The sequence below is a fragment of the Pseudomonas sp. BN505 genome (assembly GCF_029873175.1).
In the GTDB taxonomy this organism is placed as follows: domain Bacteria; phylum Pseudomonadota; class Gammaproteobacteria; order Pseudomonadales; family Pseudomonadaceae; genus Aquipseudomonas; species Aquipseudomonas putida.
In genome coordinates this window covers 1-57671 of record NZ_SSOI01000027.1, presented here as the reverse complement: position 1 = coordinate 57671, position 57671 = coordinate 1, and the positions used below count along the sequence as shown (strand labels likewise).

Genomic DNA, 57671 nt, shown 5'->3' with positions numbered 1-57671 from the left:
CAGCCGCAGAGCGACAAGGTGAATGCCGAGCGGCAGGCGTTACAGCCCAAGACCGGTGCCAACTACGAGATCGGCATCAAGGGCGAGCTGCTTGACGGCGCATTGAACACCTCGTTCAACCTGTTCCGCACCATTGAGAATCATCGCGCGGAAACCGACTACAACGAAGCCTGCCCGTCTGGCGACGGCTATTGCTACACCGACAGCGGCAAGGTGCGTGCACAGGGTTTCGAGGCCGAGATCAGCGGCTCGCCAATCGAGCGGCTGCAACTGCTGGCGGGTTACACCTACACCCAGACCAAGTACCTGAGCACCATCGAAGACACCGACCCCACCGAGCTGACCTTCACCTCCAGCTTCATCCCACGGCACATGCTAAAGGTGTGGGGTGACTACCAGCTGGGCGGTGCACTGGAGCGCTTCACCGTCGGCGCCGGCCTGAACAGCCAGAGCGAGAACTTCCGCACTACCGGCACTACCCGCGTCGAGCAGGCGGGCTACACCGTGTGGAACGGCCGCGTGCAGTACCGCATCGACCCGAACTGGACGGTCGCCCTCAACGGCAACAACCTGTTCGACAAGAAGTACTACGCCACCATCGGTGCGCCGGCGTGGGGCAACTTCTATGGTGAGCCACGCAACTTCATGGTGACGTTGCAAGGCACGTTCTAAGGGATCACGGGCGGTTGCGGGGGATCGTGCAGAGAACAGAGCGATGGGGCGCAAGGTGGCCCCGGCAAATGATGCAGGTTGGCTGAAACCCTGGGGCCGCTGCGCGGCCCATCGCGACACAAGGTCGCTCCTACACGGGCCGCGTCAACCCATTGATTGTTTTAGCAGATAAGGAAATCGCTCATGCGCCCGAACAAGGCTTGCCCGGTAGTCATCCGCACAATGATCGCGGCTAGAGCCCGATCGCCACTTCACGCTCGCCGCTCATGTATTGCTGCAGGCGGCTGCGCAGCCAGCGTTCGGCCGGGTCGCTGTCGGTAGTGCTCAACCAGACCATGGCCAGCTCCAGCGCAGCCGTCTCGAACGGCAGCGTCTCGGCCTGCAGGTTGCCCCAACGCTCCATGCCGTGGGCGGCATAGTCGGGGCAGCAGGCCAGAAGGTCGGTACCCGCCAGAATCGCCGGCAACGAGCTGAACTGCGGTACCGACAACACCACCTTGCGTTCGCGGCCGATATCCTTCAGCCAGTCATCGACCACACCTTGCGTATTGGCAGTGGGCGATACCTGAACGTGCGGGCGGGCGCAGAACTCATCCAGCGTCAGTAGGGTGGCTGATTTGTCGGCCCGCACCACCCTGCCCTGCATCGTGCGCAGCACCTTGCGCTTGGCGTTGGCCGGCAGCCCCTTGGTCTGGCTGATGCCGACCGTCACATCGCCTGCTGCCAGCAAGTCTGGAATGCGCCAGTAATCCACATGCTGCACGACCACCACCACATTCGGCGCCTCCACCCGCAGCGCCCGCAGCAACGGCGGCAACAGCCCCGACTCGACATCATCGGACAAGCCGATGCGGAAGGTCATCTTGCTGGTCAGCGGCTCAAAATCATGGGTCATGCTGAGGGCGGTGGACATCGCATCCAGCGCCGGGGTGAGGTACTTGATGACCTCCTCGGCCCTGGCCGACGGTTCCATGCGGTTGCCCACGCGGATCAGCAACGGGTCATTGAACATAGCCCGCAACCTGGCCAGCGCGGCGCTGACCGTGGGCTGCGCGACGAACAGCTTTTCCGCAGCACGGGTGAGGTTGCGCTCCTGCATCAGAGCCTCGAACACCACCATCAGGTTGATATCAGCTTTGCGCAGTTCGTTGCGGTTCATTGGGGCTCCCGGCCATGGCCATGACGTGCGGACTCAATTCCAGCATCGATATGGATTGCGGTCGAGTAAAAACCGGAAAACCCGACTCAGGCTGCATTGCCCCACACTGCGCAATCTAGGTAACCTTCCGCCAACTTCCCTTCCGGCTTCCCCTGCCGTGCACCGCCCAGGCGTTAAATCGCGAAGCGGTCATTCATGATGCCGACACCTGCATGGCCGCCATCTTTTGGCGCGCCCATCTGCCATCTATACATTCAGGATGACCCCATGATCATTCGCCAAGGCATTGCTGCAGACTATCAGCAGTTGCTCGACATCTGGCTGCGCGCCGTACGCGCCACACACCACTTTCTGCAACCGTCCGACATCGACGCGCTGTTGCCACAGCTGCGCGACGTGTACTTCCCGGCCGTCGAGCTGTGGGTTGCAGTAGACACCGATGACCAGCCGCTGGGCTTCATCGGTTTCAATGAAAACCACGTGGAAATGCTCTTCGTCGACCCCGAGCGACATGGCCAAGGTATTGGCCGGGCGCTGCTGGATTTTGGCCGCCAGTCGCGTAACGCGATGAGTGTCGATGTCAACGAGCAGAACCCCCAGGCAACAGGGTTCTACGAGCACTACGGCTTCGTCCAGACCGGCCGCTCGCCGCTGGATGGCGAAGGCCGGCCGTTCCCCTTGCTGCATATGAGCTTGCCCACCAAGGCGTGACCATAAGGCACATACCGCGATAGACCGGTCCATCGAGCCGTGTGTCGCAAACGTACGGCCACCATGAAGGTGCTGCTAGCTTGACTGTCGGGTTCTCATGCCCGGTCGCCGGGCTGCCAAGGGATCGGGTCAGTGCCACCAGGTGCTTGCCGCGACATGTTCAGCGCCTGAGCAATCGAGCGCCGCGCGGGCGGCGCTAGATTGCACAGGCGCTGAATAATTGCGCCGAACCACCAATCTTCGCAATCCAGCACCAATAAGCCGCCGTATAATCGGATCCAATACCGAGGATACCCCGCATGCAAGCATTGGAAATGGACTACGGACACGGCGAGGAAGTGGCCAGCCACTGCCACGCCGAAGACCAGCTGATCTACGCCGCCAGTGGTGTGATGCGGGTCAGCAGCGAAGGCGGTAGCTGGGTGATCCCCGGCGGGCATGCGTTGTGGATGCCCGCCGGGGTCAGCCATGCCATCCGCATGGAGGGCGTGGTCTGCATGCGCACCCTGCTGCTCGATGCGCGCATCGACCGATGCCAGGTCATCGTTGTGTCCGGCCTGCTGCACGAACTGATCCTGGCCGCGTCACGCATGCTCGACCTGCGTGACGGCGAGCACGTGCGGGCACTGATCCAGCTTGAGTTGGCCACTGCCAGGCGTATCGATGCCTTTGTGCCGTTGCCGCACCAGGCGCGGCTGCGCACTTGGTGCGAGCGCTTCCTGCAGGACCCGGCCCAGGACCTGACCCTGGAGCAATGCGGCGCGCAACTGAACATCAGCGCCCGCAGCGTGGCACGGCTGTTCCAGCGCGAGGTGGGCATGTCGTATGGTGAATGGCGCGCCCGTGCCCGGGTGATGCTCAGCCAGCAGTGCCTGGCCGATGGCCAGCCGATCCTGAACGTGGCGCTGGAGCACGGCTACCAGAGCGCCAGCGCCTTTGCCGCCATGTTCAAGCGCATCCTCGGCTACGCGCCGAGCGATTGGCAAAACAGTACCGCGCGCGGGTACTGAGCCCCAGGTTGTCCCACTTGCGCGCAGGGTTGTCCCGCTTGCGGCAGCGGCGTGCGCTGTACCCTCGTTAACCTCGCATCACCACCCTTGAGCGACATGTGTGATGCCCTTACTGCCTTCATTTCCCTTCCCTGCCCGGTTTGCCGTAGTCGCCATGCTCGGCGTGCTGGCGGCGTGCACCCGGCAACCCGCACCTGCCGAGCCAGCTGCAGCGCTGCTGGCCAACCCGCTGGCGAGTGTGCCAGCCGGTGTCAGCCGGCAACCATTGCCCGAACAATGGTGGGCGCTGTTCCAGGACCCGCAACTTAACCACTGGGTACAGCAAGCGCTGGCGCACAATCAGGACCTGGCACAGGCCGAGGCCAATGTGCAGGCCATGCTGGCCGGGATCGGCGAGTTCGATGCCAGGCGCTGGCCGTCAACCTCGATGGGCTTTGCCGCCACCTATGGCATGACCGCCGATGACCAGACCCTGGCCGAGGCGACCGACAGCCACGCGCCGGCTCAATGGCAATTCAACCCAGGTATCGAGTTGGCCTATCAGGTGGATGTCTGGGGCCAGGTGCGTGCTGCCATCGAGCACGCCCGGGCCCAGGCCGAAGCCAGCGCTGCGGCGCTGGACCTGGTCCGCCTGCAAGTGGTCGCCCAGACCAGCCGCGCCTACATCGACCAGTGCGTCTACGCGGCGCGCCTGGACGAGGCTAAGCAGTCCCTGCAAACACTCGACCACAGCGTGCAACTGAGCGAACGCCAGCGCCAGGCCGGCGTGGCCACTGCCCTCGACAGCGAGCGTCTGCTGGGTTTGCGGGAACAGGTGCGTGCACAACTGCCGATGCTAGTAGCCCGGCGGCAGATGGCGCTTTACGAACTGAGCATGCTCAGTGGCCAGGCCTCGGTGGCCGATACCGCAACTTGCACCACCATCCCCACGCTGTCGGCGCCGCTACCGGCCGGCGATGGCTGGCATTTGCTCGAACGCCGGCCGGATGTGCGCCAGGCCGAACGGGAGCTGCAGGCGGCCAGCCTGGAAACCGACATCGTCCGGGCCGACCTGTATCCGAAGGTCATCTTCGGCGCTTCGCTGACGTCCTCGGACCATGGCCTTGCCAACCTTGGTGACAGCCGCGCGGTGATGTTTGGCATTGGCCCGCTGATCCGTTGGGAATTCCCCAATATCAAAGCCAACCGCGCAAGGGTCGACAAAGCCGAGGCCTTGCAGCAGGCGCAGGTTGCCCATTACCGCGGCATGGCGCTGAGCGCGCTCAAGGACGTACGCCAGGCCCTTGCCCGCTATGACGGTGAGCGGCAGCAGTTGCAGGCGCTGGATTCCGCCCTGACGCACAGCCAGCGCGGTTATGCCCTGGCCCAGGGCAACTATCGCGCCGGCACCGTGGACGGGTTGGCGTTGCTGGACAGCGAGCGGGAACTGATTCGCCTGCGGGGCAGCCACGTAGAAGCCCGTGGGCGGCTGGCACAGGCACAGGTCAACCTGTTTCGCGCCTTGGGCGGGCGGTGGTAGCTCGAGGTAATAACAAATGCGGCCGCTTAGCGGCCCTTCGCGGGCACGCCCGCTCCCACAGGAACTGCGCAGCGCCCGAAGAAAACGGCATCCCTGTGGGAGCGGGCGTGCCCGCGAAGGGCGGCACAGCAGCCCCAAAAATCAAGCATGGAAACCGGACATGAATGTTGCCGTAGAACGAACCGCACCCCTCGAAAGTGAACAGCGGGCCAAAGCCCGTCGTCGCCTGGCCTACACCGCCAGCGGTAGCCTGGCAGCAATCGCCCTGCTGGCCTTCACCAGCTACTGGCTCACCACCGGCCGCTACCTGGAGACCACCGACGACGCCTACGTCCGCGCCGACTGGGTGGCCCTGAGCCCACGCGTGGCCGGTTACGTGGCCGAGGTAGCAGTGGCTGACGACCAGCCCGTGAAAGCCGGCGATGTACTGGTACGCCTGCAAAGCCGCGACTACCGCGCCCGCCTTGACCAGGCCCGGGCAGGTGTGGCCGAGGCGCAGGCGACACTGGTGGCCGCCCAGGCCCGCCAGCAGATGGCCAGCGAGCGTATCAACCTGCAACAACAAGCCATCCTGCAGGCAGAAGCTGCCATGCGCAGTGCCACTGCCGAACAGCGGCGCAGTGACTTGGACATGCAACGCTACCGTGGCCTTGTGCGAGACGACGCCGCGACCGTGCAGCGCCTGGAAACCGCCAGCGCCCATGCCACCCAGGCGCAAGCCGCGCTGCAAGGTGCCCAGGCCGCGCTGCACCAACAACGGTCACAACTGGCCATGGCAAAGGCCCGGTCAGCGCAGGCTGACGCCGAACTGCAACAGCGCGCGGCAGCGTTGACCCGCGCGCAGGCCCACCAACAGTTGGCCGAGCAGGACGAACAGGACACCGTGATCCGCGCACCGATCACGGGCGTGGTCGGCCAATGCCGCGTACGCGCCGGCCAGTACGTGGTGCCGGGCCAGCCGCTGCTGGCCGTGGTGCCCCTGCAGCAGGCCTATGTGGTGGCCAATTTCAAGGAAACCCAGTTGGCCAACATGCGCCCGGGGCAGGCGGTAGAAATCCGCGTCGACAGCTTCGCCAGCCAGCCACTGCACGGCCATGTGGCCAGCTTCTCGCCGGCCTCTGGCAATGTCTTCGCATTGCTGCCGTCGGACAATGCCACCGGCAACTTCACCAAGATTGTCCAGCGCTTCCCGGTTCGCATTCTGCTGGACACACCGCTGGATGGCCCGCAGGTACTGCCCGGCATGTCGGTGGTGAGCACGGTCGACACCCGCCCCGCAGAGGTGGCCGATGCGCACTGAACAACCCGTCTCGCTGCGCGCCTGGGTGGCGGTGCTCGGCGGCTTGTTCGGCTGTTTCATGGCCGGCATGAACGTGCATGTCACCAGCGCCGCGCTGCCGGAAATCCGCGGCTCGCTGGGTGCCAGCTTCGAGGAAGGTTCATGGATTTCCACCGCCTACCTGGTGGCGGAAATCGTGATGATTCCGCTGACGGCCTGGCTGGTGGAGGTGTTCTCGCTGCGGCGGGTGATGTGGACCGGCTCACTCATATTCCTGATAGCTTCGGTGGCCTGTTCCTGGGCGCCCAACCTGGAGGCGATGATTGCCATCCGGGTGATCCAGGGTGCTGCGGGCGCGGTGCTGATTCCCCTGTCGTTCCAGCTGATCATCACCGAACTGCCGGCCAGCAAGATGGCCATGGGCATGGCGCTTTTCAGCCTGGCCAACAGCGTGGCGCAGGCGGCCGGGCCCTCGATTGGTGGCTGGCTGACCGATGCCTATTCGTGGCGCTGGATCTTTTATCTGCAACTGTTCCCCGGCATTGCGCTGCTGTTCGCCATCGCCTGGTCGATCGAGGCCAAGCCCATGAAGCTTGAGCTGCTACGCAAAGGTGACTGGCTGGGTATCGCCGCCATGGTGATCGGCCTGGGTGGCTTGCAGATCGTGCTGGAAGAAGGCGGCCGGCTGGACTGGTTCGGCTCGCCATTCATCGTCGCCATGAGTGTAGTCGCCGCCATTGCCCTGGTGGTGTTCGTGGTGACCCAGCTGTTCGGCCAGCGCGCGTTCATCAACCTGCGCTTGCTCGGGCGCTACAACTTCGGCGTCGCCAGCGTGGCCATGTTCATCTTTGGCGCCGCAACGTTCGGCCTGGTATTCCTGGTGCCCAACTACCTGTCGCAGCTGCAGGGTTTCAGCGCGCACGATGTCGGCGTGGCGCTGATCGCCTATGGCGTGGTGCAGCTGCTGCTGGCGCCGTTGATGCCCCGGCTGATGGGCTGGACCAGCGCCAAGTTCATGGTCGCCAGCGGCTTTCTGATCATGGCCCTGGGCTGCTGGCTGGGGGCGAGCCTGAGCGCCGACAGTGCCGACAACGTGATCATCCCGTCCACGGTGGTGCGCGGTATTGGCCAGTCATTCATCATGGTGGCGTTGTCGGTGCTGGCGGTGGCCGGGCTGGACAAGCGTGAGGCCGGCTCGGCCTCGGCGGTATTCTCGATGCTGCGCAACCTGGGGGGTGCCATCGGCACGGCCGGGTTGACGCAACTGGTGGCCACCCGTGAGCGCTTTCACAGCGAGCGTATTCACGAGCAGGTGACAGTGTTCGAGCCTGGCGTGCAAGAGCGCATCAGCCCGACGGTGCAGAGCTGGTTGCCGCACCAGCAGCAGATGCTGGAGGGGTTGGCGGGGACGATTCGGCGGGAGGCTTACCTGATGGCTTACAGTGATGCGTTCTACCTGGCGTGCCTGGCGTTGGTCGGGTGTGCAATAGCGGCATTGCTGCTGCGGTCAAAACACCAATTGTGATGCCGACACATCTCCCTGCAGGAGCATGCGCTTAGAGTGCCGCACCCGGCGCAAGGCCCGGCACCGCACGCATTTCGGCGGTGCCGAACAGGTCCCTGCCGCTGTTACACTGCCTACCGATGAAATGTGCGAGACAGACCAGAGGTATGAACCCGACGCGCTACTCCACCGTGGCAAAGGACTTGATGGAAGGCATCGCCAACGGCCGCTACCCGGTGGGCAGCCTGCTGCCGACCGAGTTCGAGCTGTGCGACCTTTACAATGTGAGCCGGCACACGGTGCGCGCCGCGATCGACCAGCTGCTCAACCAGGGGCTGGTGTCACGGCGCAAGCGCGTGGGCACCCGGGTGGAGGCCAGCAGCCCGCGCGGCGGCTACTCGCAGTCGCTGGCCAGCGTGGCCGACCTGGCCCACCTGGCCGAAACCCAGCAGCGGGAAATCCAGAACGTGCGCCATTTCGTCGCCGAACTGAACGAAGCGGCGCGGCTGGGGCTGGTACCGGGCGAGCATTACTTCTGCGTGTCGAGCATCCGCGTCGACCGCCTGCACAATGCCGCGCCGCTGTGCTGGACCGATGTGTACGCACAGCGCGACTATGCCGAGGTCATCGAACGGGCCCGCGAGCACCCCGACCAGCTGATTGCCGGGTTGATCGAGCAGCACTATGGCCGGGCGATCGCGGTGGTCGACCAGCAGGTGCGGGCAGTGCTGCTGACGACAGAGATGGCCAAAGCGCTGAAGGCCGAGGCAGGTTCACCGGGGTTGAAGATCATCCGCCATTACCGCGAGGAAAACGGTGATTTGATGGCGGTTTCCGAAACCGTGCACCCGGATGACCGCTTCACCCTGGTGACCCAGATGCGCCGGGATCGCTCGCCCACCTGATCCGTCCCAAAGGCGCGCGCAAATCCCTATAGGAGCAGCCTTGTGCTGCGAAGAGGCCATTACTGCCAAAGAAATGTGTTGACCATGCCGGCCTCTTCGCAGCACAAGGCTGCTCCTACGGCGCCCCCAATTGCCTTTCGGCTTCGATCAACTGCTGCCCCCGCACCGTGGTCACCCGGTGATCGCGCGCCAGCCAGGCATAGATGGTCGGTAGCACGAACAAGGTAAACAAGGTGCCCACCAGCATCCCGCACACAATCACCACCCCCAGCCCGAAGCGGCTGTTGGCCCCGGCGCCGCTGGCGAACAGCAGCGGCAGCACACCAAAGGTCATCGCCGCAGTGGTCATCACCACCGGCCGCAAACGTATCTGCGCGGCACGGACAATGGCGGCAGCACGGTCGAGGTTGTCGCGCACCTGGATCTCGTTGGCAAACTCCACCATCAGGATGCCGTGCTTGCTGATCAGGCCGATCAGGGTCACCAGGCCAATCTGCGTGTAAATGTTCAGCGTGGCCCAGCCCAGCGCCAGCGGCAGCAGCGCACCGCAGATCGACAGCGGCACAGTCACCAGGATGATCAGTGGGTCAACCAGGCTTTCGTACTGCGCCGCCAGCACCAGGTAGATCACCACCAGGGCAGCAAGAAACGCCCACATCAAGGCAAAGCCCTCCTGCACATACTGCCGAGATTCCGATTGCCAGTCGTGGCTGAAGCCCGGCGGCAGTTCGGCGGTGAGCTGTTCGAGAAAGGCCACGGCGTTGCCCATCGACACCCCCGGCGCCGGGATGGCCTGCAGGGTACTGGCGTTCTGCTGATCGAACTGCAGCAGGCGGTTGGGCGCCACTTCGATCTTTAGGTGCACCACCATGGCCAGCGGCACCAGGCTGCCATCTTTGGCGCGCACATACTGGCGGTTCAGCGCCGCAGGCGTCAGGCGCTGGTCCTGGATACTCTGCGGGATCACATCATAGGAGCGCCCGAACAACGCAAAGCGGTTGAGGTACTGCTCGCCCACCAGCACACCCAGCGACTCGCCAATGGCCTGCATGCTGATGCCCAGGCTGGCCGCCTTGGCCCGATCGACGCGCACCTTGACCACCGGGTTGTTGTAGTCGAGGTCGCTGTCCACCACGGCAAACAGGCCGCTGTCGCGGGCGCGTTGCTTGAGCACTTCCATGGTCTGGTACAGCTCGGGGTAATGCTGGGCGCTGCGCAGCACCATCTGCACCGGCAGGCCGCCACTGGAGCCCGGCAGCGAAGCGACCTGGAAGGCGAAGATGCTGCTGCCTTCGATATCCGCCACGGCCTGCTGCAACTGCGCCTGCACCTGTGCGGCGGAACGCTCGCGCGCCTGCCAGGCGCTGAGGTTGATACCCCCGAAACTGGCGGCCGGGCCGTCGGTGCCGTTGATGATCCAAGTGTCGGTGGTTTCGGCGATGGACTTCATCACCTGGTCAAGCTTCAGCGCAAAGCGTTCCGCATATTCCAGGCTGGCATGCTGCGGCGACTTGATGGCGGTCAGCACCGCTGCCTGGTCCTCGGGCGGCGCCAGCTCGCGTTGGGGCAGCAGGTAAAGCCAGGGCAGGCTCAGGCACACCAGCAGCGCCACACCCGCGCTGATCCAGCGATGCGCCAGGGAGTAGGCCAGCACTCGTCCATAGGCCGCGGTCAACGCAGCAAACAACCGATCAGCCATGTTGGCCATCGCGCCATGCTGCTGCCCCGGTTGCAACAGCAACGAGCTCATCACCGGCGACAGGGTCAGCGCCACGATGCCGGACACGATCACCGCCCCCGCCAAGGTCAGGGCAAATTCGCGGAACAGCGTGCCGGTCAGCCCGCCCATCAGCCCGATCGGCGCATACACCGCCGCCAGGGTAAGGGTCATGGCAATGACCGGCCCGGCGATTTCCCGCGCCCCGGCCAATGCCGCAGCAACCGGCGACTTGCCCTCTTCGATATGCCGGTGCACGTTCTCCACCACCACGATGGCATCGTCCACCACCAGGCCGATGGCCAGCACCATCGCCAGCAAGGTCAGCAGATTGAGGCTGAAGCCGAACATCAGCATCAGGCCTGCGGCACCGAGCATCGACAGCGGGATGGCCACCACTGCGATCAGCACACTGCGCAGCGAACCCAGGCACAGCCAGATCACCAGCACCACGATCAGCATCGCCTCCACCAGGGTGCGCAGCACCTCATGGATCGAAGCATCGATGAAGCGCGCAGTCTCATAGGCCAGCGCCACCTTCACCCCGGGCGGCAGGGTCTGCTGGATTTGCGGCAGCAGCTGGCGAATGCCCTCGACAATCACCAGCGGGTTGCCGGCCGGCGTGGGAAACAGCCCCAGGTGCACGGCAGGCTTGCCGTCCATGGTAGCGCTGGTCTGGGTGGCAGCCGCGCTCAGCTCGACAGTGCCGACATCGCGCAGGCGCACCAGGTCGGTGCCATCGTTGCGGATGATCAGCTCGCGGAAGTCCTCGACCCGGGTCAGGTCAGTGTCCACCTGGATATCGGCCAGCACGTACTGCCCACGCACCTGGCCCGGCGTCGCCTGGTAGTTGTTGGCCCGCACCGCCTGCGCCACGTCCGCTGCCGTCACCCCGCGCCCGGCCATCTGTTCGCTGTCCAGCCACAGGCGCATGGCCAGCCGCTGCCCACCGAACGACTGCACCTTGGCCACGCCGTCGATGCCTGAGAACTGCGGCTCCACCGCCCGCGACAGGTAATCGCTCAGCTCCGGGATCGACAGGCTGTCACTGGCAAAACCCACATAAGCCACGGCGGTGGAGTCGCCTGCCGACAGCTCCACCACCGGGTCGTAAGCCTTTTCCGGCAGGCGGTAGCGCACCTGATTGACCTTGGCCATGGTCTCGGCCAGCGCCTGGGTCGAGTCGCGGTTGAGCACCATGCGCAAGGTGATCAGGCTGTGCCCCTGCTGCGACGACGAGGACAGGTAGTCGATGCCCTCCACCGACGACACCGCCTGGGTGATCGGCTGGGTCACAAAGCCCTGCATCAGCTCGGCCGAAGCGCCGGGGTACTCGGTGCTGATAGTAATGGTCGAGCTTGCCAGCAACGGGTACTGACGGATCGGCAACTTGCCCATGGCAAACAGCCCCATCAGGATGATCAGGCTGCTGACCACCAGCGCCAGCACCGGGCGGCGCACGAAGAGGTCGGTAAACTTCATGGCTGCCCCCCTCCAAGGTTTGCCTGCAAGCTGTCCTGCGCCACCGGCTCGACCGACATGCCGTCGCTGAGCTTCAACTGGCCAGACACCACCACCCGGTCACCGGGCGCCAGGCCGGAGGTAACCTCCACCCGCCCCTCCCAGCGCTCACCAGTGGTTACCCGCACCCTGCTGACCCGGGTACCATGCGCCGGGTCCTGAGTGGCAACGAATACCGTCTGGCCATAGGCGGCGTAGGTGATCGCGGTTTCTGGCACAGCCAATACAGTCGACGGCTGCACAGCATCCAGGCGCACGCCAGCGTACATGCCCGGCTGCAACTGCCCGTCCGGGTTCGGCAAGGCTGCCTGCACCTGCACCAGGCGCGCCTTGCTGACCACCGGATCGACCGCCACCACCCGGGCCTTGAAGCCTTGCCCGCGTACTGCGTCCAGCGTCAGTGCCAGCACTTGCCCGACGTGCACTTCGGGGGCGGCCTGCTCGCCCAACGCGAAATTCACATGCAACTGGCTGATGTCGGCCAGGTTGACGATGGCATCACCGGCGCCCAGATACTGGCCCTGATGCACCCGCCGAATACCCAGCTTGCCGGCAAACGGTGCGCGAATGGCCTTCTGCGCGATCAGCGCCTCGACATGCTGCAGCTCACCACGGGCCACGTCCACGGCAGTGGCGGCGTTGTCCAGCAGCTCTTGCGACACGGCATTCATTGCCCGCAGCTTGCGGCTGCGCTGCAGCACCACTTCGGCGTTACGCAGCCTGGCCCGCAACTGCACCCGCTGGGCCTGCTCCGGCGCGTCGTTGAGCTGCACCAGCAACTGCCCGGCAGTGACCGCCTGCCCCGACTCGAAGGCGATGCGGGTAATGCGCCCCGCCGTCTCGGCCGCCACCTGTACCTGGTTAACCGCTTCCAGCTCCCCTGAAGCAAAGTTCTGCCGCGCCAGCTGTACCTGCTCGGCCGTAGCCAGCGCCACCTTGGTCGCCGGCCACGCCGCCGCAGCGGGTGGCGCCGAACCGCTACCCACTAACGCATAGCAAGCAGCCAGCACACCGGCTACAGCGCCAGCCCAGGCCAGTAACGTCCGTTTGTTCATGCACAGCTCCGATCACCGGGAAAGCGGTTGCGGGGAAGATCGGGCAGGACTATAAGAGCTCAACTTAACTTGAGGTCAACAGACATGGCAGCGGACAACACGCGGATGCTCACAGTGGGTGAAGTGGCCAAGCGCAGCGGCGTGGCGGTGTCTGCGCTGCACTTCTACGAGACCAAGGGGCTGATCGCCAGCGTCCGCACGGCCGGCAACCAGCGGCGCTATCCCTCGCTGGTGCTGCGTACACTGGCGATCATCAAGGTGGCGCAGCGCACGGGTATTCCGCTGGAGGAAATCAAGCAGGCGTTCAGCCGCTATGCGCCAAACAGCAAGCTTACGGCGGCGCAATGGGGCGAGATGTCCACCGCCTGGCGCGAAGACCTGAACGCCCGCATCCGCACGCTGGAGGCGCTGCGCGACAGCCTGGACAACTGCATTGGTTGCGGTTGCCTGTCGCTGGAAGACTGCCCGCTGCGCAACCCCGAGGATGTGCTGGGCAAGGAAGGTACCGGGGCGCGGATCCTCGAGAAGAAAGCGCGTTAGCCTCGCGCTCCCAAGCCATGTGCGATGCGTGATCTACAGGTGACACGCAGACGCTTGGAACCATTGCGGCCCTTCACCGCCCTAACCCTGTGCTGTTAACCCAAAGCCGATCACAGGAAGGAACAAAGCCATCATGAAACGTGAACAGATCGAAGGTGTAGCAGAGAACCTGGCAGGCAAGGCGCAGAGCGCTGTTGGCCGACTGATCGAGGATCCTGCGCTGGAAGCCGAAGGCGATGGGCGTCAGGCAGCAGGCCAGCTGACCAAGACCTATGGTGACACGCTAGATACGGTGTCTTCGTTCGTGAAGGAAAAACCGTTCGCCGCGCTGGCCATCACCGCCGCCGTCACGCTGGTGGTCTCTCGCCTGCTGCGCCGCTGAACAGGGCTGCGCAAGCAGGGCCTGGGCCGGGTACGCCATCCGGCCCGCGCCATCACCAGATGGCGATATCGTAGGTAAGGTAAAGGCGGTTGCTGTCGCGCCCGCGGGCAAAATCCGAACGATAGACATAGTTACGCAGCTTCACACCCAGCCCTTTCAACGGCCCGCCCTGCACCACGTAGGCAAGCTCGGCGTCACGCTCCCACTCCTTGATGCCCCCGGCACCGGAGCGGCTATTTTCGCCACTCAGGTATCGCGCCATGAAGGTCAGGCCCGGCACGCCTGCTGCCGCAAAGTTGTAGGCGTAGCTTGCCATCCAGGTCTTTTCGTCTTGCTCGATAAACTTGCCGATGCCGACGTTGCTGAACGAATACACCGTCGCGCCGCTGATGTAGGGCAGCCCTGCCTCGCCATCGAGCACCTGGTAGCCAGCACCGAGGGTGTGGCCCGAATGGGCATAGGCCACCTGCCCGCTGATCATGTCGTTATCGATGGCGCCGCCGTAGGCGGCACCGCTGTCACGGCTCTTGAAATAGCGCAGGTCAGTGCTCAGCACGCCACCGGCCAGCGGCAGCTCATGTAGCAGGCCGGCGAAGTCCTGGCGGTAGAAGTGCTCGAGCTGGCCATGGAAATAGCTCAGGCGCAGTTGTTTGCTGACGGCATAGTCGGCGCCGGCGAAGTTGAAGTCACCGGACATGCCGCCCGCATAGCCATCCAGGTACAGGCCAGTGCTGTCCGATGAATCACGCTGTTTGAAGCGGTCCAGGTGCCCCGCCGTCAGTGTCAGCCCTTCGATATCCGTGCTGGTCAGCTGCGTGCCCTGGTACGTCTGCGGCAACAGCCGGGCATCGTTATAGACCAGCACCGGCGTCTTGGGCAGCAAGGTGCCGTGCTTGACCACAGTCTGCCCGATGCGGGCCTTCGCCGTGACACCTGCGCTGGCGAATTCGTCCGCCGCTCGGCCGTCGTCATGCACCGGCAGCAGCCCGGAACCGCTGCGCCCACGGCCCGAGTCCAGACGTATGCCGACCAGGCCCAGTGCGTCGAGCCCGACCCCGAGCGTGCCGGCGGTAAAGCCCGACTGGTAGTCGAGCAGAAAACCCTGGGCCCACTCCACCCGCTCGCTTTTTGCACTGGCGGCAGCACGCGCACTCATGCCCTGCTCGTCACGGAAATTCTCGTTGAAGTAGACGTTGCGCAGTTGCAGCTTGAGCTTGCTGTCATCGACGAAACCAGCGGCGCCGGCAACAGGTAAGCAGCCGCAGAGCAGGCCACAGGTGGCCCCACGGAACATGGCTCGGGACATGATCGGTACTCTATTGTTGTTATTTGAAAGCGTGCAGGCAGGGCTCAGACGAAGAAGGACAAAGCCCCTGTGAGCAAGGCCAGCGCGGTGATCACCAGCGACGTGAGCACGGCCCACTTGAAGGTGGCCTTCTGGAAGTCACCGATGTCACGGTCGACCCTGCCCACCAGCAGCAACGTCGAAGCCACCAGCGGGCTCATCAGGTGCACCGGCTGGCCGAGGACAGAGGCGCGGGCAATTTCCAGCGGGTCGATGCCGTAAGCTGCGGCGGCGTTGGCCAGGATCGGCACCACGCCGAAGTAGTAGGCGTCGTTGGACAACACAAAGGTCAGCGGCATGCTGGTCAGCGCCACCACCAGCGGGAACCAGTGGCTCCATTCTTCGGGAATCCAGTCCACCAGGGTTTGCGCCAGGGCGTCGACCATCTTGGTGCCCGAGAAGATCCCGGCAAAGATACCCGCGGCGAACACCAGCAGCACCACGGTCATGGCGTTACCCGAATGCGCCAGAATGCGCTCCTTCTGCAGTTCCAGCTGCGGGTAGTTGATCATCAGCGCGGCGACGAAGCCGATCATGAACATGATGGCGGCATGCATCAGCCCCATCACCAGCGCGGTCATGACGGCGATTACCAGCAACAGGTTTACATAGGCCAGCCGCGGGCGTTTGTACGGGTTGTCGCCGAGGATCTCCTTGATGTAGCAGTTGCCACCGCCGGCCTGCAGGGCGATGTTGCCGATACGGCGGCGTTCGGTACGCCCCAGCAGGAAGGCCGTGAACACCACCCAGGCCGCACCGCCCATCATGGTCGGCAGCATCGGGATGAAGTACTCGCTGGCGTCCAGCCCAAGCGCGGCGATGGCCCGCGTGGCTGGCCCGCCCCAGGGGCTCAAGCCGCTCATGATGCTCAGCGACAGCATCGACACCGTGGCCAGGATCATCGGGTTCATGCCGATACGTTTGTAGAGTGGCAGCATGGCGGCACAGGTGATCATGTAGGTGGTCGTGCCGTCACCGTCCAGCGCCACCAGAAGCGACAGCAGTGCAGTGCCGATGGCGATCTTGACCGGGTCGCCGTTCACCCGCTTGAGGATCTTGCGGATCAGCGGGTCGAACAGGCCGGCATCGATCATCAGGCCGAAGAACAGGATGGCGAACAGCAGCAAGGCTGCCGATGGGGCGACCATCTTCAGGCCGTCGAGCATCATCTTGCCCAGTTCGGGGGCAAAGCCGCCGATGACGGCGAAGACGATCGGGACAACGGTCAACGCAACGATAGGCGACAGGCGCTTGCTCATGATCAGGTAGGTGAACGTCACCACCATGATCAGGCCCAGGAGTGCGAGCATGGTCTTTCTCTCTTGTTTTTATTGTGCGTGGCCGCCCGCCGGGCAGGCAGCCTCCAACCCCACTCGGCATCGCTGCGACGCTGAGTGGAAATTTAAGTCAATGTTCAGTAGTACGAACGGGGTTCAGCCGTGGCGGCTTGGCTCGGCGGGCCAGGCGGCCGGTTCGGGTGCAGCACAGTCTGGCTGTACCGGTTGCTCACCATTGAGTGTGCGCAACAGGGTCTCCCGCTCACAGGCATTCTCTGACAGCGAGATCACCACCGTGGCCACCGCATTGCTGGCAAGGCTGGTCAGGGCCCGGGCTTCGGACATGAAGCGGTCGATACCGATCAGCAGCGCCAGGCCAGCCAGCGGAATGTCGTGGATCACGGTCAGGGTCGAGGCCAGGGCAACGAAACCACTGCCTGTCACCCCGGCGGCGCCCTTGGACGACAGCAACATGATCGCCAGCATGGTCAGCGTCTGCCCCAGGGTGATGTCGATGTTGCAGGCCTGGGCGATGAAGATGGCCGCCAGCGACAGGTAGATGGCTGTGCCATCCAGGTTGAACGAGTAACCGGTTGGCAACACCAGGCCTACCACGCCCTTCTTGCAGCCCAGCTTCTCGAGCTTTTCCAGCATGCGCGGTAGCACGGGCTCGGTGGACGAAGTACCCAGCACCACCAGGAATTCTTCACGGAAATAGCGCAGCAGTTTCCACAGGCTGAAACCATGGGCACGGCAGATGCCACCCAGTACGACCAGTACGAAGAACGCACAGGCGATGTACAGCGTACCTACCAGCTTGGCCAGGGCACCGAGCGAGATGATGCCGTACTGCCCGACGGTAAAAGCCAGCGCACCAAAGGCACCCACCGGCGCAAAGCGCATCAGGTAACCAAAAATGCGGAACACCATGGTCGAGGCAGACTCCAGCACATCCAGCACTGGCTTGCCCTTGTCCCCCATGGACGACAGGGCAAAGCCGCTGAGTACGGCGATGAACAGCACCGGCAATACTTCGCCCTTGTTGAAGGCACCGATGAACGTATCGGGAATGATGTGCATGAAGAAATCGACCACGCCCAGCTTGGCGGCGGAGGCGGTGTACTGGCTGAGGCCTTCGGTGCTGAGGGTTGCGGGGTCGATGTTCATGCCCACACCGGGTTTGAACAGGTAGACCGCCGCCAGGCCAATCGCCAGGCTCACCACCGTCAGGCCCAGGAACAGCAGCAACGCCTTGCTCATCAGGCGCCCCAGCGAGCGCTTGTCGGTCATCCCGGCAATGCCGGTGACGATAGTGCAGAACACCACCGGGGCGATCATCATCTTGATCAGCTTGATGAAGGCATCACCCAAGGGCTTGAGCGCAACGGCCTGTTGCGCCCAGAAGTGGCCGACCACTACGCCCAGCAGGACGGCGCAGAGGATCTGAAAGTACAGCGATTTGGCGAGTTTCATGGGGCATCACCATTGTTGAAATTGTGCGGATGCGCTTGGTGCATGTGTAAAGCAGGTGGCAGGGCCGCCTCTAGCTACCCTGCCAGCCTGCGCAAGGTAGGGGCATAGACGAAACCCGAGAAGAGCCGCCGGGCGGTTCGTACCACAGACACCTGGGTTGTCTTGCCGTCGACACCGCTGCGCGACAGCGCCACATCGATGCCGCCGCTCGGGTGCTCCAGACGCACTTCGGTCAACTGCCGGGCATCCTCGCCAAGCAGGTCGGCGATCACCGTGCCCGGGCTGACGCAGGCAGTCGCCAGCCCTACCGCCCCGGTGATGGCCAACGCACGGTGACAGTTGTGCGGCATGAAGTAACGCACCTGCAACGTGCCGTCGTACCGTGGCGCAGACACCAGCACCGGCTTGGGGATTACCATGCCACTGACGTCGCCAAGACCCATGGCTTTGCCAGCTTTCACCCGCAGCGCTTCAAGGCGCTTGAGCAGCGAGTGATTGGCATCGAGTTCTGCAGGGGTTTCCGATCCGGTCACCCCGAGTTGACTGGCCTGCACGACCATCATGGGCATGGCCATGTCGATGCAGGTTACCGGTACGTCATCGATCACATCCGTGGCCTTGCCGGTAGGGAACAGCTTGCCGGTTTTGCTGCCGACTGCATCGAGGAAAGTCAGGTGCACCGGGGCGGCAGTGCCCGGTACGCCATCGATTGCCGTGCGGCCTTCGTAGCGCACGATACCGCCGGGGGTTTCCACCAGCGAATTGACCAAGGTGCCGGTGTTCAGGTTGCGGATGCGGACCAAGGTCTTGCCATCCTGGCCTTTCACCAGGCCTTGTTCGATGGCGAACGGGCCCACGGCGCACAGCATGTTGCCGCAATTGGGCGCGGTGTCGACGCGGCGTTGGGCAACCATCACCTGCACGAACAGGTAATCGACGTCAGCCTCGGGATGCAACGAAGGGCTGACGATCGCCACCTTGCTGGTTTGCGGGCTGCCGCCACCGATGCCATCAATTTCAAGCTCGTGGCCGGAGCCCATCAGGTTGATCAGCAACTCGTCACGTTCGACCACATTGGCAGGCAGGTCCCAGGCGTGGAAGAACGGCCCTTTAGAGGTACCACCGCGCATGAGTACGCAAGGAATTCGCTGCATGATTTTGCACCCTTGTTGATCAATGGACATCATTGATGCTGTGAGCAAAAGAGTGACAGGCATGGATAAATCAATCCAATGCAAATATCGTAGCCATTATTGCGATTCAAACATTAATCATGCACGGCGACAGTAGCGGGCTTTCTTATGGAATATGAGCTGCAAGACATCAGATCTTTCGTGAAAATCGCCGAACTCGGTAGTTTCCACGAGGCCGCCGAGGCGCTTCACCTGTCCCAGCCGGCCTTGAGTCGGCGGATCAAGAAGCTTGAGGAAGGCCTGGGCACCTCGCTACTGGAGCGCACCACCCGCCGGGTCAGCCTGACCAGCGTGGGGCGCGACTTCCTGCCCAAGGCCAGGCGCCTGCTGGATGATTTCGAAGACTCCATCCTCAGCATCCGCGAGCTGGCCGAGCGCCAGACCGGGCAAGTTACCCTCGCCTGCATTCCCACCGCAGCGTTCTACTTCCTGCCGTCGGTGATCCGCGATTACAACGAGCAGTACCCAAAAATCCGTATTCGCCTGCTGGACCTGAGCGCCAACGACGGGCTCGAAGCCGTGCTGCGCGGCGAGGCTGACTTCGGCATCAACATGATGAGCGGCCAGCACCCGGACATCGAGTTTGTCACGCTGGTGCAAGAGCACTTTGTACTGGCGTGCAGGCGCGACCACCCACTGGCAAACCGGGCCTCCGTTACCTGGACAGAGCTGGCGGATTACCGCCTGATTGGCGTCGGCCGCCTGAGCGGCAACCGCATGCTGCTGGACCATGCGTTGTCCGGGCTCAATCTGCGGCCCAAATGGTTCTACGAAGTGCAACACCTGTCGACATCGCTGGGCATGGTCGAGGCCGGGCTGGGCGTGTCGGCCATGCCCAGCCTGGCCATGCCCAACGCTGATCACCCGACGCTGGTCAGCGTGCCGTTGATCGAGCCGCAAGTCACACGCACCCTGGGGCTGGTGTACCGGCGCGGCGCGTCGTTGTCGCCTGCGGCGGAGAAGTTCGTTTCGATCCTGCTGCAGCAGTGGCCCAACCGTTGAGTCGCCGCTGCGCAGGCAGGCGAGATCAGGCGTCCTTGCCGAGTACCAGGTGGTCAAAATGCTCGATGTGCTCATCCAGGTTGTCTTCGAGCATCATCCGGTACTGCTCGCAGAAGTACTTCAAAATTTCCTCCCGGGCTGCCGCCAGTTCCGCGCCGCTCTTGAAGCTGCGGGCGCTCATCCAGGCGCTGAAACGCGTGGCGCCGAAGGTCAGCGAGGCACTCACCTTGCCCAGGTCTTCGAATTTTTCAATCTGCTGGTTGGCCAGGTCGATGTGCGCATCGGCGCGGTCATAAAAGGCCTGATCGGTAGCTTGGGTCATTGCGGTTCACCTTGTAACGGAAGCCCAAGCCTTGCATGGCGGCGCGCATACGTGCAAGGCTGAAAAAGGATCCCCCATGACGAAAAGGAAGCAAAGCACCTTATGCTTGGAATCACACGTATCCATCGCTATTTGCGCCCACTGCCTGCAAAACCGACTGCAGCCAGTGGGCGTGACCTCAAGGCCAAACCAGCCGCCCGCCTCGCCTCAAAGGTTGCAAACCTGCTCTGCACTCCCCGCTCCGCCCCGCCTTACTTCTGCGTTACCCCTGAGCGCCCCCCTGTCGACCGTGTGCCTCCGACCTGACTGCCCACGCTGCAGCTCTCACACCGTATTCGCCTGCGACAGGCGGGATGTCTGACGCAACAACAAGGGGCAACACCCAATGCTTTTCTTTGAAGGTAAACAGATTCTCAGCGCCATCTTCGATATGGATGGCACCCTCTTCGACACCGAACGCTTGCGCTTCAAGACACTGAAGCAAGCCTCGCTGGAAATCTTCGGCAAAGCGCTGAGCGAGGACACATTGATCGGCTCGCTGGGCCTGAGCGCGACCAAGGCAGAAGCCCTGGCCAAGGCGCATAACGGCGAAGACTTCCCGTACGCCGAGATCCGCAAACGTGCGGATGAACTTGAGTTGGAGTACGTGCGCAATCACGGCGTACCGATCAAGGCCGGCCTGCTGGAGGTACTGGAACGCCTGCGCAAGTCGGGCTTGACCATGGCAGTGGCCACCTCCAGTCGCCGTGCCATTGCCGAGGAATACCTGATCAATGCCAATGTGCTGAAGTATTTCGACATCACTGTCTGTGGCGATGAAGTCAGCCAGGGCAAACCCCACCCCGAGATTTTCCTGAAAGCCGCCCGCGCGCTCAATTGCGAACCCGATCAGTGCTTCATGGTCGAGGATTCAGAGAACGGCATGCTGTCGGCCATCCGAGCCGAAGGCCAGGCGATCCTGATCGAAGACATCAAGCCGCCCGCTGCCGAGATCAAGGCAGGCGCGCTCAAAGCCTACCGCAGCATGCATGAGTTTCTCGCCGACCTTAGCGAGTGCGTACCTGACTTGGGCATGCCGGCATTGAGCGAGCCGTTCCCGGCTTCGTTGAACCAGTTCAGCGTAGGCATTCACGGCTTCGGCGCCATCGGCGGTGGTTACCTGACACAGGTGTTTTCCCATTGGGATGGCTACACCCGGCCTCGTGAAATCATCGCCGCGACCCGCTCGCGCATGCTGCGCGAAAGCGTCAATGCCTTCGGCCGTTACAGCGTGCGCTACGGTGCTACATCATTCGACCAGACCATCGACAATGTGCGCATGATCGACATGGACGATGACGACGCAGTCATCGGCATGTACACCACTGCCGAAATTATCGGCCTGAGCCTGCCCGAGCAGGCCATCCGCAACCAGGCGAAGGTGATTGCCAAAGGGCTGCTGCAACGTTTCGAACGACGTGGCCGTGAGCTGACGCTGCTGATCGTGCTGAACAAAGTGGGCGGCGCCGCGTTCGTGCGCCGCCATGTGCAGGCAGAGCTGGCATTGCTGTGCCCGCCGGCAATTAGCGAGCAAGTGCTGGAAAAGACCCATTTCGCCGAAACAGTCGTCAGCCGCATCGTCTCCAAGCTCAGCAACGACGCACTGGTGCGGCAACTGCGCATCAAGTCGCAGATGTTCCAGAACAGCCTGGAAGACGAGCCGGCAGTCGCCACCAAGGCATCCACGCCAGTGCCTGAATACGAACGACTGATCGGGCGCTTCAGGCCCTTTGCCCAGCCCAGCAGCGCGATGAGCCAGCTGCACCTGATCCTGTTCAACAGCGAACCCGACATGCCGCTGTATGTAGAGCACGGCAGCGAGCTACTCGAACGCCTGCGCCAGGTGAAGACGGTGCCGGACATCACCCAGATCCAGGTCATCAAGAACCGCCTGTGGAACGGCCCGCATGCCATCGTTGCCTGGTACGCGAGCCTGTTGGGCCATGACTCGGTGGGCCAGGGTATGGGCGATGCGCGTGTCAGCGAACTGGCCGAACGCCTGATTCGCCAGGAAGTCGGGCCCGCACTGGTGGCGGAGTACCCGCAGATGGCAGAAGTGGTCAGCCGTTTTGCCGATACCTTCCTGGAGCGCTGTGCAACCTCGTTCAAAGACCCTTGTGCCCGGGTGGGGCGCGACCCGTTGCGCAAGCTTCAGCGCAACGAACGCATCCTCAGCAGCATCGACCTTGCACGCAAGCATGGTATTGAAACCCCGTCGCTGGCGTTTGGCGCGGCACTGGCCATTCACCATGCCCTGCACTGCAAAGACGACAAGGCGCTGGAAGCACAGGCCATCAGGCGGGTTTACAGGGAAAACGACGCCAGTGTCGAGGCCGTGCTTACTCATGAAGTTGATTGCAACGGCAAGCGTTTTCCGGGGCTGGACCCGATCAGGGACACGCAGCTGATCACTGCCATTTCAGATGCTTTCCGGCAGTACCCGCCAAGGGATGTGGCAAGCAGGCCGGGCGGCCTTTGCATAGGCGCATGAGGTACTGCATTAGCCTGAAGCCAGCGCGGTGAATGGCACCGGCTCCGCCGGTGTTCGCGGCTAAAGCCGCTCCCACAGTGATCGCGCCGGCTTTCAGGTGTTGTGCAAGACAGTCGTGCCCACAGGTACTGCATACGCCTGAAGCCTGAGCGGTTACCTGTGGGAGCGGGTTTACCCGCGAAGAATCCAACACGGTGAATGGCACCGGCTCCGCCGGTGTTCGCGGCTAAAGCCGCTCCCACAGTGATCGCGCCAGCCTTCAGGTGTTGTGCAAGACAGCTGCCTCCAGGGGTACTGCATATGCCTGAAGCCTGCGCGATTACCTGTGGGAGCGGGCATGCCCGCGAAGAATCCAGTGCGGTGGATGGCACCGGCTCCGCCGGTGTTCGCGGCTCAAGCCGCTCCCACAGTGATCGCGCCAGCTTTCAGGTGTTGTGCAAGACATAGCGTCCACAGGTATTGCATATGCCTGAGGCCTGCGCGACTACCTGTGGGAGCGGGTTTACCCCCGAAGAATCCAACACGGTGAATGGCACCGGCTCCGCCGGTGTTCGCGGGGCAACCCCGCTCCCACAGTGATCGCGCCGATTTCAACTGCTGGGCAAGACAGTTGTCCCCACAGGTACTGCCTGAAGCCTGCGCGACTCCCCTCGAAGGATTTGCTATCGGAACGTACCACGCATGCCTGCGGGCCTTCACCCTGGGAATGACACAACGCTTGTAAATGACACAATGTGTCATTAAGATCGCCATGTGTCCTGGCAGCGCCACTACGACGATCAGCCAGTACCCGCCCTTTTCCACGCAGGTACCACCCATGACGACCACCATGCATACCCCCAAGGACCAGTTGGTCAAACTCGCCCAGCAGCAGATGCTGACGGCCCTGGCCGACAACACCTACACGGCCCGGCAAAAACTTGCCCTTACCTGCCGCATCCTGTTCGACGGCGGCCACGACTCTGGCCTTGCCGGGCAGATCACCGCACGTGCGCAGGAGCCTGGCACCTACTACACCCAGCAACTGGGCCTGGGCTTCGATGAAATCGCCGCCTCCAACCTGCTGGTGGTGGACGAAGACCTCACCGTGCTGCAAGGCCGCGGCATGGCCAACCCGGCCAACCGTTTCCACAGCTGGCTGTACCGGGCCCGCCCCGACGTCAACTGCATCATCCACACCCACCCGCTGCACAGCGCTGCCCTGTCGATGCTGGAGGTGCCGCTGGCCATCTCGCACATGGACCTGTGCCCGCTATTTGACGATTGCGCATTCCTCAAGGAATGGCCAGGGGTGCCGGTGGGCAACGAGGAAGGTGAAATCATCGCGAAGGCGATCGGTGACAAGCGTGCGATCCTGCTTTCGCACCACGGCCTGTTGATTGCCGGTGGCTCGATCGAAGAAGCCTGCGTACTTGCCCTGCTGTTCGAGCGCGCAGCAAAGATGCAATTGCTGGCCATGGGCGCCGGTGACATCCGCCCCATCCCCGAAGCACTGGGCAAAGAAGCCCACGACTGGATCTCCACCCCCAAACGTCACGGCGCCGCGTTCAGCTACTACGCACGCCGGGCCTTGCGTGCCCACGGCGACTGCCTGGGCTGATCGAAGCTGTACTCTTTCCTCAACAACGGCAGAGGTGCCTGGTCATGTCTACACCTGTAATTCGCGGCGTTATCGGTTACACCATCACTCCCTTCACGGCTGACGGCACGCTCGACCTGGATGCCCTGGGTACATCCATCGACAGCCTGATCGCAGACGGCGTGCACGCCATCGCACCGCTGGGCAGCACCGGCGAAGGGGCCTACCTGTCCGACAGCGAATGGGAAACCGTGGTGCGCTTCAGCCAGGCACGCATTGCCGGCCGCGTGCCCAGCGTGGTCAGCGTTTCCGACCTGACCACCGCCCGTACCGTGCAGCGCGCGCGCCTGGCGCAGGCCTGCGGCGCCACGGCAGTGATGGTGCTGCCCATTTCCTACTGGAAGCTTACCGAAGCCGAAGTGATCGCCCACTACAAGGCTGTCGGCGCGGCCATCGACATCCCGATCATGCTCTACAACAACCCAGGCACCAGCGGCACTGACCTGTCGGTTGAACTGATCCTGCGCATCCTCGGCGAGGTGCCCAATGTGACCATGGTCAAAGAAAGCACGGGTGACATTCAGCGCATGCACCGCCTGTACAAGGCCACCGATGGCCAGGTGGCGTTCTACAACGGCTGCAACCCGCTGACCCTGGAAGCGCTGGTGGCCGGCGCCACAGGCTGGTGCACCGCCGCACCCAACCTGATCCCGGCACTGAACCTGGCGCTGTGGGATGCCGTGCAGCAAGGCGACCTAGGCAAAGCCCGCGCGCTGTTCTACCGCCAGTACGAGCTGCTGGAGTACATCACCCGTCGCGGCCTGCCCACCACCATCAAGGCCGGCCTGAAAATGCTCGGCCAGGATGTCGGCGCCCCACGCCTGCCCCTGCAGCCGCTGGATGCCCAGGGCAGCACTTACCTGAAAGGCCTGCTGGCCGAACTGGCCAATTAACCGTGAAACCCGCCCGGCGGCATAACGCTGCCGGGCAGCGTTTTTTTTGCAGGAACAGCCTGGTGCTGTGCCTGTACCTGACTTTTGACCAGAGGCAACCATGGACGCGCCTGCACACACACCTTCAACGCCATTGCGGCTGACAGACATCCTCCACCCCGTGGTGGCGGGGCTCGTTTCAGTCATCGTCAACTATGGCGGCACCTTCATCCTGGTGTTCCAGGCCGCCAAGGTTGCCGGGCTGAGCCCGGAACTGACTTCATCCTGGGTCTGGGCCGTGTCGATCGGTGTCGGCCTCAGCGGCCTGGTGCTGTCCTGGTACAGCCGCGAGCCGGTGATCACCGCCTGGTCCACGCCGGCAGCCGCATTTTTGGTCACGGCCCTGGCCACCGTGCCTTACAGCGAAGCCATCGGTGCCTACTTGTTGTCGGCCGCCGGCTTCGTGGTGCTAGGGCTGACCGGGTGCTTCGAGCGTCTGGTGCGGGTCATCCCCGGAGGCGTTGCGGCAGGACTGCTGGCGGGTATCCTGCTGCAGTTCGGCATCGGCGCCTTTGCCGGCCTGTCGGTCGACCCGGCCCTGGCAGGGCTGCTGATCGTGGCCTACGTGGCCTTCAAACGCTTCACCACCCGCTACGCCGTGGTGGGCATTCTGATACTGGGGCTGGGCTACCTGCTGCTGCAGGGGCAAGCAGGCCTGGCGACGCTGCGCCTGGAGTTCGCCGCACCGGTGTTCACGGCGCCTACCTTCTCCCTCAACGCTGCCCTCAGCGTGGCCCTGCCATTGTTCCTGATCACCCTCACCGGCCAGTACATGCCCGGCATGCTGGTGCTGCGCAACGACGGTTTCAAGACCAGCGCCAACCCGATTGTCGCGGTCACCGGCCTGGGCTCGTTGCTGATGGCGCCATTCGGTTCACACGCCTTCAACATCGCCGCCATCACCGCGGCCATCTGCACCGGCAAGGAAGCCCATGAGGACCCGGGCAAGCGCTGGGTGGCGGGGATTGCTGCCGGTGCCTGCTACATCCTCGTGGGGGTGTTCGGGGTCACCTTGGCGAGTGTATTCATGGCCCTGCCGGGTACCTTCATCACCACCCTGGCCGGCCTCGCCCTGCTGGGCACCATCGGAGGCAGCCTGGCCAGTGCAATGGCCGATGCCCGCTCGCGCGAAGCCGCACTGATCACCTTCCTGGCGGCGGCGGCCAACATCAGCCTGTTCGGCATTGGTGGAGCCTTCTGGGGGCTGGTCATTGGCCTGCTGGCCTATGCCGTGCTGAACGGGCGCCTGCCTCGCGTCAACCGCTCACCCCGGTAAAAGCTTGCCACCCCCCCCTACCCTGCGCCATGTGCCCACGCCGTTCGACAGGTATCGACATGCCCCACGCTGGCCCCAAGCTACTTACACAAATTGCTGCCGTGCACTTCGTCAGCCATGTGCACATCATGCTGATCCCGGCATTGCTACCCGTACTCCCTGGCCTGCTGGGCGTGGGGTTCGTCGAGCTTGGCGTAGCCCTGGCGGTGTTCAACATCGTCTCTGCCCTGGTGCAGGCACCGCTGGGCTATGCCGTCGACCACTACGGTGCGCGCAAGGTGCTCAAGGCAGGGTTGTTGCTGGGCAGCCTCAGTTTCCTGCTGCTGGCGGTCAGCCCCGGCTATGCGGTGTTGCTGGTAACGATGGCCATGGCGGGCCTCGCCAATGGCGTGTACCACCCCGCCGATTACGCGTTGCTTGCCAACGGCATCGAGCAAGGCCGCCTGGGGCGCTCGTTTTCGATCCATACGTTCGCCGGTTTCCTCGGTTCGGCGGTAACGCCAGCGGTGTTTCTCGGCATTGCCGCCGCGTTCGGTACACAGGCAGCCTTGGCAGCGGGTGCAGTGATGGGTGTTGCCGCTCTGCTGCTGATCTCGGTGCCAGGCAGCGGTGTCTATCAGGTACCCAGGCATGGCCGCACAAGTGGCGCTGGGGCTGCCGCTGCGCCGGGCCGCGTGCGCTTGCTCACGCCGATGATCGGCGTGTTGACGGTGCTGTTCATCCTGCTGAACCTGAGTACCAGTGCCATCGAGAAGTTCTCCGTAGCCGCCCTGGTCCAGGGCCAAGGCCTGACCCTGGCCTGGGCGAATACGGCGCTCACGGCCTTTCTGCTGTGCAGTGCAGTGGGCGTCTTGTGCGGCGGGGCCTTGGCTGACCGCACCCGCCGCCATGGCCTGGTGGCCGCCATGGCCTTTGCCCTGGCGGCGGCGCTGACGACGCTGGTGGCGCTGGGGCTGGTGCAGGGCTGGGCATTGGTGGTGGTGCTCGGGGCCATCGGCTTGCTGACCGGGGTCATCGCGCCATCGCGGGACATGCTGGTCAAGGCAGCAGCACCACGTGGTGCCGAGGGCAAAACCTTCGGGCTGGTCTCGACCGGCTTTAATATCGGCGGCGCCATCGGGCCGGTTGCGTTCGGCTGGATGCTCGACCAGCGCCTGCCTGAGGGCATCTTCATCGCTTCGGTGGTGTTCATGCTGCTGACCGTGCTGCTGACCCTGGCGCAGGAGGCGTATTTAGCCAGTAAGCGTCGCCAGCTGGCTTAGACCCTAGGGCTGCTTTGCAGCCTTTTCGCCGGCAAGCCAGCTCCCACAGGAGTCCACACTTCTTGAGTGCGGCGCGTTCCGTGTGGGAGCCGGCTTGCCGGCGATGAGGCCGGTTCAGGTTGATAAAGCTACCGAGTTCGGATGCACCACTCGACCGCCTGCCGCTGGCCGATTGATGAACAGCACATCCAGCACACTGTTACGCAACCCCTTCAGCGCATTCCAGTTCGCCGAGGCGTGCACATACCTGTCACGCAACAACCGCTGCTCATCCTCGGTCAGCCGCGGCTGCTCACATTCACCCAGGGCAAACGCATGCAACTTGCGGCTGATCTCCAGCAATTCAAACGGCAACCCATGCTCAGCCTGCCCGCCCAACGGCCCTAACGGCACCCCCGCACGCACCGCCAGCGCGCGCATGACACTCAGGTAAACCCGTGAAAGCTGGCCCGCCACCTCCCGCTCCCGGTACACCGCTGCATACACCTGCTTTTGCGCCTCATCAGGCCGCCCACCGGCAATCGCTTCTTCCCAGGTAATCACCCGCGCGCCAAGGCCGCCAAACGCCGACGCCACCAAGGCGCTGACTGTGCTGTACACGCGGGTCTGTTCAGCGCGGATGCGTAGCGGCACACGCTGTGACTGCGGTTTGCACAGCAGTACCTGCTCTTGCGTACTGTTCGGGTAACCACCACCAATATTCGAATGCACACCCGGCAACACGATGTCGTGACCACTGCTCACCAATGGGAAGTTGTGCCGCTGCTCATCCCCGGCCACCAATTGCACCACGTGCCGGGCAATACCCTCACCCAGGCTCAGGCGCAAGCCGCCATGGCGGTCGTCGGCAGGGTCGAAATCGCCCTGCAACGGCGCAACGATCGCCGCCACGGTGTCGAACAGGCCTATGAAATTGATCGTGATGCCGCAAGTGACGGCCAGCACCCGGCCCCCGTCAGCGTGCAGCAGATTTGCCAAGTGACGCACCGCCGCGGCACCGCGGCTGAAGCCGAACAGGTCGAACTCGACCCCCTCGAGTCTTGCGAGCGGATGGGCGTGCGCCCAATCCCGCAGCTGGCCGGCGATACCCTCCAATGCCTCGGTGACTCGCGCTTCGACGCCGGTGCGCCCGCGTCCGGTGGCCGAGGCATACGCATGATCCTCAGCGCCCTCCAGGGTGCCCACCCCCTGGACATAACGGCTTAGAAACGCCATTGCGCCGTCGCCGCTCGCCCCCTCTGCCGGATAAAGCGCGTGCAACAGGGCCACATTGCTCAAGGCGTTGGTATAACTGGCGCCCTTGCCGCCGTTCGACTCTGTGGGCATCACATTGTGCTGGTTATTACCGGTGCCATCGAAAAACACGCCAAATCTCAAGATCATCGTTGTGCGCCTGCTTGCGTCAAAAACACAAGCAGGCGCCAGGGCGCCGACGCTGAACATCAGCCTATGGCCAGCCATTTGCAGGACAATTCTGTACTTGCATAGCCCAGGGCTGGATAAATTTCCAAGCCGCCATTGGTCGCCACCCCCCCGGATGGATTAAAGTATCACCCCTTGCCAGGGCAGCTGCCTCCAGCCTCGCCTGCGGCCCCATACCAGGAACCGTCGCCGATGGAACACCGTGAAGCGCTGACCGCGCTGCGCACCTTTCTTTCTTCCCAGATCCTAGGCCAGGAGAAACTGGTCGAACGGCTGTTGATCGTGCTGCTGGCCGACGGCCACATGCTGGTCGAAGGTGCTCCGGGCCTAGCCAAGACCAAGGCCATCAAAGAACTCGCCGAAGGCATAGAAGCGCAGTTCCATCGCATCCAGTTCACCCCCGACCTGCTCCCGGCCGACATCACCGGCACGGAAATCTACCGCCCGGAAACCGGCAGCTTCGTGTTCCAGCAGGGGCCGATATTCCATAACCTGGTACTGGCCGACGAAATCAACCGCGCCCCGGCCAAGGTGCAGTCGGCACTGCTCGAAGCCATGGCCGAACGCCAGGTCAGCGTGGGCCGCAGCACCTACGACCTGTCGCCGCTGTTCCTGGTCATGGCCACGCAGAACCCGATCGAGCAGGAAGGCACCTACCCCCTGCCCGAAGCCCAGCTCGACCGCTTCCTGATGCACGTAAAAATCGGCTTCCCCGACGCAGCCGTGGAGCGGCGTATCCTGGCGCAGGCCCGTGGCGAAGCGCTGGGCGGCGAAACCAAGCCCGAGCGCCGGGTCAGCCAGCAGGCCATCTTTGCCGCACGCAAGGAAATCCTCGGCCTGTACATGGCCGACGCGGTGGAGGAATACCTGGTGCAACTGGTGATGGCCACCCGCACCCCGGCCAAGTTCGACACCGAGCTGGCCGACTGGATCGCCTACGGCGCCAGCCCACGCGGTTCCATCTCGCTGGACCGCTGTGCGCGTGCCCACGCCTGGCTGGCCGGGCGCGACTTCGTCAGCCCGGAAGACATCCAGGCCGTGCTGTTCGACGTGCTGCGCCACCGCATCATCCTCTCGTTCGAGGCCGAGGCGGCGGGGATTGACCAGGACCGCGTGGTCCAGCGCATCCTCGACGTCGTCGCCGTTGCCTGAGCCCATGCCCACCGCGCAGCTGGCCGAACCCGGCATCCGCATAGGCCTTCCCGAACTGATCGACATGCGCCACCGCGTGCGCGAAATCCAGCTGTTTTCCAAGCCTGGCCAACGCAGCCCGCTGGTGGGCCTGCACCACTCCAAGCTGCGTGGACGCGGAGTGGACTTCGACCAGGTGCGCGTGTATCAGGCCGGCGACGATGTGCGCAACATCGACTGGCGGGTCACTGCACGCACCCAGGAACCGCACACCAAGCTGTTCCACGAAGAGCGCGAGCGGCCGATCTTCATCCTTGTCGAGCAAAGCCAGCGGCTGTTCTTCGGTTCGGGCCTGTTGTTCAAGTCGGTACTGGCGGCCCAGGCCGCGGCCCTGTTCGGCTGGGCCGCACTGGGGCACAACGACCGCATCGGCGGGCTGGTATTCGGCGACAACGACCCCCACGAAATCAAGCCTCGGCGCAGCAAGCAGAGCCTGCTGCAACTGCTCAACCGCCTGGCCAAGGTCAACCAGTCGCTGCACACCGAAGCCGTGCCACAGGCCGACAGCCTTGGCCTGGCCTTGCGCCGGGCCCGCGAAGTACTGCGCCCGGGCAGCCTGGCCATTGTCATCTGTGACGAGCGTTCGTTGAGCGCACAGTGCGAACAGCACCTGGCGATGCTCTCGCGTCACTGCGACCTACTGCTATTGCCCGTATCCGACCCGCTCGACCACGCCCTGCCCGCCGCCGGCCTGTTACGTTTCGCCCAGCGCGGTGCGCAGCTGGAGCTCGACACCCTGGACGCCAACCTGCGCCAGGCTTATCGCAAGCAGGCCGAGGCACGCATCGAGCGCTGGGAGCTGATGGCCCAGAAACTGCGCGTGGTGCTGATGCCACTTAGCACCCAAAGCGACATGATCGAGCAGTTGCGCGAATACCTGAACGCCCAGCGGCCAAGGAGCGCGTCATGAACCCGCTCGACCAGTTGCACCCGCTGATCGACCCGACGCCTGTCGGCCTATGGCCGCCGGCACCCGGCTGGTGGCTGCTGCTGGCCGTGCTGCCATTGCTCGGTTGGGGGCTGTGGCGGCTGCGCCGCTGGCGCCCGGGCAAACGCCGCATCGTGCGGGCCGAACAACCCCTGGACCCGGTGCGTGTGGAAGCCCTGGCCGAGCTGGCACGCCTGCCGCGCCCGTACGACGGCGCCCCGGCCGGCGCCTGGCTGCAACAGATCAATGCCCTGCTCAAGCGCCTGTGCCGCAGCCATTATCCGGGTGCCAACAGCCACACCCTCAACGGCCGCCAATGGCTGGCATTTCTCGACAACCGCTGCCCGGCCGCCGGCCTGACCCGCTGGATGGTGCTGGTCGAGGGCGCCTACAAGCCCGAGTGCAAGCTCGACGACAAGGCCATTGTCGGGCTCAGCCAGGCCGTCGAAACCTGGATCCGCAAGCATGTTTGAACTGGCCTGGCCGTGGGTCTTCGCCCTGTTGCCGCTGCCTTGGCTGGCGCGCCTGCTGTTGCCAGCCGCCGACAGCGGCGAGCCGGTGCTCAAGGTCGGCTTCCTCAACGAACTGGAAAGCCTGGCCGGGCGCCGCGCACGCCTCAACCTGCCCACCTGGCGCCAGCAGGCGCCTTTCGTGGTCATCTGGCTGTTGCTGCTATGCGCCGCCGCCCGCCCGCAGTGGCTGGGCGAACCGGTACCGGTGGCTGCCAGTGGCCGCGACCTGCTGGTGGCGGTGGACGTGTCCGGGTCGATGGACTTCCCCGACATGCAGTGGCAAAACGAAGACATCAGCCGCCTCGATCTGGTCAAGGCACTGATGGGCGACTTTCTGCAAGACCGTGAAGGCGACCGCGTGGGCCTGATCCTGTTCGGCAGCCAGGCGTACCTGCAGGCACCACTCACCTTCGACCGGCGCACCGTGCGCACCTTCCTTGACGAAGCGCAGATCGGCATCGCAGGCAAGAATACTGCCATCGGCGACGCCATTGGCCTGGCGGTCAAGCGCCTGCGCCAACGGCCGGCCCAAAGCCGGGTGCTGGTGCTGATCACCGACGGCGCCAACAACGGTGGGCAAATCCACCCGCTGACCGCTGCTCGTCTGGCCGCCCAGGAAGGGGTACGCATCTACACCATCGGCATCGGCGCCAACCCCGACGCCAGTGGCACACCTGGCCTGCTTGGCCTCAACCCGAGCCTGGACCTGGATGAAGCCTCACTCAAGGAAATCGCCGACATCACCCACGGTGCCTATTTCCGTGCCCATGACGGCGCCGAGCTGGACGCCATCGGCGACGCCCTTGATCAGTTGGAGCCGGTAGCCCAGCAACCGACCCAGGCACGCACGGCCCAGGCCCTCTACTCCTGGCCCCTGGCCCTGGCCCTGCTGCTCAGCGTGCTGCTGGTGGTGGCCGTGCAATGGCCCGACAACCTGCTGCAACGGCTGCTGCGCAAGCCGCGGTTCCTGCAGCCGCACCCGGAATGGCGCCAGCGCCTGAAGCGCCTGCGCCTGAGGAGGCGGCGATGATCGATCTGTGGCCCCAATGGCTGCGCCCGCTGTGGTTGCTGGCCGTGCCCCTGCTCGGCTGGCTGCTGTACAAGCTGTGGCACAGGCGCAAGCGCGCCGGGCGCTGGCAGATGATCTTGCCGCCCGCCTTCCATGGCGTATTGCTGGGCGGTGGCAGCGGCAGCACCAGCAAGCTGCCGTGGATAGCACTGGGCCTGGCCTGGGCGCTGGTGGTCCTGGCCCTGCTCGGGCCCAGCTGGCAACGCGTGGAAGAAAGCCGCCAACGCCCGGCCGACCCGCTGGTGATCTTGCTGGAGCTGACCCCACAGATGCTCGCTGAAGACAGCCCGCCCAACCGCCTGGAACAGGCCCGGCGCAAGGTCCTCGACCTGCTCGAACACCGCCGCGACAGCCAGACCGCGCTGGTGGTGTACGCCGGCTCGGCGCACACCCTGGTGCCGCTGTCCGATGACCTGGCCACCACCCGCAACCTGCTGGAGTCCATCGACCCGTCGATCATGCCAAAACCCGGCCAGCGCGCCGACCTGGCCGTGCAAAAGGGCCTGGCCCTGCTGGCCCAGAGTGGCCTGGGCCAAGGCCGCTTGCTGCTGATCGGCTCGTCGCTGAGCGCCCCGGAACGCCAAGGCATCAGCCAGGCACTCGGCCGCCAGGGCCCGAGCCTGCTGATGCTGGGTATCGGCAGCCGCGAAGGCGCCCCGGTGCGCCAGGCCAGCGGCGAATACCTCAAGGACGACCAGGGCGGAATCTTGCTGCCTCGGCTGGACAGCGCCAGCCTCAAGGGCTTCATCAGCGGCACTGGCGGGCGCTACCGGCATGCCCGCATCGACGACCTCGACCTGCGCGGCCTGGGCCTGTTCGACAACCCCCGCACCGCGCGCAATGACGGCCAGACCCTGCAACTGGACAGCTGGGCCGACCAGGGTTACTGGCTGCTGATCCCGTTGCTGTTGCTGGCTGCCTGTGCCGGCCGACGCGGCTGGCTGTTCTGCCTGCCACTGCTGCTGGTCCTGCCACAGCCCAGCCAGGCGTTCGAGTTCAACGACCTGTGGCTGCGCCCCGACCAGCAAGGCCAGCGCCTGCTGGAGCAAAACCGCCCGGCCAGCGCCGCACGCCACTTCCAGGACCCGCAGTGGCGCGGCATGGCCCTGTACCAAGCCGGCGACTATGCCGGTGCCGCCGAGGCGTTTTCCCAAGGGGATACCGCCGCCGCCCACTACAATCGAGGCAATGCCCTTGCCCGCAGCGGTGAACTGGAAGCCGCCCTGGACGCCTACGAGCAAGCCCTGGAGCGCCAGCCAGACCTGCAACCCGCGCTGGACAACCAGGCGCTGGTGCAACAAATGCTGCAACAGCGCGAGGCCAAGGCCGAAGAGCAGCCGGCCAACAGCGATGCCCAAGGTACCCCCGGCAGCGAAACCGAGGGCAACAGCAGCTCGGCCAGCAGCCCCGCCCAGGGCACGCCCGGCAGCGACGAACAAGCCAACGCCGAACAGCCCGGTGAAAGCAGCAATAACAGCCAGGCCGCGCCCGGCAACCAGGCGGGTGCTGACGACGACGTCATCCAGCCGCCACAGCGCCCGGTGTCGACCAACCTCGACACCGAACAGCGCCAGGCCCTGGAACAATGGCTGCGGGAGATCCCCGATAACCCGGCGGAGCTGCTGCGGCGCAAATTCTGGTATGAACAGCAATTGCATCAGGAAACCCCACGATGAGTCGCTTCGGCGTCTTTCTGCTCACCCTGCTATGGGCCGTGCTGGCCCAGGCCGAGCCGCTGCTGCAAGCCAGCGTTGACCGCACCCGCCTGGAAGCTGGCGAGAGCCTGGAGCTGACCCTGGAAAGCCAGGACGTCACCCAGTTCGGCAAGCCCGACCTGCAAGCCCTGGAAGGCGACTTTGAAGTGCGTGGCACGCGCCAGCTGAACAGCCTGCACACCCTCGACGGCGAAACCCGCGCAAGCACCCGCTGGATCATCACCCTGCTGCCACGGCGCAGCGGCAGCCTGCGTATTCCCGAACTGCAGCTGGGCCAGTCGCACAGCCAGGCCATCGAACTGCAAGTGCTGCAGGCCGATGCCAATCGCCAGGACAGCGCCTCGCAAGTGTTCATCGAAGCGACCCTGGACAGCAGCGACGTCTACGTCCAGGCCCAGGCCGTGCTGACCCTGCGCATCTACCATTCGGTGGCGCTGTACGACGACAGCAACCTCAGCCCCCTGCAACTGGAGAACGCCAAGGTCGAACCACTGGGCGAATCGCGCACGTATGAAAAGGAAATCAACGGCGTGCGTCATGGCGTGATCGAAACCCGCTATGCGGTATACGCCCAGCAAAGTGGCAGCCTCGACATTCCACCGCTGACCTTTACCGCCACTGCTGCCGCCAGCAACGACGAAGCCTCACAGGCCAATGGCACGGCCCGCGCCGGCCGCCAGGTGCAGGTCAGTTCGCTGCCCTTGCGCCTGAACGTGCGGCCGATTCCCGCGGCCTGGCCCGCTGGCGTACCGTGGCTGCCAGCACGCAGCCTGACCCTGGAAGAGCACTGGAACCCCGACCCGGGCAGCCAGCAAGTGCAGATTGGCGACTCGCTGACGCGCAACATCACCTTGCGTGCCGAGGGCTTGTCCAGCACCCAACTGCCGCCGCTGCCCGCCACAGAAATCATCGGCCTGCGCCGCTACCCCGACCAGCCGCTGCTGCGCAACGAAATCAGCGAGCGCGGCATGACCGCCAACCGCGAAGAGCGCGAAGCCCTGGTGCCGACCCACGCAGGTGCGCTGACCTTGCCGGCACTGGAAGTGGCCTGGTGGAACACCCGCGAAGACCATCTGGAACACAGCAGCCTGCCAGCGCGCACATTGAACGTGCAAGACAACCCGGCGCTGAGCGCAGACACCCCGGTGGGCGACAACAGCAGCGCCAGCACCCTGCTGTGGCCTTGGCAACTGGCCACACTGCTGTTCGCCCTGACCACCGTGCTGGGCTTCGCCCTGTGGTGGCGTGCCCGCTCGCGGCCAGCGGTGCTGCGCGCGGCGCAAAACGGGCCAAGCCCGCGCACATTGCTGGACGACCTCAAGCGTGCGTGCCAGGCCAACGACCCACAGGCCACACGCCAGGCGCTGGATGCGTGGGCCCGGCAACAGCCGGAAACCCTGGCCGAGATGGCCGCGCGTTTCGTGCCGTTGTCGGATGCGCTGGATGGGCTGAACGGGGCGCTGTACAGCGAAACAGGGCAGTATTGGCAGGGTGAGGATTTGTGGCGGGCGATTGGCACCATTCCGCCGGCTGAGCAGGTGTTGCTGCCGACGAGTGACAGCGGCAGCTTGCCGCCGCTGTATCCCAAGTAGTCTGCTGCCTGGGCCGGCCTCTTCGCGGGTAAACCCGCTCCCACACTGACCACGCAAGCTTTTAGAGCTTGCGCACGACAGCCGCTCCAACAATAAACCGCGAAGACCTGTACGGTGAGTTTAAAACCATTCATCGCCGCGCAGCCACGCAGCTGTCTGCAAGGGTGGTTCTGCGATCGACTCGGCAGGGCCAAACCTGGGGGGCAACGGATCATTCGAGTTCAACAGTGCGTCGATCATTGGCGTTGCAGTCGACACCTTGCTTTGTGATTCAATCGTTTGCGGCGAAGGACCTTTCTTGACCTGCCTGGATGCCAACTCATTGATCAGCAGCATTTGCTGGTCGTGGAACTGCCTGTGCGTTGTCCTGGCATTTGAAAGTTTGCTTTCGATCATTTGCGAGCCGAGCGTGTTGTACTTCTGAACCAGCCGCTCCGTAGGCAGCGCCTGCATTTTTTCTGCGGGAACAGGCTTGATCCGGACAGGCCGGCGTGTAACAACGTTGCGTTCAAATCCATGCCCGGTGGGATCCCGCCGGTTCACAGGCTCATTCGAGCAATAGGCATAACTGTTCAGTCCCCCCTCACCAAATGGGCTGAGGCTATCCGGTGAGTGGAAGCGCATCAGAACCGGGCTAAACGCTCGATACCCATTGCCCAGCAGGTAACTCGCCAACACGACGGCCAGCCGCTCACCATTGAAGCCGAGCACTGTGGCGTTCGATCGCCGTTCGGAGTACCCGTATGCCGTATAGACCTGCGTCAAGGTTGCCATCGCCTAGCCTCATGCAAGTGGGCCCGTTGTAGTCTGCCCAAGCACAATTTTTCAGCCATAAACAACGGCACGGCAACTGGCAAAAATGCCAGGCGGGCGCGGCTCTTGTGGGAGCGGCCTTGCGTCGCGAAAGGGGTGCGAAGCGCCCCCAGGATATTCGCATTATCGCAAGATTTCCGGGGCCGCTTTGCGGCCCCATCGCGAAGCAAGGCCGCTCCCACAGATACAGCGCATGCATTGAGCCTTGTGCAATACCTGTGCGCGCTGGCTGCCCGCGATTGGGCCGCACAGCGGCCCCAACCTTGGGTTACCATACCGCCCTTTCCCCGCTTGTCCGACTCGACACCAACAGGTCATCCATGCGTCTGTTTCATACCTCCGACTGGCACCTGGGCCAAAGCCTGCACGGCCAGGAACGCGACTTCGAACACGCCTGCTTCCTCGACTGGCTGCTCGGCCAGCTGCGCCTGCGCCAGCCCGATGCGCTGCTGATTGCCGGCGACATCTTCGACACGGTCAACCCGCCGGTCAAAGCCCAGGAGCGCCTCTACGACTTCATCGTCCAGGCCCATGAGCAACAGCCCAAGCTGGATATCGTGATGATCGCCGGCAACCACGACTCCGGCTCGCGCATCGAGCTGCCCGCCGCATTGATGCGGCGCCTGCGCACCCATGCCCTGGGCCGTGTGCACTGGCTGGACGAAGGCCAGCTGGATGCAGAGCGCCTGTTGATCCCACTGACCAACGGCCGCGGCAAGGTCGCCGCATGGTGCCTGGCCCTGCCCTTCCTGCGCCCGGCCGAGGTCACCGGCCCGAGCCTGGGCGACGACTACCTGCAAGGCATCACCCAGGTCCACCAGCAACTGATCACCGCCGCGCAAGCCAAGCGCAAGAAAGACCAGGCGCTGATCGCCATCAGCCATGCGCACATGGCCGGTGGCTCGGTGTCGGAAGACTCGGAGCGCAGCCTGATCATCGGCAACGCCGAGGCACTGCCGGCCAAGCTGTTCGACAAGGCCATCAGCTATGTCGCCCTGGGCCACCTGCACAAACCGCAGAAGGTCAACCGCGAAGAACGCATCCGCTACAGCGGCTCGCCGATCCCGCTGTCGTTCGCCGAAATCAACTACCCGCACCAGGTGCTGGAAGTGGAGCTGGACGGCACCGAACTGGTCAGCGTCGAACCGCGCCCAGTACCGCGCGCGGTGGCCCTGCAACGGGTTGGCCCGGCACCCTTGGGCGAACTGCTGCAACAGCTGGCCGACCTGCCCGTGATCGACCTGCTCGAAGACCCCAACCGCCAGCCCTGGCTGGAGGTGCGGGTGATACTGGACGAGCCGCAACCCGACCTGCGCCAGCAGATTGAAACTGCACTGGAAGGCAAGGCCGTGCGGCTGATCCGCATCAGCGCCGAATACGCCGGCCGCAATAACGCCGAAGACGATGACCTGGCCTTTGTCGAGCTTTCCCAGATGACCCCGCAAGACCTGTTCAGCCGCGCCTGGGAGCAGGCTTACGGCAACCCCGCAGATGAGCAGGCGCTGGCCGACTTTGCCCTGCTGTTGCAGGACGTGCAGCAGGAAGAGGAGCAGCCATGAAGATTCTCGCCATTCGCCTGAAGAACCTGGCATCGCTGGCCGGCCCGGTCGAAATCGACTTCACCGCAGAGCCCTTGGCCAGCGCTGGCCTGTTCGCCATCACCGGGCCAACGGGGGCCGGCAAAAGCACACTGCTCGACGCCCTGTGCCTGGCGTTGTTTGGCACAGTGCCACGCCTGAACGACATCGGCCGCGAGGCCAAGGTGCCCGACGCCGACGGCGAAATCCCCACCTACGACCCGCGTAACCTGCTGCGCCGTGGCACCGGCAGTGGCTTTGCCGAGGTCGACTTCGTCGGCATCGACGGCCGCCGCTACCGCGCCCGCTGGGAAGCCAACCGCGCCCGCGACAAGGCCAACGGCAAGCTGCAACACAGCCGCCAGAGCTTCTACGACCTGGACAGCGAACAGGTGCTGGGCAGTGGCAAGAACGAATACAAGCAACTGGTCGAGGCCCGCCTTGGCCTGAACTTCGAGCAGTTCACCCGTGCGGTAATGCTGGCCCAGAGCGAGTTCGGCGCTTTCCTCAAGGCGGACGACAAAGAGCGCAGCGAGCTGCTGGAAAAACTCACCAATACCGCCATCTACACCCGCCTTGGCCAGCGTGCCTTCAGCAAGGCCCGTGAAGCCGGCGAGGCCCACAACGCCCTCAAGGAGCGCGCCAGCCACCTGCTACCGATGGCCGCCGAAGCCCGCACCGACCTTGACCAGCGCCTGGAGCAGGCGCAGCAGCAGTTCAAGGCCGACCAGGCTGGCGAGCGCCAACTGGAACAGCAACGCAACTGGCTGAATGAACAACGCCAGCTGCAGGCCCAACATGCCGAAGCCGGCACCGCGCTACAGGCCGCCGAACAAAGCTGGCAGCAACTGGCCGAACCCCGCCTGGCCCTCGTTCGCCTGGAGCGCCTGGCCCCCCAGCGCCACCAGTTCCACCGCCAGCAGGCGCTGACTGCGCAACTGGCACCCGTGGCCGCGAAAATCGCTGAGCAACAGCAGCAGCAAGCCGAGCTGCAGGTGCGCACCCTTGAGCTCGAACAGGCGCTGGCCGCCGCACGCCAGGCGCTTGCCGACAGCCAGGCCCAGCATGGCGAAAACGCACCGCGCCTGCGCCAGGCCTTTGCCGCCCAGGACAACCTGGCGCGCCTGGACCAGGAACTGGCCGCGCAGCGCAGCACCAGCCAACAGGCTGAACAGCAGGTCGCCGACGGCCAGCAGCAGTTGCAGCAGCTTGAAGACAACCAGCAGCGCAGCCTGCAGCAACTGGCCCAGATCGACACCGCGCTGGCCGACAGCCAGCACCTGGCAGGCCTGGCAAATGCCTGGCACGCCTACCTGCCACAGCTGAAGCAGGTAATGCTGATCGGTGGGCGCCTGGCCAAAGGCCGTGAAGAACTGCCCGGCCTTCAGGCCCAGGCCAGCCAGGCCAATACACACTTGCAGGCCGAGCGCGACGCCTACGACCTGCTGTTCCGCGAGGCCAAGGCCGAACCACAGGCCCTTGCCGAGCAAATCGACCTGCTCGGTGGCATGCTGCAGGACAACCGTAAGCAGCAGCGCGCCGTCGAAGAACTGTCGCGCCTGCATGGCCGTGAACAAGAGCTGCGCCAGCAGCTGCATGCCGTGCGCGAACGGCAGCAGCAGGCCATGCAGCAACGCCAGCAACTGATTACCGAAGGCACCGCCGCCAAGGCCGAGCTGGAAGCCGCCGAGCAAGCACTGAACCTCACCCGCCAGCTGTTGCAGCGCCAGCGCCTGGCGCGTAATACCAGCGTCGAAGAACTGCGCGGCCAACTGCGCGACGGCGAACCTTGCCCAGTGTGCGGCAGCGCCGAGCACCCGTTCCATCAGCCCGAAGCCCTGCTGCAGAGCCTGGGTCGCCATGACCAGGCCGAAGAAGACGCCGCGCAGAAGCAGGTCGAAATCCTCAATAGCAAGCTGGTTGAACTGCGTACCCAGCTGGGTGTGGTCAACGCCCAGCTCAAGGACTTCCAACAGCAACTGCAACAACTGGGCGACCAGCTGCAACCGCTGGTGGCCCAGGTACAGGCACATAGCCTTTGGCCGGCCCTAGCCCCGCAGGACGACAAGGCCCGTAGCACCTGGCTCGACGGCCAGTTGCGGCGCCTGGACGAAGAGATCGGCCAGGACGAGAAGCGCCAGAGCGCCCTGCTCGCCCTGCAAAAAGACGCCGCCCGCCTAAACCAGCAACTACAGGCTGCCCACGACGCCCAGCAGCAGGCCCAGCGCCATCTGGAGCAACAGCACCAAGCCCTGGCCAACGATGAGCAGCAGTTGCAGCAGGGGCTGAGCGACCTCGCAGGCGTATTGCCCGAGCAAGCGCTCAAGGCCCTCAACGAAGACCCGGCAAATGCCTTCCTCGCCCTCGACCAGCAGATTGCCCAGCGCCTGCAGCAACTGGAGCAGCGCAAGGACGAACTGGAAGAACAACAAACCCGCCAGGCACAGCTGGACAAGTTGCGCGACCAGCAACAGGCCCGCGTCCAAGGCCAGCAGCAGTTGCAGCAGCAACTGGCAGCCCTCGACGAACAACGCCTGCAAGCCCAGGCCTCGCTCGGTGAACTGCTGGGTGAGCACTCCAGTGCAGAAGCCTGGCAGCAGCACATGGACGCCTCGCTGGAGCAAGCCCGCGCCCTGGACGCCGACACCGCCCAGCGCCTGCAAGACCTGCGCACACAGGGTGTGCAACTGGCCGGTGAGCTCAAGGCCAACGTCCAGCAGCAACAGGCGCTGGACGTCGAGTGCCAGCAGTTGCAGGGCCAGATCGCCCAATGGCGCAGCGAGCACCCGGAACTGGATGACGCCGGCCTGGATCGCCTGTTGGCCATGGATGACGCGCAAGTCAATGAACTGCGCCAGCACCTGCAAAACGCCGAGAAAGCCATCGAACAAGGTCGCGTGCTGCTGCAGGAGCGCGAACAACGCCTGCAACAACACGCCGCACAAATGACCGTGGACACCTCGGCCGAAGCCCTGGAACAAGCCCTGACCGAGCTGCGCGAGCGCCTGGCCGGCCACGAGCAGCAATGCGCCGAACTGCGCGCACAGCAGGCCGACGACCAGCGTCGCCAGCAGGCACACCAGGCGTTGGCGGCAGAAATCGAACAGGCCCATCAGCAATGGCAACGCTGGGCCCGCTTGAACGCCCTGATCGGTTCGGCCTCGGGCGATGTGTTCCGCAAGATCGCCCAGGGTTACAACCTCGACCTGCTGCTGCACCACGCCAACACCCAGCTGCGGCAGCTGGCCCGCCGCTACCGCCTCAAGCGCGGCGGCAGCGCCCTCGGCCTGCTGGTGCTGGACACCGAAATGGGGGACGAACTGCGCTCGGTGCACTCGCTGTCGGGCGGGGAAACCTTCCTGGTCTCGCTGGCCCTGGCCCTGGGCCTGGCCTCGATGGCCTCCAGCACCCTGCGCATCGAATCGCTGTTCATCGACGAAGGCTTCGGCAGCCTCGACCCCGAGTCGCTGCAACTGGCCATGGACGCCCTCGACGGCTTGCAGGCTCAGGGCCGAAAAGTGGCGGTGATTTCCCACGTGCAGGAAATGCACGAGCGCATCCCGGTGCAGATCCAGGTGCGTCGCCAAGGCAATGGCCTGAGTGACGTGGAGGTGTGCGGGTGATCCTCTACTCGTTCCGCCGCTGCCCCTGGGCCATGCGCGCGCGCCTGGCCTTGCGTTATGCCGGGTGCGAGGTGGAAATCTGTGAGGTGGCGATGAAGAACAAGCCGGCAGCACTGCTGGCCTTGTCGCCCAAGGGCACGGTGCCGGTGCTGGATACCGGTGCCGGGGTACTGGAAGAAAGCCTGGACATCATGCGCTGGGCGCTGACGCAAAACGACCCGCAGGGTTGGCAGCTACAGGCTGACCCTGTGGCCGCGCAGCAAGCTGAAGCCCTGATTGCTCGCAATGACAGCACATTCAAGGCGCAGGTGAACCTGTACAAGTATGCCGAACGCTACCCGGAGCACTCCCGCGAGCATTACCGCCAGCAGGCTGAAACCTGGCTGGCGGAGCTCGAAGGCCTGCTGGCCGGCCGGCCCTACCTGCTGGCCGACCACCCGAGCATTGCCGATGCCGCGTTGCTGCCCCTGATGCGCCAGTTTGCCGGGGTTGAACCGCAGTGGTTCGCCGAGGCGGCTTATCCGCGGGTGCGGAGCTGGCTGGAGGGGTGGTTGGCTTCGGAGCTGTTCAGGTCAGTCATGGCCAAATGAGTTCAGGCGATCCCTCGTAGGACACCGCACAAGGCTCAGTGCTGCTGTTTGCCACTCAACGCCGCATGGAAATTGGCACTCTGGCGCAGGTACTGCTCGGTGTAGCTGTGGGTGGCAGAAGCCTTGCTGCTGTCGGCATGGGCATGCGCCGGCAGTACGACCGATGCGGAAATGGCGGATGCGGCAATAACCGGGAAGAGATTGAAGTTCATCTGGGCTGACCTCGACGGCGGTGGTTTGACGGTGGCCCGATTGGGCCTTGGGTCAAACTTACGCCGCCGAGGCCGCACGCAAAAATTCATTGCGGCAGTACCGATTATCACGCTGATCGATATCACTCGATGAACTTGAGGTCCGACGGTGCGTCCTGCTGCAGCGTCTGCACCGTCTCCAGCAGCTTGCCACTGCGCGGATCGCGACGTATCACCACGATCTGGTTGCTCTTCTGGTTGGCCACCAGCAGGAAGTTGTCACTCGGGTCCAGGGCAAACTCCCGAGGGTGATCGCCTTCTACCGGGCGACGCTGCAGGAACGTCAACTGGCCATCCTGCTTGCCCACGCTGAACGCCACAATTTCATTGGCCGTGCCACGGTTGCTCACGTACAGGAAGCGCCCGTCCGCCGACAGGTGCAAGCCACCTGCTGCCTTCGCTGCGGCCTCCTGGCGCTCGGTCAGGGGTAAGCGCTGGCGTTCAACCAGGTTGCCGTCCTGCACATCGAACATCACCACTTCGGCGTTCATTTCCAGGGTGAGGTAGGCGTGCCGGCCCTTGGCGTCGAACAGCAGGTGACGCGGCCCGCTGCCCGGCGGCAAGGCCACGGACGCAGGTATCGCCGCTGTCAGCGGGTGGTCCGCACTGGCACCGTCGTAGCGGTAGATGAACACCTTGTCGGCACCCAGGTCGCTGGCATACAGGTGCTGGCCATCCGGCGACAGCACCAGCGAATGCACATGGGCACCGGCCTGGCGCTCAGGGTTGACTCCGCTCGCCTTATGCCGGGCCTGTTGCACCACGGGCTTGAGCCTGCCGTCCTTGGTCACCGGGATCACCACCAGGCTGCCTCCGGGGTCAGGGTTGACCGCGTAGTTGGCCACGAACAGGTAGCGCTGGTCACGGCTGAGGCTGGCGTGGGTGGGCTCGTCGCCCTGGGTGGCCACTTGGTTGAGCGGCTTGATTTCGCCTTTGCTGCTGATGCTGAAACTGCTGGCATGGCCCTGCGGGGTCTCATTCACCGTAAACAGCTGACGCTGGTCGGCCGACAGCACCAGCCAGGAAGGGCTGACGCTCTTCACCACCTGCAGGGGCGTGGAGTCGATACGGCCGGCCTTGTCGTCGAACTGATACCGGTAGATGCCCTGGCTGGCACCATCGGTATAGCTGCCCACCAGCAAGGTAGCGGCGTGGGAATTGATCGTGAGGCTCATCAGGCTAGCGGTCAGCAGGCTCGTCCAGGTCCGGTTCATCTTGGTCATCATCCGGGGCGCGAAAGGCACTCATACAGACTAGCCGATGCTCGCCGTTGGCATCGTTGAGTTGCCATTCATCACCGGTGGCAACAGCCGCAGCGACTTGTTGGGGGGTGAAGGACCAGCGACGCAGCTGGCGGCCGTCCATGCATTCGACAGTGAGGCCGGATGCGTCGGCGGTGAAATCGAAGGCGTGCAGGCCGTCGATCAGGAGCATGTCGCAGGACTGCAGGGCGGTGGCGAGGGGGGACATGGGGGTACCTGTGGGAGATGTGGCGGCATTATAACCCTGGGGCTGCTTTGCAGCCCATTCGCAGCACAAGGCTGCTCCTACTGGGGATCGCGTGACCCTTGTAGGAGCAGCCTTGTGCTGCGAATGGGCCGCAAAGCGGCCCCTTGCGATTCAATGGGCGAAAATCGAGCCCCCCTCCTTGCCCACCATCCTCTCCGGCTTTATCAGGAACCGTGCCAGCGCCGGCAGCAGCCACAGCGCGCCAAACATGTTCCACAGCAGCATGAAGGTCAGCATCAGCCCCATATCAGCCTGGAACTTGATTGCCGAGAAGATCCAGGTGCACACGCCGATGGCCAGGCACAAGCCAGTGAACAACACGGCTTTACCCGTCGAACGCAGGGTCTGGTAATAGGCCTCCTGCAACGGCAGCCCGGCACGCAGGAAACTTTCCAGCCGGCTGTAGATGTAGATGCCGTAATCCACGCCAATCCCCACGCCCAGCGCCACTACCGGCAAGGTCGCCACCTTCACCCCGATGCCCATGTAGGCCATCAGCGCATTGCCCAGCACTGAGGTCAGTACCAGCGGCAGGACGATGCAGAGGGTGGCGGCGAACGAGCGGAAGGTGATCAGGCACATCACTGCCACACAGATGTACACCAGGATCAGGATGGTCAGCTCGGCCGACTTGATCACCTCGTTGGTCGCTGCCTCGATCCCGGCGTTGCCCGCCGCCAGCAGGAACTGCAGGCCTTCCTTGTTGTGGCTGTCGGCAAACGCCTTGGCCGCGGCAGTAACCCTCTCCAGGGTCTCTGCCTTGTGGTCGTTGAGGAACACCAGCACCGGCGCCAGCGAGCAGTCACCGTTGTACAGGCCATCGGCACGGGCGATGGAGTTGTTGAGGATGTCCGGGTTACGCGACAGGGTTTCCCATTTCAGGCTGCCCTCGTTCATGCCCTTGATCACCTGCTTGGACACGGTCACCAGGGAAATCGCCGACTGCACACCCGGGGTGTTCTGCATGGTCCACATCAGCTCGTCTATCGGCGCCATGGTCGAGTGGACCGAGCACTGCTCCGGCGGGGTCTTGACCATGATCACCAGCACGTCGGAACTGGTCGAGTAGTTGCTGATGATGAAGCTGTTGTCCTGGTTGTAGCGCGAGTCGGGGCGCAGCTCCGGCGCGCCCTGGTCGAGGTCGCCGATCTTCAGGTTCTGGCTGTACCACAGGCCGCCGGCGAAGGCGACCAGCGCCAGGGTTACAGACACCGGCGCCACCTTGGCACTGGCGAAGTTCGACAACAGGCGCCAGAACGGGTGCTCGCGGGTGGCGTCCTTCTTGCTGCGCTCGATGGCCTTCTTGCTGATGCCAACGTAGGAAATAGCCACCGGCAACAGGATCAGGTTGGTGAATACGATCACCGCCACGCCGATGGACGCACCGATGGCCAGCTCGCGGATCACCCCGATATCGATGATCAGCAGGGTGATGAAGCCCACCGCGTCGGCGAGGATGGCGATCATGCCCGGCAGGAACAGCTGGCGGAAGGTGCGCCTGGCCGCCGTGAGGGCGTTGTCGGCGTCACTCGACTGCAAGGCGATGCCGTTGATCTTCTGCACCCCGTGGGAAATGCCGATGGCGAAGATCAGGAACGGTACCAACATCGAGTAGGGGTCCAGGCCAAAGCCCACCGCATGCATCAGCCCAAGCTGCCAGACCACCGCCACCAGGGTGGTGATGAGCACGGCGATGGTGCTGCGGATGCACCAGGTGAACCAGTACAACAGCACCCAGGTAATGGCCAGGGCGACGCCGAAGAACATCGCCACCATCACCAGGCCGTCGATCAGGTCACCGACCTTCTTGGCAAAGCCGACAATGTGAATTTTCACATTGGGGTTCTGCGCCTGGAACTTGTCGCGGATCTTCTCTTCCAGCAGGTGCGAGAACTGCTGGTAGTCCAGCTTCACTTGCCTGCCTGGGTCCTGCGGGTCGGGGTAGCTCTCCAGCAGCGGCACGTCGACGATGCTGGACTTGAAATTGTTACCCACCAGCCGCCCCACCTGGCCAGACTTGAGCACGTTGTCGCGCAGGGTATCGAGGCTGTCCTGCGAACCGTTGTAAGTGTTGGGGATCACCTCGCCACCGGAAAAGCCCTCTTCGGTCACCTCGCTCCAGCGCACGCTGGGGCTCCACAGCGACTTCAGCCCGGCACGGTCGACGCCTGGGATGTAGAACACCTCGTCGTGGACCTGGCGCAGGGTCTCCATGTAGTCCTTGTCGAAGATGTCGCCGTTCACCGCTTCGACCGAAATGCGTACGGTGTTGCCGAGGTTGGCCAGGTCGTTGCGGTGCTCCATCATCTGCTCGATGAACGGGTGCTGCAGCGGGATCATCTTTTCGAAGCTGGTGGACGGGCGAATTTGCGTGGCCTGCCAGAACAGGAAAATGCTCACCAGCACGCACAGCGCGATGACCACGGGGCGGTTGTTGAAGATCAGGCGTTCGAGCAGCGTGGCCTTGTCCTGGTGGTGCGGGTGCATGGTAATGCTCTCCCTGCTGGTCATTGGCTCGCCCCCTCGGCTCCCTGGGCATCCGCCAGGTGTACACCGCCCTGCCCTACCAGCAGCAGGCCGCCATTGGCCAGGCCGCTGACGCCAGCCAGGGCGATGCGGTCGGCGCGGTTGTACACGCTGAAGGTCTGGCCGCCATCGGCACTGCGCAGCACGCTGCCGCCATTGCCGACCAGCACCAGGGTGCCATCATCCAGAAGCGTAGCGCTTGCCAGGCCGAATTCGAGGTTGCCGCGCGCGACCTTGAGCTCGATCGGCTGCCAGCTGTCGCCAAAATCGGTGGAACGGAACAGGTTGCCTCGCAGGCCATACGCCAGCAGGGCGTTCGGCTGGGCGGTGCCGATCACGCCGAACAGCGAGCCCTCGTAAGGGCCCTGGACTTTGGCCCAGGTCTGGCCGTTGTCGGCGGAGCGGAACATGCCACCCTGCTCGCCTACGATGAACAGGCCGGCGTCACGCACCCGGGCGATACCGTTCAGGTGCAACTGGTCAGGGTTGTCCAGGCGCTCGGCCACGTCCTGCCAGTGCTGACCGCCGTCTGTGGTTTCCAGCAAGGCGTTGTAGGCACCCACGGCAAAGCCGTGCTGGGCGTCAAGGAAGGCAACATCGAGCAAGGGCGCTTCGCGGGAGAGGTCTTCGAACTGCTTGCTCCAGGTGGCCCCGCCGTCGTTGCTGGCGAGGATCTGCGCATCGTGGCCGACCGCCCAGCCGCGCTTGTCATCGAGGAAGAACACGGCGGTGAGCAGCTGCCGGGTGGGGACCCGGGCCTGGGTCCAGGTGCCGCCCTGGTCGTCGGAGAACAGAATGTGGCCGCGATCACCCACCACCACCAGGCGCTTGCCGGCATGGGTGGCGTCGATCAACAGGCTTTGGCTGGCCTTGGCGGATTCGGTGGAGTATTCGTCGGCGGCGGCGGCCTGGGCACTGTCGGCCCACACCCCCAAAGCCAGTGCCAGCACTGCACTGGCCGCCCATGGCCAGGCACCACGCCTGGCTGGCGCCCGTAGCGGTTCCCTCATGACTGCCCCCTTGTTGTGTTCTTGTTGGTGGGTCAATGCATTGCAGGTACTGCGAAAAGCCTGATCTAGAGGCCTGCAATAGCTTGAGGGGATCGTAGCGGGGATTTTGGCGGGGATACAACGGGCGGGGTGTTATGTTTTGTTGTCGGCCCAAAAAGCTTCGCGGGTAAACCCGCTCCCACAGGTGCTACACCGTCCATGACAACGGTGAAGTACCTGTGGGAGCGGGTTTACCCGCGAAGAGGCCGGCACTGACTACAGAAAACTCAAGCCAGGCTCTTGCTCACCACTTCATACACATCACTGGACAGCTCACCCGAAGCCAGAATCCGCTCCAGCTCACCCTTCATCAGCGCCTGGCGCGCAGCGTCATACTTGCGCCAGCGGGTCAGCGGTGCCAGTTGACGCGAAGCAATCTGCGGGTTCAGCGCATTAAGCTCGATCACCAGGTCCGCCAGGAAACGGTAGCCCGAGCCATCTGCCGCATGGAAGTTGACCAGGTTCTGCCCGGCAAACGCACCCACCAGTGCACGTACCTTGTTCGGGTTCTTCAGGGTGAACGCCGGGTGCTGCATCAACGCCTTGACCCGCGCCAGCCCGCCCGGCAGCGTGCTGGCCGCCTGCACGCTGAACCACTGGTCCATGACCAGCGGGTTGTCCTTGAAGTGCTCGGCAAAAGCTTCCAGGGCCTTGGCCCGCTCGGCTTCGAACGGCGAATTCACCAGCACCGCCAGGGCGGTGAGGCGTTCGGTCATGTTGTCGCACTGATCGAACTGCTCCAGGGTCGCTTCCAGCACCTGCGGCTTGCCGCTCTGCATCAGGTACGACAGGGCGATGTTCTGCAGGCTGCGGCGGGCAAAGTGCTTGGCCTCGGCTACATAGGCAGTGCTGCGCGACACTTCACGGTTGGCCTGGTAACGCGCCCACAGGGCGTCGAACAGCTGTGCGGCGATCTGCTGGCGGGCGAACTCACGGGCAGCGTGGATGGCGTCGACGTCGGCCACCTGGCTGATTTCGGTGAGGTAGGCCTCTCCCGGCAGCGAAAGCATTTCGGCAACCATGGCCGGGTCCAGCGACGCGTTACCCAGCACGGTGCCCAGGGCCGTGATCAGGCGCTGGTCGAGTTTCAGGGCTTCGCCGCGTTGATGCTGGCCGATCAGTTCTTGCAGTACCTGCACCGACAGCTGCTGGCCCGCTTCCCAGCGGTTGAAGCCGTCGCTGTCGTGCTGCATCAGGAACATCAGCTGGTCGCGGTCGTAAGGGAAGCTGAGCTTCACCGGCGCACTGAAGCCGCGCAGCAGCGAGGGCAGCGGCTTGGCCTGGACACCTTCGAAGGTGAAGGTCTGCTCGGCCTCGGTCACCGACAGCACGCGGCTGGTGCCGCCAGCAGCGGCTTCACCGGCCAGGCGCAGCGGCAGGTCATTGCCTTCGGCGTCCAGCAGGCCCAGCTCGACCGGGATCACGAACGGCAGTTTCTCGGCCTTGTCCGGGGTTTGCGGGCAGCTCTGGCGGAAGGTCAGGCTGTAGGTCTGCGCAGCAGCATCATAGGCTTCGCTGACTTCCAGGCGCGGGGTACCGGCCTGGCTGTACCAGCGCTTGAACTGGGTGAAGTCGACGCCGTTGGCGTCTTCCATGGCCTTGATGAAGTCGTCGGTGGTCACCGCCTGGCCATCATGGCGTTCGAAGTACAGGTCGCTGCCTTTGCGGAAGCCTTCGTTACCCAGCAAGGTACGGACCATACGCACCACTTCGGCGCCCTTCTCGTACACGGTCAGGGTGTAGAAGTTGGAGATCTCGATGAAGCTATCCGGGCGCACGGGATGGGCCATGGGGCCGGCGTCTTCTGCGAACTGGTGGGTGCGCAGGTAGGCGACGTCTTCGATGCGCTTGACCGTGCGCGAGTTCATGTCGGCGCTGAACTCGGCATCGCGGAACACCGTGAAGCCTTCTTTCAGCGACAGCTGGAACCAGTCACGGCAGGTGACACGGTTACCCGACCAGTTGTGGAAATACTCGTGGGCGACCACGCCTTCGACGCGCTGGTGCGCGGCATCGGTGGCGGTTTCGGCACGGGCCAGCACACAGCTGGAATTGAAAATGTTCAGGCCCTTGTTTTCCATGGCGCCCATGTTGAAGTCGTTGACCGCAACAATCATGAAGATGTCCAGATCGTACTCGCGGCCGTAGACTTCTTCGTCCCAGCGCATGGACTTCTTCAGGCTGACCATGGCGTGGTCGCACTTGTCGAGGTTTTCGGGCTCGACATAGATGCGCAGCATCACATCGCGGCCAGACTGACGTGTGAAGTTGTCCTCGACGCACCACAAGTCACCGGCCACCAGCGCGAACAGGTAGGCCGGCTTCTTGAACGGGTCTTCCCAGGTCGCCCAGTGGCGGCCATCTTCAGCCGGCCCGCTGCCGGTCGGGTTGCCGTTCGACAACAGCACCGGGTAGCGATGCTGCTCGGCAATCACCGTGGTGGTGAAGGTGCTCATCACGTCCGGGCGGTCGAGGTAGTAGGTGATCTTGCGGAAGCCCTCGGCCTCGCACTGGGTGCAGAACATCTTGCCCGACTTGTACAGGCCTTCCAGTGCAGTGTTGCTCTCGGGGTGGATCTTCACGCTGGTGTCGAGGGTGAACTGCTCGGCCTTGGGCTGCAGCGTCAGGCTGTCGGCTGCGAGCTGGTAGTCGCCCGCCTGCAGTTCCTGATCGTCCAGCGCGGCGCGCAGCAGTTCCAGCTGCTGGCCGTCGAGCACCAGCGGCGGCAGGCCAGCACCGCGTGCCGGGTTGCGGCGCATGACCAGTTGCGCGTGAACCAGGGTGTGGTCCTCGAACAGCTCGAAGGTCAGGTGCGTCTCGTCGATCAGGTACTCGGGCGCCTGGTAATCCTTCAGGTAGATCACTTGCGGTTGTTCGGTACGCATGTGCAGGTCCTTTTTACTGGAGCACGGCCAACTGGTAGGCCGTGTACTTGCGAATATTGATCACACCGGTGTCGAAGATCAGGTACTGACCTTTGATACCCAGCAGCGTGCCTTCGGCCACCGGGTCCTTGTCGAGGTTGAAGCTGACGATCTTTTTCGGGTAGGCCTCGACCGGGTACTTCATCTGCACCACTTCGGCGTCGTGCAGCGGCTGGATCGCCTGCAGGCCAAAGCGCCCGTGCAACTCACGCAGGCCATCGGCGCAGGCGTCGAAGATCTGATCACGGATAGCCGGCAAGTCGAGCACCTCGGCATCGCCTTTGAGCAGCGCGCGCCAGTTGGTGCGGTCCGGCACCTGGCTGCGCAGCACGTCTTCGACCAGGCCTGACTGCTGACGGGTAGCCACACGCATGATCGGCAGGGCCTGGCTGGCGCCCTGGTCGAGCCAGCGGGTGGGCAGCTGAGTGGCGCGGGTGATGCCGACCTTGATCCCTGACGAATTGGCCAGGTAGACCACGTGGTCGGTCATGCAGAATTGTTCGCCCCACGACGGCTCGCGGCAGGTGCCAGCGTCGTAGTGGCATTTTTCCGGGGCCATGATGCACACATCGCACTGGGCCAGCTTGGTCATGCACGGGTAGCAGTACCCCTGGCTGAAGCTGGTCTTGGTGCGTTTGCCGCAGTGGTTGCAGTGAATGGCGCCGAGGTATTCCAGGCGCAGGCGCTGGCCGATCAGCGGGTTGACCGGCACCTGCGTGTCATCCAGGCGGAAGCTGTATTGCACCACGGGTGCCTGCAGGCTTACCGCCATTTTGCTCAACGAGCCACGAGCGAGTTCGATCAATGTACCGAGTCCGATTTGAACAGAATGTTGGCGATCGGCGCAGACTTCGATGCACATTCCTGCGGGCCCATGTAGCCGGTGCGCTGGTCTTCGGGCAGGTTCTGGATCTCCCAGGCGATCACGGCTTGCAGCGACAGCTCTTTTTGCTCGGCGGTGAGCTTGCGGCCGTCGGACCATTTGCCGATTTCCACGGCCAGTTTCAGGCTCTCGTAGATTTCCGGTGTGATGTTTTCAATCATTTGCGCGAAAGTGGACATAGTGTCTCCTGATTCAAGCCGACAGTTTACGCCGGGCCAGCGCCCCACCCAAGAGCCCGGTCAGGCATCCGATGAGCAACCCGCCAACATGGGCGGCGTTGGCGATCTGGCCGAGGCCCAGCGTGCCGACCACACCGGTCAGGCATACCACCAGCCAGATCAGCATCATCACCAGCACGCCCTTTGGCAGGTTGAAGTAACGATTGGGCGCCAGCCACTGATACAGCCAGATATGCCCGAGCAAACCGTACAGCACGCCAGACAGGCCGCCGAACAGGCTCGGCCCGCTGGTGTAGTGCTGGGCCAGGTTGGACACCAGGCTGAACAGCAGGGTCAGGCCCAGCAGCATCCAGGGGCCCTGGCGCAGTTCGATTCGCTTGCCCAGCTCCCAGTACCACAGGCTGTTCATGGCCAGGTGCAGCACACCGAAGTGCAGCAGCATGGGCGATACCAGGCGCCACCACTGGCCTTCGTCCAGAACTTGCGCCAGCGAGCTGAAATACAGGTAGTCGCCCTGGACGCGGAAGTCGAGGAAGGTGAACCAGCTGATGGTGGTGAAGTTGTCGCCCAGGCTGGTGAGGCCGGCGACGATGAAACACAACAGCAGGGTTAGGGTGGTGACCTTGCAGGCTTTGGCCTGTTCTACCAGGGAGGGCTGTGTGGGGCTATTCGCGGGCATGCTCGCTTGCCCCGGTTCCTCTGCCACCTGGATGTCGGCATTGCCGTCGGGGTAGCGTTGGTAGAGTTGCAGCACGTCTTCAACCAGGGTGTCAGGAGCCCAGAGCACCTGGGCATCGCCGTCCTCGCTCACCCGGTGCGGCACCTGCAGGCGCTGCAGCAGGTGGATGAAGCCGCTGAGGTCGACCGAAAGCGGCAGGCGCATCACTTCGATAATGTTCATTGGTTGGCCTGTGGGCGGTCGACGTCGACCCAGACGAACTTGTGCGGGTCGATGCGGGTTTCATCATCCAGCCGGTAGGCGGCCAGCTTGCCGTAGAGCACGGCGCTGTAGTCCAGGCAGGCCAGGTTGGCGCGGATCGGCGCTGGCCGGCCGCTGCGCCAGTAGTGGCCAACGAACAGCAAGGGCTCGTCTTCGGCATAACGCAGCAAGGCGTTCTTCTGGCTGTGGCTGAGTGGGGTACTGGCCACTTCTTCGGGCAGGGCATCGGGCTGGAACACGATGTCGCCGTAGGTTTGCGGGTCTTCTTCCCAGAATTTGGTGCGGAAGAAGGCACGGGTCAGGCCGTCGCCGCCGGTCAGGGTCAGGCCGTCCGGCAGGCGCATGTCGGTGCCGCGCAGCAGGCGGTTGCACACCGTGTCGGCGAAACTGCCACTCACCGCCGAGGCCTGGATGAAGTGTTCATCAATGCGCCCGTCAGGGTATTGCTGGCGCAGCGGCTCGATCAACCGCGGGTCCCAGCAGGCGTGCACCAGGCGGAAGCGCCCGGCGTCGATGAACAGCGGCAGCTGGTAGAACCAGTTGACGAAGTCGTGCCAGTCGCCGGGGTGGTGGGCGAACTGGGTGAGGGTTTCGTCGATCAGCCGGGCGTGGCGTGGCGTGTGCTCGCGCACATAGGCCTTGCCGCTGCCGGGCAGCGCCGGGGTGACCCAGCCCAGGGCGTTGTATTCGTGGTTGCCCATGATGCAGAACGCCTGGCCGGCCTCGACCATGTCATGGACGATGTGCAGCGCCTCGCGAATGCGTGGCCCGCGGTCGACGATATCGCCCAGGAACAGCGCCAGGCGCCTTGGGTGGCGCCACACGCCGGCCACACGCTTGTAACCGAGGGCGTCGAGCAGGCGTTCAAGGGTCAGAGCACAGCCGTGCACGTCACCAATGATGTCGAAACTTCGCGCCGGATCGAGCATCAGTCGTCCCTGCTCCCCAGACGGCTGCCCCAACCCAGTTTGGTGCGGCAGACCTCGTAGTAATTGTGGTCCAGCGGGTGGATAAGGCGCAGCTTCTGCGGTTTCTTGCTCACCGTGATGGTGTCGCCGGGAGCGCAGGTGAAATGGTTCTGGCCGTCACAGGACACCTGCGGGTAGATCTGCAGGTCCTTGGACACCACGATCTTCAGCTCGCTGTTGCCGTCGACCACGATCGGCCGGCCCGACAGGGTGTGCGGGTACATTGGCACGATGACGATGGCGTCGAGCTTGGGGTGCATGATCGGGCCACCGGCCGACAGCGCGTAGGCGGTGGAACCGGTGGGGGTGGCGACGATCAGCCCGTCGGCCTTCTGGCTGCAGACGAACTGGCCATCGATGTAGATTTCGAACTCGATCATGCGCGTGGACTTGCCCGGGTGCAGCACCACGTCGTTCAGCGCATCACCCTGGCCGATCGCTTCGTGGTGGCGACGCACCTCGGCCTGCAGCAGGAAGCGGTTTTCCACCAGGTAGTGGCCGTCGAGCACTTCGGCAACTTTCTCTTCCAGCTCGTCGGGGCGGATGTCGGTGAGGAAGCCCAAATTGCCACGGTTGATGCCCAGCACCGGAATGTTGTGCCGGGCCAGTGCACGGGCGGCGCCCAGCAGGCTGCCGTCACCGCCGACCACGATGACCAGGTCACAGACCTCGCCCAGCAGCTTGCGGGTGGAGGTTTGCAGGCCATGGCCGGGCAGTACTTCGGCAATGGTGTCTTCGAGAATCACATGCAAGTGGCGCTCGAGGAGGAATTTTTTCAGTCGGCGAATGGTGTCGAGCACCTGCGAGCTGCCAAGGCGACCGATGATACCGATATTGCGAAATTGCTCCATGGGGCTCCTGCGGGGCTCTGCGACGGGTGACGATGGACCGATTATGGGCGAAACCACCGGGCAGCGGCAAACCGGCTATGCTCGCTGGATGATGCCATTCGCCCTGCTCAACGACCTGCCCCGGCAGCTACGCCGCCCCGCCGTGCGCGACCTGGCCTGGGCCCTGCTGTCGCCGCCCCTGCTCAGCGCCCCGCCCTGCCTCCAGCGCCACCCGCTGACGGGCAGCCTCTGGGCGCAGCAACCGCAGCGCCTGGAGGGCTGGTTGCGGGCGCTGGATGCCGACGATCGCCCGTTGCGCGAGTGGCTGGCAAAGCTCGGCAGCCGGCGGCTGGGGCTTTACTACGAACGGCTGTGGCAATTTGCCCTGGGCCAGGCGCCCGGCATCGAGCTGCTGGCGGCCAACCTGGCAATCCGTGACGGTGGCCACACCCTGGGCGAACTGGACGTAGTGCTGCGCGACCGCGACGGTGTGCACCACCTTGAGCTGGCGATCAAGTTGTACCTGGGGCCGCAAGACGCCGGGCACGACCCGCATGCCTGGCTGGGGCCGGGGTGCCATGACCGGCTGGGGACCAAACTTGCGCACCTGACGGGCCACCAGTTGCCCATGTCGAACGGCGCGCACAGCCGCGAGCTGTTGGCGCGGTTGGGGGTTGAGCAGGTGCAGGCACACGTGTGGCTGGGTGGCTACCTGTTCTATCCGTGGCCTGGGCATGCCGAACCACCTGCGGGCGCCAACCCGCAGCACTTGCGCGGGCGCTGGGTGCGCCGTCGGGACTGGGTCATGGCAGAGGGGGAGCATTGGCAGCCCTTGCAGCGGCATGCCTGGCTGGCACCTGCGCGGGTCGAGCCAGGCGAAGGCTGGACGGTGGAGCAGTTTGCGGCCTGGTTGCATGTGCTGGAGCGGCAGGCGCCGGCGCAGTTGCTGGTGAGGTTGGAGCCTGATGCCGAGGGTGCCTGGCAGGAGGTGGAGCGGGTGTTTCTGGTGGCTGACAGTTGGCCATTTTCAGCGCAGGCATGATGTTGCCTGACCCGGCCTCTTCGCAGCACAAGGCTGCTCCTTGTATGTTGTGCCTAGCCTGATGAGAGAGGTTATTCTCGTCAGGCTATAGAAGCACTTCCGGGGAGGCCGATCGCTCCTGAAGGCAGGGTTTGCCCCTGACCTTGTCTGTAGAGAGGCCCCCCGCCTCATTGCCCACTACGAAGAGTATCGAGAAGCCGACAAGTCGGACTTCGCATTACAAGGTTGCAGCGGCATGAAGTTCGAGGTCGGGGAACCGGAGGCCATTGTTACCTAACTCGCTTGGGAGTGGGAAGAATGAATGTCTGTGTGGGCCTGGATATTGGTTCTCGTACGTCGATCGTTGGGGTGCGTAAAGATGGGCGTCCCGCTGGACAGTGGGATATCGCTCAAACCCCTGCTGGTCGTAAGGCAGCGGTGAAAAAGCTGCAGGCGCTCAAGCCCAAGTCGATCGTGATGGAGGCGACCGGAATCTATTACCTGGACCTGGCCCTTGAGCTGCATGCTGCGGACCTTCCTGTTTCGGTGATCAACCCCAAGAGCTTCCATAATTTCGCCAAGCTGATGCTGGTGAACAGTAAAACTGACTCGATAGATGCTCAGTTGCTGTCCGAGTACGGTGAACGTATGACACCGCGCTTGTGGACACCGCCAAGCTCCGTACAGCTTGAGCTGAGGGCTCTTGGCCGGCACATCAATCGTCTGGTCGGGCACCGCACCAGGGCGAAGAATGAGCTGCATGCATTGCAGGCGACCGCTACGACCGTGTCGATGCTGATCGAAGATCAAGAGGAAGCGATTGCCACTTTGGACAATCGCATTGAGCGTTTCCGCAAAGCCGGACGTGAGTTGATCGCTCAGTGTCCGACGCTTAACCGGCAGTACAAGCAGTTACTAGCGGGCCCGGGAATGGGAGAAGTCTCGGCACTTGCTGCCTTGGCTGAGCTGACCACCCTTCCTCAAATGCTCAAGTCCTCTCAGGTCGCTCGTCATGCTGGTCTAGATGTTCGACAGACACAGTCGGGGACAAGCATTGATAAACCTGGTCGGCTCGGCAAAAGCGGGAATGCCTATTTACGGGCGGCCATGTACATGCCGGCGCTGACGGCGGTGCGCTGCGATCCTTACGCGAAGGCCTTTTATGAATCGCTGGTCAGCAGGGGGAAGAAAAAAATGCAAGCGATCGCCGCTGTCATGCGCAAGTACCTGACAGGCATATGGGCATGCATGCGCGGCGATGAACCATTTGATACGGCCAAGCTTTTCAGCTCTGAACACCTTAGAAAAGCTTGACCGCCAACAGAGTATCTACA

The 57671-nt window shown here is 63.9% G+C and carries 46 protein-coding genes and 1 pseudogene (1 of these 47 running past the window's edge); 26 read left to right on the top strand and 21 right to left on the bottom strand.

All coding sequences use genetic code 11. From position 1 onward, the window contains the following. On the top strand, positions 1 to 672 hold the 3' portion of the coding sequence (locus tag E8E78_RS06230; RefSeq protein WP_049274356.1) for a TonB-dependent receptor. The gene continues 1815 nt to the left of window position 1, outside the view; only the last 672 of its 2487 coding nucleotides appear in the window; its start codon lies off the left edge, out of view; it ends in the stop codon at positions 670 to 672. A gap of 232 nt (positions 673 to 904) precedes the next feature. Here E8E78_RS06230 and E8E78_RS06225 read toward each other — a convergent pair whose 3' ends face one another. After that, on the bottom strand, positions 905 to 1831 hold the full coding sequence (locus E8E78_RS06225; RefSeq protein ID WP_049274358.1) for a LysR substrate-binding domain-containing protein: 927 nt from the start codon (positions 1829 to 1831) through the stop codon (positions 905 to 907). 267 nt (positions 1832 to 2098) lie between these two features. Here E8E78_RS06225 and E8E78_RS06220 point away from each other — a divergent pair, with 267 nt between their 5' ends. From E8E78_RS06220 to E8E78_RS06195, 6 genes are all read left to right on the top strand, one after another. Then, positions 2099 to 2542 carry an acetyltransferase gene (locus tag E8E78_RS06220; protein WP_049274360.1) on the top strand — a complete coding sequence of 148 codons (444 nt, stop codon included), beginning with the start codon at positions 2099 to 2101 and terminating at the stop codon, positions 2540 to 2542. Between the two features lie 299 nt (positions 2543 to 2841). Next, positions 2842 to 3552, top strand: coding sequence for a helix-turn-helix transcriptional regulator (locus E8E78_RS06215; RefSeq protein WP_049274361.1), 711 nt, complete (start codon positions 2842 to 2844; stop codon positions 3550 to 3552). Between the two features lie 103 nt (positions 3553 to 3655). Next, positions 3656 to 5071 carry a TolC family protein gene (locus E8E78_RS06210; RefSeq protein ID WP_080983670.1) on the top strand — a complete coding sequence of 472 codons (1416 nt, stop codon included), beginning with the start codon at positions 3656 to 3658 and terminating at the stop codon, positions 5069 to 5071. A gap of 160 nt (positions 5072 to 5231) precedes the next feature. Then, the gene (locus E8E78_RS06205) at positions 5232 to 6371 is read left to right on the top strand and encodes an HlyD family secretion protein (RefSeq protein WP_280312886.1); all 1140 of its coding nucleotides are present in this window, start codon (positions 5232 to 5234) and stop codon (positions 6369 to 6371) included. Continuing rightward, positions 6361 to 7875, top strand: coding sequence for a DHA2 family efflux MFS transporter permease subunit (locus E8E78_RS06200; RefSeq protein WP_280312889.1), 1515 nt, complete (start codon positions 6361 to 6363; stop codon positions 7873 to 7875). Before E8E78_RS06205 ends, E8E78_RS06200 begins: the two co-directional genes overlap by 11 nt. A gap of 146 nt (positions 7876 to 8021) precedes the next feature. Further along, complete coding sequence (locus E8E78_RS06195) at positions 8022 to 8759, top strand: GntR family transcriptional regulator (RefSeq protein WP_059395436.1); 738 nt, start codon at positions 8022 to 8024, stop codon at positions 8757 to 8759. A gap of 115 nt (positions 8760 to 8874) precedes the next feature. On the opposite strand, the gene E8E78_RS06190 is transcribed toward E8E78_RS06195, so the two are convergent. Together E8E78_RS06190 and E8E78_RS06185 are read right to left on the bottom strand one after the other, a co-directional pair. After that, positions 8875 to 11958, bottom strand: a complete 3084-nt coding sequence (locus tag E8E78_RS06190) for a MexW/MexI family multidrug efflux RND transporter permease subunit (protein ID WP_061203758.1) — start codon at positions 11956 to 11958, stop codon at positions 8875 to 8877. Beyond that, a complete protein-coding gene (locus E8E78_RS06185; RefSeq protein ID WP_059395438.1) occupies positions 11955 to 13052 on the bottom strand; it encodes an efflux RND transporter periplasmic adaptor subunit in 1098 nt (365 codons plus the stop codon). Before E8E78_RS06185 ends, E8E78_RS06190 begins: the two co-directional genes overlap by 4 nt. An 84-nt stretch (positions 13053 to 13136) precedes the next feature. Between E8E78_RS06185 and soxR the strand changes: the two genes are divergently transcribed. Together soxR and E8E78_RS06175 are read left to right on the top strand one after the other, a co-directional pair. Further along, positions 13137 to 13592, top strand: coding sequence for a redox-sensitive transcriptional activator SoxR (gene soxR, locus E8E78_RS06180; RefSeq protein WP_016500816.1), 456 nt, complete (start codon positions 13137 to 13139; stop codon positions 13590 to 13592). A gap of 133 nt (positions 13593 to 13725) precedes the next feature. Further along, entirely contained in the window at positions 13726 to 13974 is a 249-nt protein-coding gene (locus E8E78_RS06175) for a CsbD family protein (RefSeq protein WP_016500817.1), read from the top strand. Positions 13975 to 14026: 52 nt separating this feature from the next. Here E8E78_RS06175 and E8E78_RS06170 read toward each other — a convergent pair whose 3' ends face one another. The 4 genes from E8E78_RS06170 to E8E78_RS06155 all read right to left on the bottom strand — a co-directional run bounded on the left by E8E78_RS06170 (position 14027) and on the right by E8E78_RS06155 (position 19223). Next, positions 14027 to 15280, bottom strand: a complete 1254-nt coding sequence (locus tag E8E78_RS06170; protein ID WP_280312895.1) for an OprD family porin — start codon at positions 15278 to 15280, stop codon at positions 14027 to 14029. 44 nt (positions 15281 to 15324) lie between these two features. Beyond that, entirely contained in the window at positions 15325 to 16629 is a 1305-nt protein-coding gene (locus E8E78_RS06165) for a citrate:proton symporter (protein WP_280312897.1), read from the bottom strand. A 123-nt stretch (positions 16630 to 16752) separates the two neighbouring features. Next, a complete protein-coding gene (locus E8E78_RS06160; protein WP_061203755.1) occupies positions 16753 to 18069 on the bottom strand; it encodes a dicarboxylate/amino acid:cation symporter in 1317 nt (438 codons plus the stop codon). A 74-nt stretch (positions 18070 to 18143) separates the two neighbouring features. Beyond that, entirely contained in the window at positions 18144 to 19223 is a 1080-nt protein-coding gene (locus E8E78_RS06155) for a 4-oxalomesaconate tautomerase (protein ID WP_084738467.1), read from the bottom strand. Positions 19224 to 19370: 147 nt separating this feature from the next. Between E8E78_RS06155 and E8E78_RS06150 the strand changes: the two genes are divergently transcribed. After that, positions 19371 to 20264 carry a LysR family transcriptional regulator gene (locus E8E78_RS06150; RefSeq protein WP_016500822.1) on the top strand — a complete coding sequence of 298 codons (894 nt, stop codon included), beginning with the start codon at positions 19371 to 19373 and terminating at the stop codon, positions 20262 to 20264. A gap of 25 nt (positions 20265 to 20289) precedes the next feature. Here E8E78_RS06150 and E8E78_RS06145 read toward each other — a convergent pair whose 3' ends face one another. Further along, complete coding sequence (locus tag E8E78_RS06145) at positions 20290 to 20586, bottom strand: DUF3144 domain-containing protein (protein WP_016500823.1); 297 nt, start codon at positions 20584 to 20586, stop codon at positions 20290 to 20292. Positions 20587 to 20971: 385 nt separating this feature from the next. On the opposite strand from E8E78_RS06145, the gene E8E78_RS06140 reads away from it, so the two are divergent. The 5 genes from E8E78_RS06140 to E8E78_RS06120 all read left to right on the top strand — a co-directional run bounded on the left by E8E78_RS06140 (position 20972) and on the right by E8E78_RS06120 (position 28225). After that, positions 20972 to 23116, top strand: coding sequence for an HAD family hydrolase (locus E8E78_RS06140; protein ID WP_059395441.1), 2145 nt, complete (start codon positions 20972 to 20974; stop codon positions 23114 to 23116). An 817-nt stretch (positions 23117 to 23933) separates the two neighbouring features. Further along, positions 23934 to 24716, top strand: coding sequence for an aldolase (locus tag E8E78_RS06135; protein WP_012271240.1), 783 nt, complete (start codon positions 23934 to 23936; stop codon positions 24714 to 24716). A 44-nt stretch (positions 24717 to 24760) separates the two neighbouring features. Next, complete coding sequence (locus E8E78_RS06130) at positions 24761 to 25648, top strand: dihydrodipicolinate synthase family protein (protein WP_049276313.1); 888 nt, start codon at positions 24761 to 24763, stop codon at positions 25646 to 25648. A gap of 100 nt (positions 25649 to 25748) precedes the next feature. Next, entirely contained in the window at positions 25749 to 26963 is a 1215-nt protein-coding gene (locus E8E78_RS06125) for a benzoate/H(+) symporter BenE family transporter (protein ID WP_049276314.1), read from the top strand. Positions 26964 to 27022: 59 nt separating this feature from the next. Next, entirely contained in the window at positions 27023 to 28225 is a 1203-nt protein-coding gene (locus E8E78_RS06120; RefSeq protein WP_061203752.1) for an MFS transporter, read from the top strand. Between the two features lie 114 nt (positions 28226 to 28339). Here E8E78_RS06120 and E8E78_RS06115 read toward each other — a convergent pair whose 3' ends face one another. Further along, complete coding sequence (locus tag E8E78_RS06115) at positions 28340 to 29608, bottom strand: DUF2235 domain-containing protein (protein ID WP_280312902.1); 1269 nt, start codon at positions 29606 to 29608, stop codon at positions 28340 to 28342. 231 nt (positions 29609 to 29839) lie between these two features. On the opposite strand from E8E78_RS06115, the gene E8E78_RS06110 reads away from it, so the two are divergent. From E8E78_RS06110 to E8E78_RS06085, 6 genes are read left to right on the top strand one after another with little or no spacing between them, the layout of a single operon-like run. Then, positions 29840 to 30799 carry a MoxR family ATPase gene (locus E8E78_RS06110; protein ID WP_016500830.1) on the top strand — a complete coding sequence of 320 codons (960 nt, stop codon included), beginning with the start codon at positions 29840 to 29842 and terminating at the stop codon, positions 30797 to 30799. Between the two features lie 4 nt (positions 30800 to 30803). Continuing rightward, the gene (locus E8E78_RS06105; protein ID WP_280312903.1) at positions 30804 to 31748 is read left to right on the top strand and encodes a DUF58 domain-containing protein; all 945 of its coding nucleotides are present in this window, start codon (positions 30804 to 30806) and stop codon (positions 31746 to 31748) included. Further along, positions 31745 to 32239, top strand: coding sequence for a DUF4381 domain-containing protein (locus E8E78_RS06100; protein WP_016500832.1), 495 nt, complete (start codon positions 31745 to 31747; stop codon positions 32237 to 32239). The genes E8E78_RS06105 and E8E78_RS06100 overlap by 4 nt, the downstream gene beginning before the upstream one ends. Beyond that, positions 32232 to 33308: a VWA domain-containing protein gene (locus E8E78_RS06095; protein WP_049276317.1), complete on the top strand. Its 1077-nt coding sequence runs from the start codon at positions 32232 to 32234 to the stop codon at positions 33306 to 33308. The genes E8E78_RS06100 and E8E78_RS06095 overlap by 8 nt, the downstream gene beginning before the upstream one ends. Beyond that, positions 33305 to 35023, top strand: a complete 1719-nt coding sequence (locus E8E78_RS06090) for a tetratricopeptide repeat protein (protein ID WP_016500834.1) — start codon at positions 33305 to 33307, stop codon at positions 35021 to 35023. Before E8E78_RS06095 ends, E8E78_RS06090 begins: the two co-directional genes overlap by 4 nt. After that, complete coding sequence (locus tag E8E78_RS06085) at positions 35020 to 36654, top strand: BatD family protein (protein WP_016500835.1); 1635 nt, start codon at positions 35020 to 35022, stop codon at positions 36652 to 36654. The genes E8E78_RS06090 and E8E78_RS06085 overlap by 4 nt, the downstream gene beginning before the upstream one ends. 516 nt (positions 36655 to 37170) lie before the next feature. On the opposite strand, the pseudogene E8E78_RS06080 reads toward E8E78_RS06085, so the two are convergent. Next, positions 37171 to 37407, bottom strand: a pseudogene (locus tag E8E78_RS06080) (RHS repeat-associated core domain-containing protein); the annotation flags it as partial. Between the two features lie 380 nt (positions 37408 to 37787). On the opposite strand from E8E78_RS06080, the gene E8E78_RS06075 reads away from it, so the two are divergent. From E8E78_RS06075 to E8E78_RS06065, 3 genes are read left to right on the top strand one after another with little or no spacing between them, the layout of a single operon-like run. Next, a complete protein-coding gene (locus tag E8E78_RS06075; RefSeq protein ID WP_049277543.1) occupies positions 37788 to 39026 on the top strand; it encodes an exonuclease SbcCD subunit D C-terminal domain-containing protein in 1239 nt (412 codons plus the stop codon). Beyond that, on the top strand, positions 39023 to 42667 hold the full coding sequence (locus E8E78_RS06070; RefSeq protein WP_049277541.1) for an AAA family ATPase: 3645 nt from the start codon (positions 39023 to 39025) through the stop codon (positions 42665 to 42667). Before E8E78_RS06075 ends, E8E78_RS06070 begins: the two co-directional genes overlap by 4 nt. Beyond that, positions 42664 to 43257, top strand: a complete 594-nt coding sequence (locus E8E78_RS06065) for a glutathione S-transferase (RefSeq protein ID WP_016500838.1) — start codon at positions 42664 to 42666, stop codon at positions 43255 to 43257. Before E8E78_RS06070 ends, E8E78_RS06065 begins: the two co-directional genes overlap by 4 nt. Before the next feature lie 35 nt (positions 43258 to 43292). Here the strand turns inward: E8E78_RS06065 and E8E78_RS06060 are convergent, their stop codons facing one another. The 11 genes from E8E78_RS06060 to E8E78_RS06010 all read right to left on the bottom strand — a co-directional run bounded on the left by E8E78_RS06060 (position 43293) and on the right by E8E78_RS06010 (position 55337). Next, positions 43293 to 43469, bottom strand: coding sequence for a hypothetical protein (locus tag E8E78_RS06060; protein WP_016500839.1), 177 nt, complete (start codon positions 43467 to 43469; stop codon positions 43293 to 43295). Positions 43470 to 43591: 122 nt separating this feature from the next. Beyond that, positions 43592 to 44722 carry a lactonase family protein gene (locus tag E8E78_RS06055; RefSeq protein WP_230676131.1) on the bottom strand — a complete coding sequence of 377 codons (1131 nt, stop codon included), beginning with the start codon at positions 44720 to 44722 and terminating at the stop codon, positions 43592 to 43594. After that, positions 44688 to 44978, bottom strand: coding sequence for a DUF5629 family protein (locus E8E78_RS06050; protein WP_049277538.1), 291 nt, complete (start codon positions 44976 to 44978; stop codon positions 44688 to 44690). Before E8E78_RS06050 ends, E8E78_RS06055 begins: the two co-directional genes overlap by 35 nt. A 150-nt stretch (positions 44979 to 45128) precedes the next feature. Further along, a complete protein-coding gene (locus E8E78_RS06045) occupies positions 45129 to 47504 on the bottom strand; it encodes an RND family transporter (protein ID WP_049277547.1) in 2376 nt (791 codons plus the stop codon). A gap of 20 nt (positions 47505 to 47524) precedes the next feature. Beyond that, positions 47525 to 48553 carry a YCF48-related protein gene (locus E8E78_RS06040; RefSeq protein ID WP_114942467.1) on the bottom strand — a complete coding sequence of 343 codons (1029 nt, stop codon included), beginning with the start codon at positions 48551 to 48553 and terminating at the stop codon, positions 47525 to 47527. A gap of 266 nt (positions 48554 to 48819) precedes the next feature. Further along, positions 48820 to 51477: an aminopeptidase N gene (pepN, locus tag E8E78_RS06035; RefSeq protein ID WP_280312906.1), complete on the bottom strand. Its 2658-nt coding sequence runs from the start codon at positions 51475 to 51477 to the stop codon at positions 48820 to 48822. 13 nt (positions 51478 to 51490) lie between these two features. After that, positions 51491 to 52321 carry a DUF2797 domain-containing protein gene (locus tag E8E78_RS06030; RefSeq protein ID WP_049277534.1) on the bottom strand — a complete coding sequence of 277 codons (831 nt, stop codon included), beginning with the start codon at positions 52319 to 52321 and terminating at the stop codon, positions 51491 to 51493. Further along, positions 52318 to 52578, bottom strand: a complete 261-nt coding sequence (locus E8E78_RS06025; RefSeq protein ID WP_016500845.1) for a DUF1315 family protein — start codon at positions 52576 to 52578, stop codon at positions 52318 to 52320. The genes E8E78_RS06030 and E8E78_RS06025 overlap by 4 nt, the downstream gene beginning before the upstream one ends. Before the next feature lie 13 nt (positions 52579 to 52591). Beyond that, entirely contained in the window at positions 52592 to 53479 is an 888-nt protein-coding gene (locus E8E78_RS06020) for a rhomboid family intramembrane serine protease (protein WP_049277532.1), read from the bottom strand. Beyond that, positions 53476 to 54450, bottom strand: coding sequence for a metallophosphoesterase (locus tag E8E78_RS06015; RefSeq protein ID WP_169725181.1), 975 nt, complete (start codon positions 54448 to 54450; stop codon positions 53476 to 53478). Before E8E78_RS06015 ends, E8E78_RS06020 begins: the two co-directional genes overlap by 4 nt. After that, positions 54447 to 55337, bottom strand: coding sequence for an NAD(+) kinase (locus E8E78_RS06010; RefSeq protein WP_008090067.1), 891 nt, complete (start codon positions 55335 to 55337; stop codon positions 54447 to 54449). Before E8E78_RS06010 ends, E8E78_RS06015 begins: the two co-directional genes overlap by 4 nt. Positions 55338 to 55380: 43 nt before the next feature. Here E8E78_RS06010 and E8E78_RS06005 point away from each other — a divergent pair, with 43 nt between their 5' ends. Both E8E78_RS06005 and E8E78_RS06000 read left to right on the top strand, forming a co-directional pair. Continuing rightward, positions 55381 to 56358, top strand: coding sequence for a DUF1853 family protein (locus E8E78_RS06005; protein WP_280312911.1), 978 nt, complete (start codon positions 55381 to 55383; stop codon positions 56356 to 56358). Between the two features lie 297 nt (positions 56359 to 56655). Further along, the gene (locus tag E8E78_RS06000) at positions 56656 to 57651 is read left to right on the top strand and encodes an IS110 family transposase (RefSeq protein ID WP_016497900.1); all 996 of its coding nucleotides are present in this window, start codon (positions 56656 to 56658) and stop codon (positions 57649 to 57651) included. Positions 57652 to 57671 lie beyond the last annotated feature (20 nt).

Coding starts and splice junctions, on each gene's coding strand:
- E8E78_RS06225 (WP_049274358.1), bottom strand. CDS start 1,831: ATGAACCGCAACGAACTGCGCAAAGCTGATATCAACCTGATGGTGGTG.
- E8E78_RS06220 (WP_049274360.1), top strand. CDS start 2,099: ATGATCATTCGCCAAGGCATTGCTGCAGACTATCAGCAGTTGCTCGAC.
- E8E78_RS06215 (WP_049274361.1), top strand. CDS start 2,842: ATGCAAGCATTGGAAATGGACTACGGACACGGCGAGGAAGTGGCCAGC.
- E8E78_RS06210 (WP_080983670.1), top strand. CDS start 3,656: ATGCCCTTACTGCCTTCATTTCCCTTCCCTGCCCGGTTTGCCGTAGTC.
- E8E78_RS06205 (WP_280312886.1), top strand. CDS start 5,232: ATGAATGTTGCCGTAGAACGAACCGCACCCCTCGAAAGTGAACAGCGG.
- E8E78_RS06200 (WP_280312889.1), top strand. CDS start 6,361: ATGCGCACTGAACAACCCGTCTCGCTGCGCGCCTGGGTGGCGGTGCTC.
- E8E78_RS06195 (WP_059395436.1), top strand. CDS start 8,022: ATGAACCCGACGCGCTACTCCACCGTGGCAAAGGACTTGATGGAAGGC.
- E8E78_RS06190 (WP_061203758.1), bottom strand. CDS start 11,958: ATGAAGTTTACCGACCTCTTCGTGCGCCGCCCGGTGCTGGCGCTGGTG.
- E8E78_RS06185 (WP_059395438.1), bottom strand. CDS start 13,052: ATGAACAAACGGACGTTACTGGCCTGGGCTGGCGCTGTAGCCGGTGTG.
- soxR (WP_016500816.1), top strand. CDS start 13,137: ATGGCAGCGGACAACACGCGGATGCTCACAGTGGGTGAAGTGGCCAAG.
- E8E78_RS06175 (WP_016500817.1), top strand. CDS start 13,726: ATGAAACGTGAACAGATCGAAGGTGTAGCAGAGAACCTGGCAGGCAAG.
- E8E78_RS06170 (WP_280312895.1), bottom strand. CDS start 15,280: ATGTCCCGAGCCATGTTCCGTGGGGCCACCTGTGGCCTGCTCTGCGGC.
- E8E78_RS06165 (WP_280312897.1), bottom strand. CDS start 16,629: ATGCTCGCACTCCTGGGCCTGATCATGGTGGTGACGTTCACCTACCTG.
- E8E78_RS06160 (WP_061203755.1), bottom strand. CDS start 18,069: ATGAAACTCGCCAAATCGCTGTACTTTCAGATCCTCTGCGCCGTCCTG.
- E8E78_RS06155 (WP_084738467.1), bottom strand. CDS start 19,223: ATGCAGCGAATTCCTTGCGTACTCATGCGCGGTGGTACCTCTAAAGGG.
- E8E78_RS06150 (WP_016500822.1), top strand. CDS start 19,371: ATGGAATATGAGCTGCAAGACATCAGATCTTTCGTGAAAATCGCCGAA.
- E8E78_RS06145 (WP_016500823.1), bottom strand. CDS start 20,586: ATGACCCAAGCTACCGATCAGGCCTTTTATGACCGCGCCGATGCGCAC.
- E8E78_RS06140 (WP_059395441.1), top strand. CDS start 20,972: ATGCTTTTCTTTGAAGGTAAACAGATTCTCAGCGCCATCTTCGATATG.
- E8E78_RS06135 (WP_012271240.1), top strand. CDS start 23,934: ATGACGACCACCATGCATACCCCCAAGGACCAGTTGGTCAAACTCGCC.
- E8E78_RS06130 (WP_049276313.1), top strand. CDS start 24,761: ATGTCTACACCTGTAATTCGCGGCGTTATCGGTTACACCATCACTCCC.
- E8E78_RS06125 (WP_049276314.1), top strand. CDS start 25,749: ATGGACGCGCCTGCACACACACCTTCAACGCCATTGCGGCTGACAGAC.
- E8E78_RS06120 (WP_061203752.1), top strand. CDS start 27,023: ATGCCCCACGCTGGCCCCAAGCTACTTACACAAATTGCTGCCGTGCAC.
- E8E78_RS06115 (WP_280312902.1), bottom strand. CDS start 29,608: ATGATCTTGAGATTTGGCGTGTTTTTCGATGGCACCGGTAATAACCAG.
- E8E78_RS06110 (WP_016500830.1), top strand. CDS start 29,840: ATGGAACACCGTGAAGCGCTGACCGCGCTGCGCACCTTTCTTTCTTCC.
- E8E78_RS06105 (WP_280312903.1), top strand. CDS start 30,804: ATGCCCACCGCGCAGCTGGCCGAACCCGGCATCCGCATAGGCCTTCCC.
- E8E78_RS06100 (WP_016500832.1), top strand. CDS start 31,745: ATGAACCCGCTCGACCAGTTGCACCCGCTGATCGACCCGACGCCTGTC.
- E8E78_RS06095 (WP_049276317.1), top strand. CDS start 32,232: ATGTTTGAACTGGCCTGGCCGTGGGTCTTCGCCCTGTTGCCGCTGCCT.
- E8E78_RS06090 (WP_016500834.1), top strand. CDS start 33,305: ATGATCGATCTGTGGCCCCAATGGCTGCGCCCGCTGTGGTTGCTGGCC.
- E8E78_RS06085 (WP_016500835.1), top strand. CDS start 35,020: ATGAGTCGCTTCGGCGTCTTTCTGCTCACCCTGCTATGGGCCGTGCTG.
- E8E78_RS06075 (WP_049277543.1), top strand. CDS start 37,788: ATGCGTCTGTTTCATACCTCCGACTGGCACCTGGGCCAAAGCCTGCAC.
- E8E78_RS06070 (WP_049277541.1), top strand. CDS start 39,023: ATGAAGATTCTCGCCATTCGCCTGAAGAACCTGGCATCGCTGGCCGGC.
- E8E78_RS06060 (WP_016500839.1), bottom strand. CDS start 43,469: ATGAACTTCAATCTCTTCCCGGTTATTGCCGCATCCGCCATTTCCGCA.
- E8E78_RS06055 (WP_230676131.1), bottom strand. CDS start 44,722: ATGAACCGGACCTGGACGAGCCTGCTGACCGCTAGCCTGATGAGCCTC.
- E8E78_RS06050 (WP_049277538.1), bottom strand. CDS start 44,978: ATGTCCCCCCTCGCCACCGCCCTGCAGTCCTGCGACATGCTCCTGATC.
- E8E78_RS06045 (WP_049277547.1), bottom strand. CDS start 47,504: ATGCACCCGCACCACCAGGACAAGGCCACGCTGCTCGAACGCCTGATC.
- E8E78_RS06040 (WP_114942467.1), bottom strand. CDS start 48,553: ATGAGGGAACCGCTACGGGCGCCAGCCAGGCGTGGTGCCTGGCCATGG.
- pepN (WP_280312906.1), bottom strand. CDS start 51,477: ATGCGTACCGAACAACCGCAAGTGATCTACCTGAAGGATTACCAGGCG.
- E8E78_RS06025 (WP_016500845.1), bottom strand. CDS start 52,578: ATGTCCACTTTCGCGCAAATGATTGAAAACATCACACCGGAAATCTAC.
- E8E78_RS06020 (WP_049277532.1), bottom strand. CDS start 53,479: ATGAACATTATCGAAGTGATGCGCCTGCCGCTTTCGGTCGACCTCAGC.
- E8E78_RS06010 (WP_008090067.1), bottom strand. CDS start 55,337: ATGGAGCAATTTCGCAATATCGGTATCATCGGTCGCCTTGGCAGCTCG.
- E8E78_RS06005 (WP_280312911.1), top strand. CDS start 55,381: ATGGGCGAAACCACCGGGCAGCGGCAAACCGGCTATGCTCGCTGGATG.
- E8E78_RS06000 (WP_016497900.1), top strand. CDS start 56,656: ATGAATGTCTGTGTGGGCCTGGATATTGGTTCTCGTACGTCGATCGTT.